The sequence below is a fragment of the Pseudomonas sp. Tav-5-1A genome, assembly GCF_055755055.1.
The window spans coordinates 4,280,487-4,335,219 of sequence record NZ_CM146901.1; the positions used below are offsets into that span (position 1 = coordinate 4,280,487).

Annotated in this window: 54 protein-coding genes (1 of these 54 running past the window's edge); 28 read left to right on the top strand and 26 right to left on the bottom strand. The window is 66.0% G+C overall.

Annotated elements, in window-relative coordinates; all coding sequences use genetic code 11:
• The 6 genes from AC0J42_RS19420 to AC0J42_RS19445 all read right to left on the bottom strand — a co-directional run.
• Positions 1-841: the beginning of a fimbria/pilus outer membrane usher protein gene (locus tag AC0J42_RS19420; protein WP_473003163.1), read on the bottom strand. It extends 1,391 nt beyond the left edge of the window; the window shows 841 of its 2,232 coding nt (coding positions 1-841); its start codon is at positions 839-841; the stop codon falls past the left edge of the window.
• A gap of 153 nt (positions 842-994) precedes the next feature.
• Positions 995-1,756 carry a fimbrial biogenesis chaperone gene (locus tag AC0J42_RS19425; RefSeq protein WP_473003165.1) on the bottom strand — a complete coding sequence of 254 codons (762 nt, stop codon included), beginning with the start codon at positions 1,754-1,756 and terminating at the stop codon, positions 995-997.
• A 38-nt stretch (positions 1,757-1,794) separates the two neighbouring features.
• Positions 1,795-2,286 carry a Csu type fimbrial protein gene (locus tag AC0J42_RS19430; RefSeq protein WP_416425286.1) on the bottom strand — a complete coding sequence of 164 codons (492 nt, stop codon included), beginning with the start codon at positions 2,284-2,286 and terminating at the stop codon, positions 1,795-1,797.
• A 2-nt stretch (positions 2,287-2,288) separates the two neighbouring features.
• The gene (locus AC0J42_RS19435) at positions 2,289-2,837 is read right to left on the bottom strand and encodes a Csu type fimbrial protein (protein ID WP_473003167.1); all 549 of its coding nucleotides are present in this window, start codon (positions 2,835-2,837) and stop codon (positions 2,289-2,291) included.
• 30 nt (positions 2,838-2,867) lie between these two features.
• Positions 2,868-3,371: a Csu type fimbrial protein gene (locus AC0J42_RS19440; protein ID WP_473006882.1), complete on the bottom strand. Its 504-nt coding sequence runs from the start codon at positions 3,369-3,371 to the stop codon at positions 2,868-2,870.
• Between the two features lie 17 nt (positions 3,372-3,388).
• Positions 3,389-3,874, bottom strand: coding sequence for a Csu type fimbrial protein (locus AC0J42_RS19445; RefSeq protein WP_473006883.1), 486 nt, complete (start codon positions 3,872-3,874; stop codon positions 3,389-3,391).
• A gap of 346 nt (positions 3,875-4,220) precedes the next feature.
• Here AC0J42_RS19445 and AC0J42_RS19450 point away from each other — a divergent pair, with 346 nt between their 5' ends.
• Positions 4,221-6,251 carry a methyl-accepting chemotaxis protein gene (locus AC0J42_RS19450; protein WP_473003169.1) on the top strand — a complete coding sequence of 677 codons (2,031 nt, stop codon included), beginning with the start codon at positions 4,221-4,223 and terminating at the stop codon, positions 6,249-6,251.
• On the opposite strand, the gene AC0J42_RS19455 is transcribed toward AC0J42_RS19450, so the two are convergent.
• On the bottom strand, positions 6,248-6,694 hold the full coding sequence (locus tag AC0J42_RS19455; RefSeq protein ID WP_473003171.1) for a winged helix-turn-helix transcriptional regulator: 447 nt from the start codon (positions 6,692-6,694) through the stop codon (positions 6,248-6,250). The genes AC0J42_RS19450 and AC0J42_RS19455 overlap by 4 nt on opposite strands.
• Before the next feature lie 109 nt (positions 6,695-6,803).
• Between AC0J42_RS19455 and AC0J42_RS19460 the strand changes: the two genes are divergently transcribed.
• The 5 genes from AC0J42_RS19460 to AC0J42_RS19480 all read left to right on the top strand — a co-directional run bounded on the left by AC0J42_RS19460 (position 6,804) and on the right by AC0J42_RS19480 (position 10,934).
• Positions 6,804-8,009, top strand: a complete 1,206-nt coding sequence (locus AC0J42_RS19460) for an MFS transporter (protein WP_473003172.1) — start codon at positions 6,804-6,806, stop codon at positions 8,007-8,009.
• A 51-nt stretch (positions 8,010-8,060) separates the two neighbouring features.
• A complete protein-coding gene (locus tag AC0J42_RS19465) occupies positions 8,061-8,495 on the top strand; it encodes a hypothetical protein (protein ID WP_473003174.1) in 435 nt (144 codons plus the stop codon).
• 20 nt (positions 8,496-8,515) lie between these two features.
• Positions 8,516-9,109, top strand: a complete 594-nt coding sequence (locus AC0J42_RS19470; protein ID WP_473003176.1) for a hypothetical protein — start codon at positions 8,516-8,518, stop codon at positions 9,107-9,109.
• Positions 9,110-9,266: 157 nt separating this feature from the next.
• Positions 9,267-10,367 (top strand): cell division protein ZapE, encoded by a 1,101-nt coding sequence (gene zapE, locus AC0J42_RS19475; protein WP_473003178.1) that lies wholly within the window; start codon positions 9,267-9,269, stop codon positions 10,365-10,367.
• A gap of 87 nt (positions 10,368-10,454) precedes the next feature.
• Positions 10,455-10,934, top strand: a complete 480-nt coding sequence (locus AC0J42_RS19480) for a P-loop nucleotide/nucleoside kinase family protein (protein ID WP_473003180.1) — start codon at positions 10,455-10,457, stop codon at positions 10,932-10,934.
• Here AC0J42_RS19480 and AC0J42_RS19485 read toward each other — a convergent pair.
• A complete protein-coding gene (locus tag AC0J42_RS19485) occupies positions 10,920-12,791 on the bottom strand; it encodes an AMP-binding protein (RefSeq protein WP_473003183.1) in 1,872 nt (623 codons plus the stop codon). The two genes, AC0J42_RS19480 and AC0J42_RS19485, sit on opposite strands and share 15 nt — an antisense overlap.
• 89 nt (positions 12,792-12,880) lie before the next feature.
• Between AC0J42_RS19485 and AC0J42_RS19490 the strand changes: the two genes are divergently transcribed.
• Entirely contained in the window at positions 12,881-14,173 is a 1,293-nt protein-coding gene (locus AC0J42_RS19490) for a leucine-rich repeat-containing protein kinase family protein (protein ID WP_473003185.1), read from the top strand.
• Between the two features lie 71 nt (positions 14,174-14,244).
• Here AC0J42_RS19490 and AC0J42_RS19495 read toward each other — a convergent pair whose 3' ends face one another.
• Positions 14,245-14,952: a YebC/PmpR family DNA-binding transcriptional regulator gene (locus AC0J42_RS19495; protein WP_027978204.1), complete on the bottom strand. Its 708-nt coding sequence runs from the start codon at positions 14,950-14,952 to the stop codon at positions 14,245-14,247.
• A gap of 140 nt (positions 14,953-15,092) precedes the next feature.
• Positions 15,093-16,406, bottom strand: coding sequence for an MFS transporter (locus AC0J42_RS19500; RefSeq protein WP_416425298.1), 1,314 nt, complete (start codon positions 16,404-16,406; stop codon positions 15,093-15,095).
• A 243-nt stretch (positions 16,407-16,649) separates the two neighbouring features.
• On the opposite strand from AC0J42_RS19500, the gene AC0J42_RS19505 reads away from it, so the two are divergent.
• Complete coding sequence (locus AC0J42_RS19505) at positions 16,650-17,519, top strand: LysR substrate-binding domain-containing protein (protein ID WP_416425299.1); 870 nt, start codon at positions 16,650-16,652, stop codon at positions 17,517-17,519.
• A 74-nt stretch (positions 17,520-17,593) separates the two neighbouring features.
• Here the strand turns inward: AC0J42_RS19505 and AC0J42_RS19510 are convergent, their stop codons facing one another.
• Complete coding sequence (locus AC0J42_RS19510) at positions 17,594-18,451, bottom strand: LysR substrate-binding domain-containing protein (RefSeq protein ID WP_473003188.1); 858 nt, start codon at positions 18,449-18,451, stop codon at positions 17,594-17,596.
• A gap of 107 nt (positions 18,452-18,558) precedes the next feature.
• Between AC0J42_RS19510 and AC0J42_RS19515 the strand changes: the two genes are divergently transcribed.
• Both AC0J42_RS19515 and phnX read left to right on the top strand, forming a co-directional pair.
• On the top strand, positions 18,559-19,668 hold the full coding sequence (locus AC0J42_RS19515) for a 2-aminoethylphosphonate--pyruvate transaminase (RefSeq protein ID WP_473003190.1): 1,110 nt from the start codon (positions 18,559-18,561) through the stop codon (positions 19,666-19,668).
• 40 nt (positions 19,669-19,708) lie between these two features.
• The gene (gene phnX / locus AC0J42_RS19520) at positions 19,709-20,536 is read left to right on the top strand and encodes a phosphonoacetaldehyde hydrolase (protein ID WP_473003192.1); all 828 of its coding nucleotides are present in this window, start codon (positions 19,709-19,711) and stop codon (positions 20,534-20,536) included.
• A gap of 109 nt (positions 20,537-20,645) precedes the next feature.
• On the opposite strand, the gene AC0J42_RS19525 is transcribed toward phnX, so the two are convergent.
• A complete protein-coding gene (locus tag AC0J42_RS19525) occupies positions 20,646-21,200 on the bottom strand; it encodes an NADPH-dependent FMN reductase (RefSeq protein WP_473003194.1) in 555 nt (184 codons plus the stop codon).
• Positions 21,201-21,375: 175 nt separating this feature from the next.
• Between AC0J42_RS19525 and AC0J42_RS19530 the strand changes: the two genes are divergently transcribed.
• Both AC0J42_RS19530 and AC0J42_RS19535 read left to right on the top strand, forming a co-directional pair.
• Positions 21,376-21,594, top strand: a complete 219-nt coding sequence (locus tag AC0J42_RS19530) for a hypothetical protein (protein WP_416425304.1) — start codon at positions 21,376-21,378, stop codon at positions 21,592-21,594.
• A 93-nt stretch (positions 21,595-21,687) separates the two neighbouring features.
• A complete protein-coding gene (locus AC0J42_RS19535; protein ID WP_473003196.1) occupies positions 21,688-22,581 on the top strand; it encodes a LysR family transcriptional regulator in 894 nt (297 codons plus the stop codon).
• Between the two features lie 67 nt (positions 22,582-22,648).
• On the opposite strand, the gene AC0J42_RS19540 is transcribed toward AC0J42_RS19535, so the two are convergent.
• From AC0J42_RS19540 to dnaQ, 3 genes are all read right to left on the bottom strand, one after another.
• Positions 22,649-23,197, bottom strand: coding sequence for a GNAT family N-acetyltransferase (locus AC0J42_RS19540; RefSeq protein ID WP_416425306.1), 549 nt, complete (start codon positions 23,195-23,197; stop codon positions 22,649-22,651).
• Positions 23,194-25,449 (bottom strand): Orn/Lys/Arg family decarboxylase, encoded by a 2,256-nt coding sequence (locus AC0J42_RS19545; protein WP_473003198.1) that lies wholly within the window; start codon positions 25,447-25,449, stop codon positions 23,194-23,196. The genes AC0J42_RS19540 and AC0J42_RS19545 overlap by 4 nt, the downstream gene beginning before the upstream one ends.
• A gap of 134 nt (positions 25,450-25,583) precedes the next feature.
• Complete coding sequence (dnaQ, locus tag AC0J42_RS19550; protein ID WP_416425308.1) at positions 25,584-26,342, bottom strand: DNA polymerase III subunit epsilon; 759 nt, start codon at positions 26,340-26,342, stop codon at positions 25,584-25,586.
• A 283-nt stretch (positions 26,343-26,625) separates the two neighbouring features.
• Between dnaQ and AC0J42_RS19555 the strand changes: the two genes are divergently transcribed.
• The 3 genes from AC0J42_RS19555 (at position 26,626) to AC0J42_RS19565 (ending at position 28,696) form a co-directional block, all read left to right on the top strand.
• Positions 26,626-26,799, top strand: coding sequence for a hypothetical protein (locus AC0J42_RS19555; protein ID WP_473003201.1), 174 nt, complete (start codon positions 26,626-26,628; stop codon positions 26,797-26,799).
• Positions 26,800-27,429, top strand: coding sequence for a hypothetical protein (locus tag AC0J42_RS19560; protein WP_473003203.1), 630 nt, complete (start codon positions 26,800-26,802; stop codon positions 27,427-27,429).
• Positions 27,430-27,523: 94 nt separating this feature from the next.
• The gene (locus AC0J42_RS19565) at positions 27,524-28,696 is read left to right on the top strand and encodes a MalY/PatB family protein (protein WP_416425311.1); all 1,173 of its coding nucleotides are present in this window, start codon (positions 27,524-27,526) and stop codon (positions 28,694-28,696) included.
• 96 nt (positions 28,697-28,792) lie between these two features.
• Here the strand turns inward: AC0J42_RS19565 and rnhA are convergent, their stop codons facing one another.
• Positions 28,793-29,242, bottom strand: coding sequence for a ribonuclease HI (gene rnhA, locus AC0J42_RS19570; RefSeq protein ID WP_416425312.1), 450 nt, complete (start codon positions 29,240-29,242; stop codon positions 28,793-28,795).
• A gap of 19 nt (positions 29,243-29,261) precedes the next feature.
• Positions 29,262-30,020 carry a class I SAM-dependent methyltransferase gene (locus tag AC0J42_RS19575; protein ID WP_416425313.1) on the bottom strand — a complete coding sequence of 253 codons (759 nt, stop codon included), beginning with the start codon at positions 30,018-30,020 and terminating at the stop codon, positions 29,262-29,264.
• An 83-nt stretch (positions 30,021-30,103) separates the two neighbouring features.
• Between AC0J42_RS19575 and gloB the strand changes: the two genes are divergently transcribed.
• The 8 genes from gloB (at position 30,104) to AC0J42_RS19615 (ending at position 40,226) form a co-directional block, all read left to right on the top strand.
• Complete coding sequence (gene gloB / locus AC0J42_RS19580) at positions 30,104-30,883, top strand: hydroxyacylglutathione hydrolase (protein ID WP_473003206.1); 780 nt, start codon at positions 30,104-30,106, stop codon at positions 30,881-30,883.
• A 99-nt stretch (positions 30,884-30,982) separates the two neighbouring features.
• Positions 30,983-32,449 (top strand): transglycosylase SLT domain-containing protein, encoded by a 1,467-nt coding sequence (locus tag AC0J42_RS19585; RefSeq protein ID WP_416425315.1) that lies wholly within the window; start codon positions 30,983-30,985, stop codon positions 32,447-32,449.
• Positions 32,450-32,570: 121 nt separating this feature from the next.
• A complete protein-coding gene (locus tag AC0J42_RS19590) occupies positions 32,571-32,801 on the top strand; it encodes a hypothetical protein (RefSeq protein WP_416425316.1) in 231 nt (76 codons plus the stop codon).
• Positions 32,802-32,871: 70 nt separating this feature from the next.
• Positions 32,872-34,698, top strand: coding sequence for an extracellular solute-binding protein (locus AC0J42_RS19595; protein ID WP_473006884.1), 1,827 nt, complete (start codon positions 32,872-32,874; stop codon positions 34,696-34,698).
• On the top strand, positions 34,695-36,533 hold the full coding sequence (locus AC0J42_RS19600) for an extracellular solute-binding protein (protein WP_473003208.1): 1,839 nt from the start codon (positions 34,695-34,697) through the stop codon (positions 36,531-36,533). Before AC0J42_RS19595 ends, AC0J42_RS19600 begins: the two co-directional genes overlap by 4 nt.
• A gap of 1 nt (position 36,534) precedes the next feature.
• Complete coding sequence (locus AC0J42_RS19605; protein WP_473003210.1) at positions 36,535-37,608, top strand: microcin C ABC transporter permease YejB; 1,074 nt, start codon at positions 36,535-36,537, stop codon at positions 37,606-37,608.
• A 1-nt stretch (position 37,609) separates the two neighbouring features.
• Positions 37,610-38,629 (top strand): ABC transporter permease, encoded by a 1,020-nt coding sequence (locus AC0J42_RS19610; protein ID WP_416425319.1) that lies wholly within the window; start codon positions 37,610-37,612, stop codon positions 38,627-38,629.
• 1 nt (position 38,630) lies between these two features.
• Positions 38,631-40,226, top strand: a complete 1,596-nt coding sequence (locus AC0J42_RS19615) for an ABC transporter ATP-binding protein (RefSeq protein WP_473003212.1) — start codon at positions 38,631-38,633, stop codon at positions 40,224-40,226.
• 542 nt (positions 40,227-40,768) lie between these two features.
• Here the strand turns inward: AC0J42_RS19615 and AC0J42_RS19620 are convergent.
• Positions 40,769-42,037: a sensor domain-containing phosphodiesterase gene (locus AC0J42_RS19620; RefSeq protein WP_473003215.1), complete on the bottom strand. Its 1,269-nt coding sequence runs from the start codon at positions 42,035-42,037 to the stop codon at positions 40,769-40,771.
• A gap of 193 nt (positions 42,038-42,230) precedes the next feature.
• On the opposite strand from AC0J42_RS19620, the gene msrB reads away from it, so the two are divergent.
• A complete protein-coding gene (msrB, locus tag AC0J42_RS19625; protein ID WP_473003217.1) occupies positions 42,231-42,743 on the top strand; it encodes a peptide-methionine (R)-S-oxide reductase MsrB in 513 nt (170 codons plus the stop codon).
• A 100-nt stretch (positions 42,744-42,843) separates the two neighbouring features.
• On the opposite strand, the gene AC0J42_RS19630 is transcribed toward msrB, so the two are convergent.
• A complete protein-coding gene (locus AC0J42_RS19630) occupies positions 42,844-43,731 on the bottom strand; it encodes a LysR substrate-binding domain-containing protein (protein ID WP_416425324.1) in 888 nt (295 codons plus the stop codon).
• Positions 43,732-43,858: 127 nt separating this feature from the next.
• On the opposite strand from AC0J42_RS19630, the gene AC0J42_RS19635 reads away from it, so the two are divergent.
• From AC0J42_RS19635 to AC0J42_RS19645, 3 genes are read left to right on the top strand one after another with little or no spacing between them, the layout of a single operon-like run.
• Complete coding sequence (locus tag AC0J42_RS19635) at positions 43,859-44,623, top strand: glucose 1-dehydrogenase (protein WP_473003219.1); 765 nt, start codon at positions 43,859-43,861, stop codon at positions 44,621-44,623.
• Positions 44,624-44,647: 24 nt separating this feature from the next.
• Positions 44,648-45,463, top strand: a complete 816-nt coding sequence (gene aroE / locus AC0J42_RS19640) for a shikimate dehydrogenase (protein WP_473003221.1) — start codon at positions 44,648-44,650, stop codon at positions 45,461-45,463.
• A 57-nt stretch (positions 45,464-45,520) separates the two neighbouring features.
• Positions 45,521-46,954: an MFS transporter gene (locus AC0J42_RS19645; protein WP_416425327.1), complete on the top strand. Its 1,434-nt coding sequence runs from the start codon at positions 45,521-45,523 to the stop codon at positions 46,952-46,954.
• Between the two features lie 319 nt (positions 46,955-47,273).
• Here AC0J42_RS19645 and AC0J42_RS19650 read toward each other — a convergent pair whose 3' ends face one another.
• The 5 genes from AC0J42_RS19650 to AC0J42_RS19670 all read right to left on the bottom strand — a co-directional run bounded on the left by AC0J42_RS19650 (position 47,274) and on the right by AC0J42_RS19670 (position 52,148).
• Complete coding sequence (locus tag AC0J42_RS19650; RefSeq protein ID WP_473002672.1) at positions 47,274-48,134, bottom strand: IS3 family transposase; 861 nt, start codon at positions 48,132-48,134, stop codon at positions 47,274-47,276.
• The gene (locus AC0J42_RS19655) at positions 48,131-48,424 is read right to left on the bottom strand and encodes a transposase (RefSeq protein ID WP_473002674.1); all 294 of its coding nucleotides are present in this window, start codon (positions 48,422-48,424) and stop codon (positions 48,131-48,133) included. The genes AC0J42_RS19650 and AC0J42_RS19655 overlap by 4 nt, the downstream gene beginning before the upstream one ends.
• A 1,111-nt stretch (positions 48,425-49,535) precedes the next feature.
• Positions 49,536-50,267 (bottom strand): alpha/beta hydrolase, encoded by a 732-nt coding sequence (locus tag AC0J42_RS19660; RefSeq protein ID WP_473003224.1) that lies wholly within the window; start codon positions 50,265-50,267, stop codon positions 49,536-49,538.
• Positions 50,264-51,040 carry a class I SAM-dependent methyltransferase gene (locus AC0J42_RS19665; protein WP_473003225.1) on the bottom strand — a complete coding sequence of 259 codons (777 nt, stop codon included), beginning with the start codon at positions 51,038-51,040 and terminating at the stop codon, positions 50,264-50,266. Before AC0J42_RS19665 ends, AC0J42_RS19660 begins: the two co-directional genes overlap by 4 nt.
• Positions 51,041-51,170: 130 nt before the next feature.
• Complete coding sequence (locus AC0J42_RS19670) at positions 51,171-52,148, bottom strand: GlxA family transcriptional regulator (RefSeq protein WP_416425330.1); 978 nt, start codon at positions 52,146-52,148, stop codon at positions 51,171-51,173.
• Positions 52,149-52,263: 115 nt separating this feature from the next.
• On the opposite strand from AC0J42_RS19670, the gene AC0J42_RS19675 reads away from it, so the two are divergent.
• Positions 52,264-52,905 carry an HD domain-containing protein gene (locus AC0J42_RS19675; protein WP_473003228.1) on the top strand — a complete coding sequence of 214 codons (642 nt, stop codon included), beginning with the start codon at positions 52,264-52,266 and terminating at the stop codon, positions 52,903-52,905.
• 108 nt (positions 52,906-53,013) lie between these two features.
• On the opposite strand, the gene AC0J42_RS19680 is transcribed toward AC0J42_RS19675, so the two are convergent.
• Positions 53,014-53,955, bottom strand: a complete 942-nt coding sequence (locus tag AC0J42_RS19680) for a GlxA family transcriptional regulator (RefSeq protein WP_473003230.1) — start codon at positions 53,953-53,955, stop codon at positions 53,014-53,016.
• A gap of 40 nt (positions 53,956-53,995) precedes the next feature.
• Positions 53,996-54,547 (bottom strand): cysteine hydrolase family protein, encoded by a 552-nt coding sequence (locus AC0J42_RS19685; protein ID WP_473003233.1) that lies wholly within the window; start codon positions 54,545-54,547, stop codon positions 53,996-53,998.
• Between the last annotated feature and the right edge of the window lie 186 nt (positions 54,548-54,733).

Here is a 54,733-nt window from a genome sequence, read left to right on the forward strand (position 1 = left end):
TGCTGGTGACGTAGAACGGCAAGGTGGTGGACACCTGCCGCCCCAAGGCGTCGGTGGTCACCACCACCGCCTCGCCGGCCCCGTTGATGTAGGGGATGTTGGTGAGGGTGTAGGGGCCAGGCTGCAATTGCGCGCTGGTGCTCTTGTAGCCGTTGATGAACAGGTCCACCGACGACGGCACCGCCGCCTCGCCGGCAAACGCCGGCAATGGGTAGGTGACCAGGTCCGGGCGCACGGAAAAGTCCCGTGACAGCTGCACGCCGCCCAGTCGCACCGAGTTGCTCCACGGCAAGGAACCGCTGACCAGGTCGCCGGCCTCTACGGTCAGCAGGCGCTCGTCATCACTGTAGCGCCAGGTGGTGTCGTAGCGGCGGAAACGGCTGGTGTCCGCGTAGGCATTGCCCGACAGGCTCTGGCGCAGCTGCCCGGTGCTGGATAAGGTGCCCCAGCTGTCGAAAATGCGCAGCTCGTTGTAGGCCGCCAGGTAGCGGCCCAGGTCGTCGGTGTCGTTCAGGTACAGGTCGTAGTTGAGCAGCGCGCCGAAGCTGCTCATGGCCTGGCTGCGCGGGTAGGCCTGGCTGCTGCCTATACGCTGGGCCGGCAGCCAGTCGGGCGGCACGTCCAGCAGCAGGCGCTGGGCCTGGCTGTCGTAGTCGGTGTGCAGGCCCTGCACGCTGTCCAGCGCCACCTCGGGGCCAGCGACACCCGACAGTTTCAGCCCGGCGGCCTGCAGGTCCGACAGCGGCAGGTAGAGTTGGCCGGCCCGTTGTTGCACCTGCACCACGCGGCCCGTGCTCATCTGGTTGACCACCAGTTCAAGGTACAGCGACGCATCGGGCACAACCTCCTGGCCCGTGGGTGGCGGCGGCAGCTCCCCGGCCAGCGTGGCACAGGGGTACAACAGCCACCCCAGGGTGAACCACGTCAGTGTCGAGGGGCATCCGTGCCGATCGATGGGGCATCTCCCTTATCAAGCCAACCACGAAAACGCCGCTCAGCGCGCAGGCGCCAGGGCTTGCGGCGCGTCACCGCCATTGACCCGGCCTTGCAACGCCGACACCTGCGCCGTTGCCGGCAGCGGCCAGCGCATGCTCGCCCCCGGCAGCACGTAGCCCAGCAGGCCCTCGCCCAACGCCCGGCGCTGCGCGCCCTGCTGCAGCGCCACGTCCGTGAGGCGCGCGTGCACCGGGCCCTGGTTGCGGATCTCGACGAAGTCCTTGCCGCCCTCGCTGACCGTGCGCCAGGTCAACGCTGGCACGCCGGCGCCCTTGGGGTCGCGCTCGCGGCTGGGGTCGGGCTTGCTCCACAGGCCGGCGCCGTAGGCGAACAGCGGCACCGAGTAGCGCATCTGGAAACGGATGGCCGCGGCAGTCTTGCCCTGGCCGTCCGCCCCCGGCGCCTGGGCAGCGGGAATCTCGTCGATGATGATGCGGTAGGCCTGCTCCTGGCCCGGCGGTATTTCCCGGGTGCGGGTCAGGCGTACCAGCTGCTTCTGGCCGGGCGCGATGTGCGCCACCGGCGGGCTGCCGATCACGTCGCGCTGGTTCTGGTACTGGTCATCGAAACCGCTCTGGCTCCAGCCGAACACGCGGATCTGCAAATCAGCCGGCTCGCTGCCACGGTTCTCCAGCCACAGCGCGCTGGCCTGCTGGTCGGCCTCCAGCACCGGGTCGATGGGCCAGATCAGCACCGAACTGGCCGCCTGCACCGTGAACGGCAACAGCACCCCACAACACACACTGCCCCAACGCCACATACATTCACTCCACAGGCAACATTCGAGGGCGCCCCGGCTTACCAGGACAATTCCACTTGCAAGACATCGCTGTAGCTGCCCGCCGGCACATTGCCCGGCAGGCTCAGCCGGCCATAGATCGGCAGGCTGATGTTGGTTGAATCGCTGTACGCCACGGTGACGCTCTGGCTGATGCCAAGCGCCTGGCTGTAGGCCGCGTCGCGAAACAGCTGGTAGGCCACCAGCGCGCTGCCGGCCTTGAGGTTGCGCGAGGTGCCGGCGTTCTGGCCGCCGTCCACTTTCATGTTCAGGGTCACCCCCGGGGTGCACTGCAGCTTCACCCCGGTGCCAGGCACCGCCGCCGTTGCCGTGCCGGTGGCCAGCGCCGACCAGCTGCCGAAGTTGAGGCTGCCGTAGTTGCTGCCGCCACCCACCACCAGGCAACCGCTGGTGATGGCCGCGTTGACCAGGAAGGTGCTGGTGGTGGCGGCGTCCAGCGGCCAGGGCGCCGCCAGGCTCGCCAGTAGCAGCGCGCCCTTGAGGCCGACCATGGCTAGAACGTCAGCTCGACCGCTACCGTGTCCGTGTAGGTGCCCGCCGGCAGTCCGGCGACGCCGATGGCGCGGCCGTAGAGGTTGACCGTCTGCGCCACGCCGGTGCTGGTCGCCAGGCTGATGGTGCCGTCGATGGCCAGCAGGTTGGAGAAGCCGGTGTCGGTGAAGAAGTCGTAGGGCACGAAATGCCCGGCGCCGTCGGCCAGCGCCCGGGCACCACCGGTGGCCTGGCCGTCATGGCTGCCGGCGCGCACCTTCACCACCGGCACGGTGCCGGCCGAGCAGAGTATCGACATGGCCCCGCCGCCACCGCCCAGCACCTGGCTGCTGGCCTGGGTGAACAGGCTGCTGGTGGTGCCGAAGTTCAAGCTACCGAAATTGATATTGGTGCTGCCGGCCACGCCGTTCACCAGGCAGCTGCTGGTCAGCACCAGGCTGGCGGTAACCTGGCCGGTGACCGTGGTGGCGGCCTGGGCGGCGGGCGTCATCGCGGCCAGCAAGGCCAGGGCCGGTAACAGGGCGGCAGAACGAAAAGCCTGTGCGTGCATGATTCACTCCTTGTGTTACCAGTGCTTGTGTTACCAGTTCAGGGTCACCCGCAGGGTGTCGCGGTAGATGCCCGCCGGCAGCGCGCGGGGGTTGGCCACCACGGCGCCGAAGATCGGGATAGGGATTTGCCCGCCACTGCTGACGGCGAAGGTCTTCTGCTCGCCGATGCTGTAGCGCTCGGTGCCGGCGGCGTTCTGATACAGCTGGTATGGGATGGTGCGGCTGCCGTTGCTCAGGCGCCGGGTGGTGCCGTCGCCGTTGGCGCCGCCATCGATGGTGACGCTGAAGCCGGTGACCGTCGGGTTGCAAGCCACCTGCAGGGCGCTGCCGCCGTTGGCGACGTTGGCGCCAATGGGCGCGTTCCAGGTGGGCCCCTGGTCGCCGAAATCCAGGGCGCCCAGCGAGCCGGTGGCCAGGGTGCTGCCGGCGCTTTGCACCTCGCAGCCGGCGGTAATCACCAGGCGCGCCTGGATCTGCCCGCTGACGCCATTGACCGCCGCCACGGCATGGCCGGCCCACGGCAGCGCGAGCATGGCGGTCAGCCAGTGGCCTACCATGTCACGGTCACCTTCAACAGGTCACTGTATTGCCCGGCACGCGGCACTTGGGCCAGCGGTTCGATGCGTGCGTACAGCGGCAGTTCGATGGTGCCAGTGGCCGGCACGCGGCCGCTCAGCGGCTGGTCGACAGCAAAGGGCACGCGGCGCGCCGGGTCGCTGTAGAGGCGGTAGGGAATGGCGTTGCCAGCGGCGCTGGCCAGGTAACGCACGTCGCCGACGCCCCCATGCTGGCCGCCGTCGACCTGCACCTGATAGGCGGTGTCGGGGTTGCATTCCAGGCGCGGCAGGCGGGTGCGGGGCAGTTGCGCCGACAGCGGGCCGGCGGGGTCATCCAGGCGCGCGGCGCTGCCGAAATCCAGCAGCCCCAGGTGTTGCGGGCCGGCGTCACGCACCTGGCCCAGCAGCACGCAGCCGCGCTGCACGTTCACGCGCACCTCGACCTGCAGCTCCGTGGCCAGTGCCGGGCCGCCGAGCATCAGGCTCGACAGCGCGGCGATCGCTATTCCCTTCACACCCTCACTCCTTGCGAGGCGCATCCGTGAACTGGAGGCTAGCATTCGAGGCAGAAGTTGCCACTTCGGTCAGCGTATTGATACACGCACAAGCCTTGCCTGGCGCGCGCCAGCAGCGGGTTTTCAGCCCTTTTTGTCAAAGTTGATGCGTGACGCGCCAGAGGCAATCGTCGTCTTGATGCACCGGGTAAAACGTTTCAGCTACCAGCTGTCATACCTTGGTACTGATCCGGTCAAGTCCTGGCGCAACAGGTCGATGCACTGATCAGGCACCCCATTAAAAATCTGCCGCCCAAAGGTCCCGAACCCGATGAACCCTTTCCGCTTTCTCCGCCAGGCCACATCGAACGCCCCCGGGACCGCCAGCGTGCTGTGCACCTTCAACGCGCTGGGCAGCACGCTGCAAGGCGTGAAGCTGACGCCCACGTTCATCGCCGGTTTCATCTCGCCGCACCTGGACCTCGACGCCGTGGCCCGGCAACTGCGCCAGCGCTTCCCCCAGGCCACCCTGAGCCTGTGCACCACCGCCGGCGAGCTGTGCAGCGCCAGTGACGCGCTGTACTGCAACGCCCAGGGCCAATGGGACCGCATCGTGCTGCAACTGTTCGACGCCAGCGTCATCGCCAGCGCCGAGCTGGTCAGCGTGCCGCTGCTGTCCGAAGACATCCGCGCCGGTGGCAAGCGCCTGCCCATGCGCGAACGCATCGCCAGCCTGGCGGCCACCCTCAAGCGCACGCGGGTCAGCCTGCCCATCGACAACCGCGACACCCTCGCCTACGTGCTGTTCGACGGCCTGTCCGCCTCGGAATCGTTCTTCATGGAGGCGCTGTACGAGTCCGGGCGCTTCCCCTGCCTGTTCGTCGGCGGCTCGGCGGGCGGCAAGGACGACTTCAAGGCCACCCTGTTGCACGACGGCCAGCGCAGCTACCAGAACCACGCGCAGATCGTCTTCCTCAAGTGCGCGCCACAGGTGCGCTTCGGCGTGTTCAAGAGCCAGAATTTCGAGCCCACGAAGCTGTCGTTCAGCGTGCTCACCGCGTCGCTGGAAGAGCGCTACATCCACCAGGTGTTCGACGCCGCCGGCAACATCAAGACCATGGTCGCAGCCCTGTGCGACGCGTTCAAATGCGCCCCCAACCAGCTGGACAAATACCTGGCCGAATACTCCTTCGCCATTCGCGTGGGCGATGAGCTGTTCGTGCGCTCCATCGCCCGCATCGACTACGCCCGCGAGACCGTGCACCTGTTCTGCGACGTGGCCCCCGGCGAAGAGCTGGTGATGGTCAAGCGCACCTCGCTGCGCGATTCTACCCAGCGCGACTTCCAGCGTTTCCTGCAGGGCAAGGGCGGCCAGCCGCTGGTGGGCCTGCTCAACGACTGCATCCTGCGCCGGGCCAACAACGCCGGCAAACTGGGCGAGATGACCGGGGTGTTCGGCGACGTGCCGGTGGCCGGCTTTTCCACCTTCGGCGAGATCCTGGGGCTGAACCTGAACCAGACGCTGACCGCGATCTTCTTTTTCAAGGTGGCCAACGGCGCTACGTTCAGCGACGACTACATCGACAACTTCGCCAGCCACTACGGCGAGTTCAAGGCCTTTTTCCTGCGCCGGCAGATCCAGAAGCTGGCGGGTTTGAACCGCGTGGTGGTCAAGCAGATCGACGCCTTCAAGCACCAGCAATTCACCAGCAGCCTCGACACCCACGGCCTGGACGCCAGCGTGCTGCCGGTGTTCGACGGCCTCGCCGACCTGGGCATGGTGCTGTCCCAGGCCACCCACCAGCAGGAAGAGATTGCCCGGCAGCTGCAGCACTACTCCGGCGAGCTGCACCTGTCCATGGACGAGCTGACCGGCACCATCAACCAGCAGAACAGCGTCACCGCCCAGGCCGGCAACACCGTGGCCGGGCTGTCCAGCCACGCCGACCAGGTAGTGGGCAGCGCCCGTGACCTGGCGCAGTCGAGCCTGCGCATCCAGTCCGTCGTCCAGGTCATCCAGCAGATCGCCGGGCAGACCAACCTGCTGGCGCTGAACGCCGCCATCGAGGCCGCGCGCGCCGGCGAGACCGGGCGTGGCTTCGCGGTGGTGGCGGATGAGGTGCGCAAGCTGGCGGAAATCACCCGCAAGAACGCCGGCGAGATCGGCGTGGACATCGACGCCCTGGCCGGGGAGATCCAGAACGTGGCGTTGCAGATCGAGGAACAGTCGACGGCCGTGGGCACCCTGCGCGAGCTGCTCGGCGACCTGGAGAATTCAAGCCGGATGACCGAGGGCACGTCCCAGCGGACCAAGAAAATCGCCGATACGCTGACCGGCCTTACGCATCTGGACGGGCGTTAAACCGCCGGCGTGCGCACGCAGTCTTGCGGCCCCACCACCCGCCCCTGCTGCGAACGCACCTGCAGGGGCGCCAGCGGCTGGCGGGTGTCGGCGTGCAGCAACAGGGAATGGGCTTCGCCCGCCTGATACAGGTGCTGCTCGCCCCACTGGCGCAGCGCCACCACCACGGGAAACAGCGCTCGCCCCTGGGCCGTCAGCACGTATTCCTTGTAGGCACTGCCGTCCGACGCCGGGCGCAGGTCGAACACCCCCACCTCCACCAAGGCCTTGAGCCGCGCGGCAAGGATGTTCTTCGCCAGGCCCAGGCTTTTCTGGAACTCACCGAAGCGTCGCAGGCCGTCGAAGGCATCGCGCACAATCAACAGCGACCAGCGCTCGCCGACTGTCTCCAGGCTGCGAAACACGGGGCATTGGGCTTGTTGCGGGGCGCTGGGTGAGGTCATGGCAGGGTACCGGCCGGGTGCATGTGGTTGCATATTAAAACCAGAGTTGCTACAAACGCAAAATCTGGTTTCTTTTTGAAACCTCACTGCCCGACAGGACAGCCCTGCCATGACTCACCTCACACCGCGCCTCACCTGGCTGCTGGCGCTGACCGCCGGCCTGGCGGTGGCCACCGTGTACTTCATCCAGCCGCTGCTACGCTCGATCGGCGCAAGCCTGGGCGTGGCGCCTGGGGACCTGGGGTTGCTGGTCACCCTCACCCAATGCGGCTACGGCGCCGGGCTGCTGTTGATCGTGCCGCTGGCCGAGCGCCTGGACCGCCGGCGCATGATCATCGGCCAACTGCTGCTTTCCTGCGCGGCGCTGGTGCTGGGTGCGCAGGCGGGCCAGTGGTGGTTGCTGCTGGCGGCCATGCTGGGGGTGGGCCTGATGGCCGTAGTGGTGCAAGTGGTGGTGGCCTACGCCGCCAGCCTGGCCAACCCTGCGCAACGGGGCCAGGTGATTGGCACGGTCACCAGCGGCATCGTCGTCGGCATCCTGCTGGCCCGCCTGCTGTCGGGCGCGGTCGCCGACATGGGTGGCTGGCGCCTGGCGTTCGCCGGCTTCGCCGGGCTGATGCTGGGCATGGCGCTGCTGCTGGGCAAGGTCATGCCCGAGCCGGCGGCCGTGGCCACACGGCAGACCTATGGGCAATTGCTGCGCACCATGGCCCGGCTGTTCCTGCACCACCGCCTGCTGCGCCAGCGCGGGGTGCTGGCGATGCTGGTGTTCGCCGACTTCAGCATCCTCTGGTCGAGCATGGTCCTGCCCCTCAGCGCCCCGCCGTGGTCACTCAACCACACCCAGGTCGGCCTGTTCGGCCTGGCCGGCATCGTCGGCGCCCTGGGTGCGGCCCGGGCCGGGCGCTGGGCCGACGCCGGCCTGGCCCGGCGCACCAGCGGCTGGGCCCTGGCGCTGCTGGCCGGCGCCTGGCTGCCGATCGCCTGGGCGCCGTCCAGCCTCTGGGCGTTGCTGCTGGGCGTGCTGATGCTGGACTTCGCCGTGCAGGCGGTGCACGTCACCAACCAGAGCCTGCTGCTGGCGGAGCCATCACAGGGGCAAAGCCAGCTGATCGGCGCGTACATGTGTTTCTATTCGGTGGGCAGCGCGCTGGGGGCGCTGGCGGCCACCCAGGTGTATGCGCAGTGGGGGTGGCAGGCAATGTGCGCGCTGGGCGCAGGAGTGGCCGTGCTGGCGCTGGCCTGGTGGCTGCTACAGGTGCCAGGCCTTGGAAAATATTCCTACACATATTTCAGACCACGTCGGGATAGGTAAACCCGTCCATCACCGATAACCTTCTTGCACACACCGAGACAGGATATCGACGTGAACACCTTCGAAACAATTGAACAATCATTCGACGATGTGGAATGGTGCAAGGAATGCAAAGGCTTTGAATTCAAGAGCCGTTACCCACAGTTTCCATGTATCTGCAACGTGCTGGTCGTGCTGCGTAAATCCGATGGCGTGGCCTGTGTCGTGTGCAGCGAGCGCAGTGATAATTACGGCAGGTCCATCTCCCAAGGGGTGATGGACATTCGTGAATTGCTTGTTTCAACACTGAACCTGCAAGCCCCACTACTGTGGCTTGAACACTACCCCCACGGCACCGTGAACTTCCTGGACAAGTACACGATCAGGCAAGTTTACTTCTATCCGGGCATGGCCGGTCGTAATCATCGTTTGTCATGGTGGGCCGCCGGGGAACTTTGCGGGCTAGCCCCTGAGCTGTTGGCCAGGGGTTACCATGATGAACTCTGACCCTATACACCTGCCCCCCTTTGACCGCCAAGCTGGAACTGAACTGGGAGACAGTGGCGACCCGACTGACGATCAAGATGATGGCTCTGTATTTCGATGCAGGGGCTGAAGTAGATCGTGCCATTGACGAATTCGTCATCCGCCAGGCACTGCGCGAGGTATTGGTCGACCTGTTATCAACCTCGTTCGTCTCCACTAAAGAAACCTTTTACCCCAACAGCAGGCAACGGATGGACCTCACCATCGGCCCAGCAAACTGCCCCGTGGATTTTGCCATTGAACTTAAAAGTACGAGTGCAAGCGTTAACCTGTTGGTGGAGGATTGGAAGAAAATGCTTCTGTTCAACAGTGGATTTTGTGTTTCGATACTGGCGGGCATAGTTTCAACGCAACGGTTCGATCGATTGAACGGCGTACTACAGCGGACCGATGGCAACCTCGGGGGCGGAAATCAAGCTCAGCAGATAGCCGGGGATTTTTTCCTGCTCTCAACTGACACCCTCAAGCGCCCCGCAGATGAGACAAAACAACAAGTTTCCTTCGTGTACATCTGGCACATCGGCAACTCGTCCAATCCATTGCCCAACATTGGCTATCACCTGCTCCCGTCCTGACTCGTATCGCAGGGCGTAGCTGGCCGACTTTGAAATCGACCACAGTCCGACAATCGCCCACCCCTTCACCCACCGCGCTGGCCGCCACCCCGCCGCTTTTGCTTAAATACCCGCCACGGCCCACCGTGGGCCTCCTGTCCAGTATGAGGAAAGCCCCTTGGCCGCGTTACCGCCAAAGAAATCCTGGTTCAAGTCCCGCCTGGGCAACGCCCTGGGCCGCCGCCACCTGGGGCGCGGGGCGCAGATTACCGAGTACTTCCAGCACAAGGCCCAGCAACAGGGTTATACCCTGAGCCACGGCCAGCAGCAGGTCATCGACAGCATGGCCGAGCGCGTGGAGCCGCTGTTGCAGGAAGACGTGGCGCAGCCGCGCAGCCTGTACCTGTACGGCGCCGTGGGGCGCGGCAAGAGCTGGCTGCTGGATGGTTTCTACCAGGCGTTGCCGATGGCCCATAAACGCCGCCTGCATTTCCATGATTTCTTCGCCCGGCTGCACGAAGGCATGTTCCGCAACCGCGAGCAGGCCAATGCCCTGGAAACCACCCTGGACGAGTTGCTCAGCGACTGCCGGGTGCTGTGTTTCGACGAGTTCCACGTGCACGACATCGGCGACGCCATGCTGCTGACCCGCCTGTTCAAGGCGCTGGATGCGCGCGGCATCTTCCTGATGGTGACGTCCAACTACCCGCCCGAGGGGCTGCTGCCCAACCCGCTGTACCACGAACGCTTCCTGCCGGTGATCCGCCTGATCAACGCGCAGATGCAGGTGATGGAAGTGGGCGGCGCCCAGGACTACCGCGCCCTGCCCAGCGCCGCCAGCGAGCAGCAATTCACCCTGGGGCACTACGTGTGGCCGGGCACTGCGGCCCAGCGCCAGGCGCTCAAGCTACCGGCCGCCGACCTGCCGCCCTTCCCCCTGGCCGTGGGCAAGCGCCAGCTGCGCGCACGCATGAGCCATGAGCGGACCATTCATTTCACCTTCGACGACATCTGCGAGCAACCCACCGCAGTGATGGACTACCTGGACCTGAGCGGGCGCTTCGACACCTGGATCATCGACCACCTGCCACTGCTGGACGAGTGCTCGATTGCCGTGCAACAGCGCTTCATCAACCTGATCGACGTGCTGTACGATCAGGACAAGCGCCTGATGCTGATCAGCGAGCGGCCGCTGGCCGAAAGCCTCGCCGGCCAGGCCATTGACCTGGCCCGCACGCGCAGCCGGCTCGGCCAGCTTCAGGAGCACGCAGCCCCGTGACATTATGGGAGCTGGCTTGCCAGCGAGCCGTTGGCGTCTGAAAAGCTCGCTGGCAAGCCAGCTCCCACTTCCAAGGACGAACACCCCATGGCCACCCTGCACCTGCTCTGCGGCAAGATCGCTTCCGGCAAATCCACCCTGGCCACGCGCCTCACCGAGGCGCCGAACACCGTGCGCCTGAGCGAAGACGTGTGGCTGGCCCGGCTGTACAAGGACCAGCTGCACGACGTCAGCGACTACGTGCGCTGCGCCGCCCTGCTGCGCGACGCCATCGGCCCCCACGTGGAGTCCCTGCTGCAATTGGGCGTCAACGTGGTGCTCGACTTCCCCGCCAATACCCCGGCCAACCGCCTGTGGATGCGCGGCCTGTTCGAGCGCAGCGGCGCCAAGCACCTGCTGCATGTGCTGCAAGTGCCCGACGAGGTGTGCAAGGCACGCCTGCGCGCACGCAACGCCAGCGGCGAACACGCGTTCGCCGCCAGCGACGCGCAATTCGAGCTGATCAGCCGTTACTTCAGCGCACCCGCGGCCGAGGAAGGCTTCAACGTGGCGTCAACCACGGCCTAGCACCGCCGCGATCTCCTCCAGGATCAGCGGATCGTCCAAGGTCGGCGGCGGCGCGAACACCTCGCCGTCGGCGATCTTGCGCAACACCGCGCGCAAAATCTTCCCCGAGCGGGTCTTGGGCAGCCGCTTGACCACCTGCACCCGCCGCAGGCAGGCCAGCGCGCCGATGTGCTCGCGCACCTGGGCCACCAGCGCCTCTTGCAGGCCGCTGGCGTCGACACCGTCCTTGAGCACCACCAGGGCCATGGGCACCTGGCCCTTGATGTCGTCGTGCACGCCGAACACCGCGCACTCGGCCACCGCCGGGTGCGCCGCCACCAGGTCTTCCATCTCGCCGGTCGACAGGCGGTGCCCGGCCACGTTGATGACGTCATCGGTGCGGCCCATGATGTAGACGAAACCGTCCTCGTCCAGGTAGCCGCCGTCACCGGTGTGATAGTGCCCGGGATAGGCGCGCAGGTACGCTTGCAGGTAGCGTTCGTGGTCGCGCCACAGGGTCTGGCAGCACCCGGGCGGCAACGGCAGGGCGATGACGATGTCGCCCTGCTGCCCCGGCCCGCACTCGCGGCCTGCTTCGTCCATCACCCGCACCGCATAACCGGGCACCGCGCGGTTGCTGGAACCGGCGCGGGCGCCGGAACCGTCCAGCCGTGCACAGGGCGCGGTCACCGGCCAGCCGGTCTCGGTCTGCCACCAGTGGTCGTGCACCGGCTTGCCGGTGATGGCTTCCAGCCAGGCGTGGGTGCTGGAGTCGAGTTTTTCCCCGGCCAGGTACAGGCAGCGCAACGTGCTCAGGTCGTGGCGCGCCAGCAGCAGGCCATCGGGGTCTTCCTTGCGGATCGCGCGCAGGGCCGTGGGCGCGCAGAACAACGCATTCACCCGGTATTGCTCAATGATGCGCCAGTAGCTGCCGGCATCCGGGGTGCGGATCGGCTTGCCCTCGTACATCACGCTGGTGCAGCCGGCCATCAGCGGCCCGTAGATGATCAGCGAATGGCCCACCACCCAGCCGACGTCGGAGATGCCCCACCACACATCTCCCGCCTGCAGGCCGTAGACCTGCTCCAGGGCGAAACGCATGGCCACCGCGTGGCCGCCGTTGTCGCGGACGATGCCCTTGGGCCGGCCTGTGGTGCCGGAGGTGTACATGATGTACAGCGGGTCGCCACTGGCCAGCTCCACCGGCCCCACCGGCTGGGCGTCCTGCACCTCGCGTTGCCAGTCCAGATCCCGCCCCGGCACCAGGCTGGCGGTGAGTTGCGGGCGCTGCCACAGCGCCACGCGCACGGGTTGGTGCCGGGCCAGTTCCAGGGCTCTGTCCAGCAGCGGCTTGTAGGGCACCACGCGGTCAAACTCCAGGCCGCAGCTGGCGGTGAGAATCAACACCGGCCGGGCGTCGTCGATGCGCACCGCCAGCTCGTTGGCAGCGAAACCGCCGAACACCACCGAGTGCACCGCGCCCAGGCGCGCGCATGCCAGCATGGCGATGGCGGCCTGGGGAATCATCGGCAGGTACAGGATCACCGTGTCGCCCTTGCCCACCCCCAGGCTGCGCATCCAGCCGGCCAGTTGCGCCACCTCGTCGCGCAGCTGGCGGAAGCTGAAGCGCTGCTGGCTGCCTGACACCGGCGAGTCATAGGCCAGCGCGGTCTGCTCGCCACGGCCCTGCTCCACCTGGTAGTCCAGGGCCAGGTAGCTGGTGTTGAGGCGGCCGTCGGCGAACCAGTCATGGGTGCCGTCGGGGCGTTCGTGGAGGGTGTGGGTGGGGGCGCGGAACCAGGCTACTCGCTGGGCCTGCGCGGCCCAGAAGGCGGCAGGGTCGGCGAGCGACTGTCGATAGGCGTGCTGATAGTTCATGAATCCTGTCCTGGATTGTTGTTATGGGACGGGCGAAAGCTGAGTATGGCCGCTATGATGGGCATCGCGAATTTTCCAAGACGAGCCCTATGGATACCCTTGCCCTTCTGAAGGCCGGCAAACTGGCCGGCAGCACCCGCCTGGACCTGGCCTGTGGCCTGACCGAGTTCCCCCGCGAGATCTTCGAGCTGGCCGACACCCTGGAGGTGCTCAACCTCACGGGCAACGCCCTGCGCAGCCTGCCCGACGACCTGCACCGGCTGGCCCGGCTGAAGATTCTGTTCTGCTCCAGCAACCAGTTCACCGAGCTGCCGGCCTGCATCGGCCAGTGCCCGCAGCTGAGCATGGTGGGCTTCAAGTCCAACCGTATCGCGCAGGTGCCGGCCGCCGCGCTGGGGCCCAAGCTGCGCTGGCTGATCCTGACCGACAACTGCATCGAGGCGTTGCCGGACGAGATCGGCGACTGCCACTTGATGCAGAAATTCATGCTGGCCGGCAACCGCCTGACGCAGTTGCCGGCGAGCATGGCCAAGCTGCACAAGCTGGAGCTGCTGCGCCTGTCCGCCAACCGCCTGGCCGCCCTGCCCGACTGGCTGCACAGCCTGCCGAGCCTGGCCTGGCTGGCCTGGGCCGGCAACCCGATGAGCGCCGCGTTCACCACGCCCCACGACGAGGACGGCATCACCGCCGACATCGCCTGGCAGCAGTTGCAGCTGGAGCAGAAACTGGGCGAAGGCGCCTCGGGCATCATCCATCAGGCGCAATGGGGCGACACGCCGGTAGCGGTCAAGCTGTACAAGGGCGACATCACCAGCGACGGCACGCCGCTGAACGAGATGAACGCCTGCATTGCCGCCGGCCTGCACCCCAACCTGATTCGTATCGAAGGCAAGCTCAAGGGCCACCCCGAAGGCGTGGCGGGCCTGGTGATGGACCTGATCGGCCCGGCGTTCATCAACCTGGCCGCACTGCCCAGCTTCGACACCTGCAGCCGCGACGTGTACCCCGAGGGCACGCGGTTCACCCCGCAGACCTTGCTAGCGATGGCCCGCGGCATGGCCTCGGTGGCGGCGCACCTGCACCGGCACGGCATCAACCACGGCGACCTGTACGGGCACAACACCCTGTACAACGCCCAGGGCGACTGTTTGCTGGGGGATTTTGGCGCCGCCTCGTTCTACCCGCAGGACGGCAGCCAGCTGGCCGCGACGCTGCAACGCATCGAGGTGCGGGCGTTCGGGATCTGGCTGGGGGAATTGATCGAGCGCTGCGAGGGAGTGGATCAGCGCTGGGTGGCGTTGCAGCAGGCGTGCGTGCAGCCCGACGTGCTGGCACGCCCGGACTTCAATGCCCTCACCACGGCATTGAAACAACACCCGTAGCAGCTGCCGCAGGCTGCGTCACGCCCCTGATGCGCGGGCCAGGACGCGGCCTGCGGCAGCTGCTACAGGGTTTAGCCGGCCAGGCCTACGTACACGTTCTGCACGTCGTCGTTCTCGTCGATGGCTTCCAGGAACGCCTCGACTTCGGCCATGTGCTCGTCGCTCAGGCCCGACACCGGGTTCTTCGGCATGTAGCCGATTTTCGCCGAGACCACGTTGAAGCCTTGCTCCGGCAGGGCCTTGCACACGGCGTCCAGGTCGGCGAAGTCGGTGACGAACAGGGTCGAACCCTCTTCCTCGCCCGCTTCGAAATCCTGCGCGCCGGCTTCGATGGCGGCCATTTCCGGGTCAGCGTCGGCGCTGGCCGGGGTGGCTTCGATCATGCCCACGTGGTTGAAGTCCCACGACACCGAACCTTCGGCGCCCAGGGTGCCCTTGCGGAACAGCACGCGGATCTGCGAGACGGTGCGGTTGACGTTGTCGGTCAGGCACTCGACGATCACCGGCACCTGGTGCGGGGCGAAGCCTTCGTATTTGACCAGGGTGTAGTTGACCGCTTCGCCACCGATGCCCGCGCCTTTCTTGATGGCACGTTCCAGGGTCTCGCGGGTCATGGAGGCTTTCTTCGCCTGCTCGATGACCAGGCGCAGGCGCGCGTTGGTGTCGGGGTCGGTACCGGCCCGCGCGGCAATCGAAATTTCCTTGGACAGCTTGCCGAAGATACGCCCCTTGGCGTTGGCTGCTGCTTCTCTGTGTTTAGCTTTCCACTGTGCGCCCATTTCAACTCTCTTTCTCTGGCGCCGATACCGGTATCGATCAGCGCATGGCGCCAGTTTATACGCCCTTAAACCGGCAATCGACAAAAAATCCCGGTCAGTCTGCCGAGACCTGACCGGGCAACGTCACCGCGCTTGAAGCTTCAGGTGCGCAGGGCCTTGGCCGCCAGCGGCGTCGGCGCGCTGGCCAGGGGCTCCTGGCTGAGCGCCGCCGGGCGGCTGTTCCAGTGCGGCACCAGCACCGCGGCGGCGAACAGCGCGCAGCCGGCAAAGACGATGAACACCGTCACCGTGTCGAAATAGCCGGGCAACAACCCGCCCAGCACCGCGCCCACCGAGCCGCAGCCGTTGACGAAACCGGCAGCGGTGGCGCCGGCCTTGGCGGTGCCGAAGTCGATGGCGGCGGCGCCGCTGATCATCGAGTCGGGGCCGTACAGGGTCAGGCCCATCACGAACAGCAGGCTCACCACCAGCAGCACGCTGCCGGTGTGCATGGCGCCCATGAACAGCGCCAGGGTCACGGTCAGCGCCAGCAGGCTGAGCACGCAGGCCGGCATGCGCCGCGCGCCGAACAGCTTGTCCGAGGCCAGGCCGATCATGATCGGCCCCAGCAGCCCGGCCAGCTCGAAGGCGGTGGGCACGATGGCGGCGCCGACCTTGCCCACCGACGGCATCTGCTCGAAGACGATCACCGGGCCCCACAGCAGAATCGCGTAGCGCGCCGGCTTGAGCATGAAATACGCAAGGCCCAGGACCAGCACGGTGCGGTTGCGCAGCACCTCGCGCAACGGCGCCCAGACGCTGCTGACGTGGGCAGCGGCCTGGCGCTCGGGCTCCGGTTCCACCGCCGGCAGGCCGACGTCCTCGGGCTTGTTGCGCTGGAAGATGAAGAACAGCAGCGCGACGCCGGCGACCACCACGGCGCAGCTGATGAACGCCGCCTCCCAGTTGCCGAACACGTCGTAGGCCCACCAGCCGGCGAACGGCGAAGCCACCAGGCCGCCGAAGGCGTAGCACGAGCTCCACCAGCCCAGCACCTGGCCGCGCTCGCGGGCCGGGAAGAAGCTGCCGATGTTCTTGCACAGCCCCGACCAGCCGGTGGACTGCGCCAGGCCCTGCACCAGCATGCAGCTGGCGAACACCGGGAAGGTCGCCCAGGTGCCCATCACCAGGGCCGCGGCGGCAGAAATCAACAGGCCGCCGAGCACCACCACCCGCGGCCCGAAGCGGTCGGCGAGCATACCCCAGGTGAACTGGCCTACGGCGTAGGCCGCCAGGTAGATACCGTCGAGGTTGGCCATGGCCATCTTGTCGAGGTGAAAGGTAGGGTCGTCGGCGATGCCGAGCTTGGCCACCGAGAAGGCCTTGCGGGTGAAGTAGAAAGCGGCGTAGGCCAACCAGGTGATGGCGAAGATCTGCATACGCCAACGCTTGATGGTTGCGATGTGCTGAGTCATGTGAGTCTGACCTCGGGGATGAGTGTGCCGGCAGAATTGAAGAAAAATTGCCTTCGTTCTTATTGTGTTGCGCACTTCAGGGGCGGGCCCGCACCTGGTCAGAGGAGGCGCGTGGGCGCCCCCGGCCCGTTGCGATTTCTGCGTCGGACAATCGGGCTGGACATGATGGAAACAATTCCTTAACCATAAGGGAAATCGATTTATCGTATTTCACACATAAGCCCAGCTTCTAAGGTGCACACCATGGCCGTCTCCAACGCACAACTCAAGGCGTTCCATGCCGTGGCGGTCCACGGCAGCTTCACCCGGGCCGCCGAACGGCTGTTCCTGACCCAGCCGGCCATCTCCGACCAGGTGCGCAAGCTGGAGGAGCGCTTTGGCGTGCTGCTGTTTCACCGCAACAAGCGCTCGGTGCGCCTCACCGACCTGGGCGAGCGCCTGCTGGGCGTTACCCAGCGCCTGTTCGCCTGCGAGAACGAGGCCCAGGAGCTGCTGCAGGCCTCCCAGGCGCTGCAGACCGGCAGCCTGGTGCTGGCGGTGGACGCGCCGGTGCACGTGCTGCCGCAGATCGCACGGTTCTGCCAGCGCTACCCCGGCATCAACGTCAAGGTGGAGACCGGCAACACCGACGACGCCCTCACCCGCCTGTTCAGCTACCAGGCCGACCTGGCACTGCTGGGCCGCGACGTGGACGACGAGCGCCTGTTGGTCATACCCCTGCGCGATGCGCCCATGGTGGCGTTCGTGGCCCACAGCCATCCCTGGGCCGGGCGCCAGGCCATTCACCTCGCCGACCTCGACGACACGCCGATGGTGCTGCGCGAAACCCGCTCGGTCACCCGCCAGACCCTGGAGGCGGAGATGCACGGCCGCGGCCTGCGGGTGCGCGCGGCCATCCAGGTGGAAGGCCGGGAGGCGGCGCGCGAAGCGGTGGTGGCGGGGATTGGCGTGGGTGTGGTGTCGGCCGCCGAGTTTGGCGCCGACTCGCGGGTGTGCGTGCTGCCGATCCTGGACTGCACACGGCGCCTGACCGAAAACCTGGTGTGCCTGAAGGAGCAAAGCAACCGCCGAGTGGTGGCGACCTTCCTGGACATCATGCGCGAGAGCCTGTAACCCCCTGTGGGAGCTGGCTTGCCAGCGAGCTGTTGAGGCCCTGAAGCTCGCTGGCAAGCCAGCTCCCACACCTGCTACGGGGGTGGGGCCAGGTCGAGGAAGGCGCGAATCAGCCGCAGCTCGCGCCGGCGTTCCAGGCAGCCGATCATGTGCCGGTTGACCAGCCCCTCGCCGCGCACCGGCACCGCCACCACCCGCGGGTCGTGGCTGACCTCCACCGACGAGACAATGCCAACCCCCAGCTGCGCCGCCACCGCCTCGGTCACTGCCTCGCGGCTGTCCAGCTCCAGCAGCACCCGCGGCGCCACCCCAACCCCGGCGCACGCCTGGTCAAAGGTGCGGCGGGTGATGGAATGGGGCTCGCGCAGCACCATGATCTGCTCGTGCAGCTGCGCCAGGTCGATGGCCTGCCCGGCCCACTCATGCCCCGCCGGCACCAGCGCGCAGATCTGCGACGGGCTCAACGCCTGCAGGTGCAGGCCCTTGCGCGGCTCCACCTCGGTCATCACCGCCACGTCGGCGTGCTCGGCGGTCAGCGCCGCCAGGGTTTCCTGGGCGTTGCCCAGGCGCAGGTTGACGGTGATGCCGGGGTACCGCTCGCGCAGGCTGGCCAGCATCGGCATCACCCGGTGCGGGCCATCGGCAGCCACTTCCAGGCGCCCGGTGAGCAACTGGCGGTTGGCCTCCAACATCGCCTGGGCCTCCTCGGCGAGGCTGAACATGGCGCGGGTGATGGCTGCCAGCTTGGTGCCCTCCTCGGTCAGTTCCACTCGTCGGGCGGTGCGCCGCAACAGCGTCAGCTGGTAGTGCTCCTCCAGCGCCTTGATGTGCCCGGTGACCGCCGGCTGGCTGATGAACAGGCGCTCGGCGGCGCGGGTGAAGCTGCCCTCGCGGGCCACGGCGTCGAAGGCGCGCAGCTGGAAAAGGTTCATGAATCGGCCTGACTTATAGTTGGGATAACAACAAACAATTTGATTGATGCTTCATGGAATTGCAACTTAGGCGCCGTAAGTTCAGCCCACCGCTTGCGAGGAACACCATGAGCACCACTGCCCCGATCCTGCTTACCCCTGGTCCACTGACCACTTCGGCCCGCACCCGTCAGGCAATGATGATGGATTGGGGCTCCTGGGATGCCAGCTTCAACCAGCTCACCGCCAGTGTCTGCGAACAACTGCTGAGCATCATCAACGGCGCCGCCAGCCACCACTGCGTGCCCCTGCAAGGCAGCGGCACCTTCGCCGTGGAAGCCGCCATCGGCACCCTGGTACCGCGCGACGGCAAGGTACTGGTGCTGATCAACGGCGCCTACGGCCAACGCCTGGCCAGGATCTGCAAGGTGCTGGGCCGCGCCTTCAGCACCTTCGAGACCGCCGAGGACGAGCCCACCACCGCCGCCGACGTCGACCGCCTGCTGGGCGAAGACCCCAGCATCAGCCACGTGGCGCTGATCCACTGCGAGACCAGCACCGGCATCCTCAACCCGCTGCCAGAGATTGCCCAAGTCGTGGCCGGCCACGGCAAACGCCTGATCATCGACGCCATGAGCAGCTTCGGCGCACTGCCGATCGACGCCGCCCAGGTGCCGTTCGACGCCCTGATCGCCGCCTCCGGCAAGTGCCTGGAAGGCGTGCCGGGCATGGGCTTCGTGTTCGCCAACAAGGCCGCGCTGGCCCAGGCCGAGGGCAACTGCCACTCGCTGGCCATGGACCTGCACGACCAGTATCAGTACATGGCCAAGACCGGCCAATGGCGCTTCACCCCGCCCACCCACGTGGTCGCGGCGTTGCACGAAGCCCTGCTGCAATACAACGAAGAAGGCGGCCTGGCCGCGCGCCACGCCCGCTACGCCGACAACTGCCAGGCGCTGCTGGACGGCATGGCCGCCATTGGCCTGCGCAGCTTCCTGCCGGCGGCCATCCAGGCGCCGATCATCGTCACCTTCCACGCCCCGCAAGACTCGCGTTACCAGTTCAAGGAGTTCTACGAGCGCGTCAAGGCCAAGGGTTTCATCCTCTACCCGGGCAAGCTGACCCAGGTCGAAACCTTCCGCGTCGGCTGCATCGGCTGCGTGGACCGCAGCGGCATGCAGGCCGCCGTGGACGCCGTGGCCCAGGTGCTGCGCGAAATGGAAGTGCTGGATATCTGACCTCTCTCCCTCTATTTGAAGTATTGATCAGGACGTACCCATGAACTACAGCAACCCCAGCAAAACCCAGGCCGTGATACTCGACTGGGCCGGCACCGTGGTCGACTTCGGCTCGTTCGCCCCTACCCAGATCTTCGTCGAGGCCTTCGGCGAGTTCGACGTGCAAGTGTCCATCGAGGAAGCCCGCGGCCCCATGGGCATGGGCAAGTGGGACCACATCCGCACCCTGTGCAACGTACCGGCCATCAGCGAGCGCTACGCCAAGGTGTTCGGCCGCGCCCCGACCGACGACGACGTGACCGCCATCTACAACCGCTTCATGCCGCTGCAGATCGAAAAGATCGCCACTCACTCGGCGCTGATCCCCGGCGCGCTGGACACCATCACCGCGCTGCGCAACGACGGCCTGAAGATCGGCTCGTGCTCCGGCTACCCGGCCGTGGTGATGGCGAAGGTGGTCGAACTGGCCAAGCAGAACGGCTACGTCGCCGACCACGTGGTGGCCACCGACGAAGTCCCCAATGGCCGCCCATGGCCGTCCCAGGCCCTGGCCAACGTCATTGCCCTGGGCATCGACGACGTCGCCGCCTGCGTCAAGGTCGACGACACCGTGCCGGGCATCCTCGAAGGCCGTCGCGCCGGCATGTGGACCGTGGCGCTGGTGTGCTCGGGCAACGCCCTGGGCCTGACCTACGAAGGCTACAAGGCGCTGGCTCCTGAGAAGCTGGACAGCGAGCGCAAGCGCATCCACGCGCTGTTCGAAGGCTCGCGCCCGCACTACCTGATCGACACCATCAACGAGTTGCCGCAAGTGATCGCCGACATCAACCGCCGCCTCGCCGCCGGCGAGATGCCGCAAAGCGCGTAATCCTGCACGCCTTGTAGCCGCTGCCGCCAGGCTGCGCTGGCCCTGACGTACGCTGGAGCGTCTTCAGTGTGGTCCAGGGCCGGCGCAGCCTGGCGGCAGCGGCTACAGGTCAGGCGTGATACCGCTCCACCCACTTCGCATACGCATCGATGAAGCCCTGCAGGAACGGCTTGCTCTTCTCCGCCAGCGCCCCGCTGTCATCGAACAACGCCCCCGCATTGCCCACGTACGCCTCGGGTTGCTGCATGCACGGCACATCCAGGAATACCAGGGACTGGCGCAGGTGATGGTTGGCGCCAAAGCCGCCAATCGCCCCCGGCGACACGCTGATCACCGCACCCGGCTTGCCTGCCCAGGAACTCTTGCCATACGGCCTTGAACCTACGTCAATGGCATTTTTCAACGGCGCCGGCACCGAACGGTTGTATTCGGGGGTGACGAACAACACGGCATCCGACGAACCGAGGGCATTGCGAAAGGCCGTATAGGCCGCCGGTGGTGTACCATCGATGTCTTCGTTATAAAGCGGCAAGTCGCCAATTTCGATGATCTTCAATGACAGGCTCGGTGGTGCCAGGGCGATCAAGGCCTGGGCGACCTTGCGGTTGAGGGATGCTTTTCTCAAGCTGCCGACCAGGACGGCGACGGAGTACACCTTGCTCATGACTGCTCCAACATTTCCGGCAAAAGGAGGTGTAGGTATAGATGAGCCTGGCGTGGTTTGCCTCGCGACGTTCCGGAAGCCGGTTTTTTTTCATCAACGGTAAAACTTCCCAGGTAAAACAGTGGTCTACAGGGCGCAAGTTTCACACGTGGATATATTCAGAGGTTGTAATTCAATGGCTGCAGTACTCGTTGGACAGTTTCATGCGCGGGATGCCGAAGGTCGGATCTACCCGGTGCATGAATTCCAGGAAGCCACCTTGGAGGCGGACGGCAGCAGCGGCTCGGCCCCTAGAACCACTTATCGTCTGGCCATTGGCGACCGCGTCAACCACCTGGGTGATGACCGTTTCGAACTGGTCCAGAGCGGCGTCGAGATCATCCGTATCCCGTGAGCCCTTCCCGCGTCGCTGGCAGTGGTCGCGCAACGCCCGGCATAATGCCCCATCGAGCCGGCCGGCTCCCCTCACCGGGCACGGATTGCACTCATGCGACTACGCCACATTGAAGTGATTCAGGCGCTCATGCACGGCGGCAGCCTCAGCGCTGCCGCCGAGTTGCTGCAACTTCCCCAGGACACCCTCAACGCCACGCTGCAGGACGCCGAGACCCAGAGCGGCCTGTTGCTGTTCGCGCGCGTGCGCGGGCGTTTCCAGCCCACTGCTGAGGCCCTGGCGCTGGCCGCCACCCTCGACCTGCTGGACGCGCCGCTGGAACAGCTGCGCCGTCAGGCCGCCGACCTGCGCCTGCACCAGGAAACACCCCTGCGGGTAATCTGCACCGAAGCCCTGGCCCACCGCCTGCTGCCGCAGAGCCTGGCCGCCCTGCGCCGGCGCTTCCAGGACACGCCCTGCCAACTGCTCAGCCAGCCCACCGCCAGCATCGTCCGCAGCCTGCTGCTGCGCGAAGGCGAACTGGGCCTGAGCCTGCACCCGCCGCACCATCCCGACATCGACTGCACGGCGCTGCTGGAGGGCAAGCTGCAACTGCTGGCGCCTCACGGCTGGCTGTCGCCCAAGCACAAGTACATCGGCATCCAGGAGCTGGCCGGCCAGGCCATGATCGGCCTCGAAGGCCAGGACCCGCTCAGCCTCAGGCTCGACGCCAAACTGGAAGCGTTGCGCCCGGCGCCCAAGGTGCAGACCCGGGTGCAGAACTACTCGATGATGCGCAGCATGGTCGAGGCCGGCGAAGGCCTGGCGGTGGTGGACCCGTTCACTGCGGCAGGTGCGCGCGAGGCCGGGCTGGACGTGTGCCCGATCTCGCCGGCGGTGCCGGTGACCTTGTACGCGCTGACGCTCAAGGGCAGCGAGCCGAGTGCGGCGTTGAAGGCGCTGTTGGAAATCGTCGAGCAAAAGGCCCAGGGGATGTTGAACCCATGACGCGGCCTGCGGCCGCTGCTACGGGACGGCAGTCCTCGTAGCAGCGGCCGCAGGCCGCGTCCAAGGGCTAAAACATCAAATACCAGAACATCGCCACCTCGCTGGTCTGCGGGTCGATGCCGCGGTAGCGCAGGTGGTCGATGCCGCCCAGTTCGAAGCCGAAGCCTTCATACAAGCGGCACGCCGCCAGGTTGTTGTTCTGGGTTTCCAGCATGATTCCCGGCAGGCGCTTCTTGCGCGCCCACCACTGCGTCACCCCCAGCAAGGCGCGGGCCACGCCGTGGCGGCGGGCCGGGGCGTGCACCGCCAGTTCGTCGACGTGGGCCAGGCCGTTCCAATTGGTGCTCACCACCACGTGGCCCACCGGGCGGCCGTCCAGCCAGGCGACGAAAATCGCGCTGTCGTCCTTGTCGCGGTAGCTGCGGAATTCGTCCGGGTCGATGCCGTAGCACTTCTGGTACGGCGCCACCGCCTGCACTGGCCACTGGGCCACGGGCTTGCCGATCTGCGGGCACGCATAGCCGCGTACCTCAAAGGCGTATTCGCTGTCCAGCACATAAGGCGCGAAGGCGTCATCCGCCAGGCGCACGGCAATGGCCGGGTTGACCGTACTCATGACTTCTCGGTCTCCTTGATGCAGTCGACCGTGTAAGGGCCGTATTCGTGTTGCAAGCCGTGCACGTCGGCGACAAAGCCGGGGAAGCCCTGGTCGAACGCGCGGGCGAAGGCCAGGTAGTCGATCACCGAGCGCGTGGAATCGCTGAAGCGCTCCCCCGGCATGATCAACGGAATGCCCGGCGGGTAAGGCACCAGCATGACCGCTGCGATGCGCCCCGGCAACTCGTCTATGGGTACCGCTTCCACTTCACCGCGCACCAGCGCGTCGTAGGCGTCGGCCGGGCTCATGGCCACTTCGGGCAAGGCGGTGTACATGCGCTTGAGGTGCTTGGCGGTGGCGTTGCTGCGGTAACAGCCGTGCAGCTGGTCGCACAGGTCGCGCAGGCCCATGCCCTGGTAGCGCACCGGGTCCAGGCGCGCCACGCAGGGCAGGCACTGCATCAGCTCAATGTTGGCGTCGTAGCTGCGCTTGAACTCCAGGAGCTCGGTGAGCAGCGTGCTCCATTTGCCCTTGGTGATGCCCATGGAAAAGAGCACCAGGAACGAATACAGCCCGGTCTTCTCCACCACCAGGCCGCGCTCCCAGAGGAACTTGCTGACCACCGCCGCCGGTATGCCGTGCTCGCTCAAGGCACCCGAGGCGGTCAGCCCCGGCATCACCAGGGTCACCTTGATGGGGTCGAGCAGCACGTAGTCCTCGGCCACCTCGCCGAAGCCGTGCCAGTCGGCCTCGGGCGCCAGCAGCCAGTCGCCGGTGCTGACCTGCTCCGCGCCCTCCACTCCCGGCGGCTGCCAGATGCTGAACCACCAGTCATCGGCGCCGAACGACTGCCGCAGGTTGGCCAGGGCACGCCTGAAGCTCAAGGCCTCGTCGAACATTTCCTGCAGCAGCGAGCGCCCGGCCGGGCCTTCCATCATCGCCGAGGCCACGTCCAGCGAGGCGATGATGCTGTACTGCGGCGAGGTGGAGATGTGCATCATGAAGGCTTCGTTGAAGCGGTCGCGATCCAGTTGGCGCAGGCCGCCGTCCTGCACGTGGATCATCGATGCCTGGCTGAACGCGGCCATCAGCTTGTGGGTGGAGTGGGTGCTGAACACCAGCGGGCTGTCGTCGTTGCGGGTGGTGCCCATGCCGTAGCGGCCGGCGAAGAACTCATGGAAGGCGGCATAGGCGTACCAGGCCTCGTCGAAATGCAGCACCTCGACGCTGCTGCCCAGGGTGCGCTTGATCAGCTCGGCGTTGTAGCACAGGCCGTCGTAGGTGGAGTTGGTGACCACCGCCAGCTTGACCTTGGGCGGCCGCCCGCGCGTGAGCGGGTTGGCCTGGATCTTGGCTTGGATCGACGCCGGGCTGAACTCGCCCAGGGGGATGGGGCCGATGATGCCCAGCTCGTTGCGCTCCGGCGTCAGGTACAACGGGATGGCGCCGGTCATGATGATGGCGTGCAGCACCGACTTGTGGCAGTTGCGGTCCACCAGCACCAGGTCGCCGCGGGCGACGGTGGCGTGCCAGACGATCTTGTTGGCGGTGGAGGTGCCATTGATGACGAAAAAGGTGTGGTCGGCGCCGAAGTTACGCGCGGCCCGCGCCTCGGCCTCGGCCAGCGGCCCGGTGTGGTCGAGCAGCGAGCCCAGCTCGGGCACCGACACCGACAGGTCCGAGCGCAGGGTGTTCTCCCCGAAGAACTGGTGGAACGCCTGGCCCACCGGGCTCTTGCGGTAGGCCACGCCACCGCCGTGGCCGGGGGTATGCCAGGAATAGTTGGATTGCGCGGTGTGCTGCACCAGCGCCTTGAAGAACGGTGGCAGCAGGCCGTCCAGGTAATTGCGCGCAGCGCGGGCCACCTGACGGGCCAGGAACGGCACCGTGTCTTCGAACAGGTAAAGGATGCCGCGCAGCTGGTTGAGTTCGCTCAAGGCATCGGCCGAGGCATTCTCCAGCGTCACCTGCTCGCCCAGGGCGAAGATCGGCAGGTTTGGCGCGCGCACCCGCGCCAGACGAATCAACGTCACCATGTTCTTCAGCAGGTGGGTGTGCTCGCCCGCGCCCTCGGCGGCAATCAGCATGCAGGCCAGACCATGGTGGGTGGCGGCCACCAGCCGCGCTTCGGCGTCGTCGGTGGCCAGCAGGATGCTGAAGCCTTCCTGCTCCAGCTCCTGGGCAATGCCCCGCACCCGCGCGCCGGCCACGGTGTCGGCCTTGACGTCGCGGTGCACGATCAGCACGGGAAACTTCAGGTCTTTGTACATCGCAGGCAGCCCCGAGACGGCCGCAAAAGGGCGGCCCATGGTCTCAGGGTAGAAGGTTGGCGGCCTGCGTGTCAGGCAAGACGGTGCGGGTGTAATAAAAGGTCGCCCCTGGATAATTCAGGGGCAAAGCGCTATCAGGCGGGTGCGCCCTGTTCCGCTTCCAGCAGCTGGCTCCACAGCGCCGGGGCGCCGGCCGACTTGGCGATGATCGCCAGGCGCGCCTCGTGCTCGGCCAGTTCGGCCTCGCTGGCGCGAATCACCGGGGCGTGGCGGCGGTCGGCGGGCAGGCGGCGAATTTCGCTGCCCTGGTTGCCCGAGCCATCGCCGGCGCCGTCGCTGGAGTTGCCGGCCAGCGACAGGCTGGTCTGGCCACCGGTCATGGCCAGGTAGACGTCCGCCAGAATCTCGGAGTCGAGCAACGCGCCGTGCAGCTCACGGCCGGAGTTGTCCACGCCATAGCGCTTGCACAGGGCGTCGAGGCTGTTGCGCTGGCCGGGGTGGCGCTCACGGGCCATGGCCAGGGTGTCGAGCACCGTGCAATAAGTGGTGACGTCGGCCCGGTCCTGCTGGCCCATCAAGGCGAATTCGTTGTTGATGAAACCAACGTCGAACGCCGCGTTGTGGATGATCAGCTCGGCGCCCTTGATGAACTCGAAGAACTCCTCGGCCACCTCGGCAAAGCGTGGCTTGCCGATCAGGAACTGGTCGGTGATGCCGTGCACGCCGATCGCGCCTTCGTCGCTTGAGCGGTCCGGCTGCAAATAGACGTGGAAATTGCGCCCGGTCAGGCGCCGGCCGATGACTTCGACACAACCGATTTCGATGATCCGGTGACCATCGGTGACCGGCATGCCGGTGGTTTCGGTATCGAGGACTACGTATCTCGTCGCCATGGGTGCAACACTCTCGTCATTTCAACAGCGGGGACAGCCGCGCACTTTAGCATAAGTGGGGGCTGTTAGAGGTGTCGCGGTGCGTCCATTGCCTTGTGCAGGATCCGCACAATGGCGATGCCATAAACCTGTACTGTCAGGTCCATCTGTGTAAGCGTTGGCCCGTGTCGAGCAAAGCACCCACAGACACTCTCCTGGCTGATCACTCGCGGTTACAGTTTGCCCAGGCAGGCACCCTGGCAAGCGCATAGAATGGCCCGACTTCGCCCCTAGGACACTTTCAATGCCTGAAACCGCCACCAAAGCCGGCCAACCGGCACTCTCCCACTTTGAAGCGGGAGAGCGAATGCGAGCTTTCGCCCTGCGCCTGCGCACCGACCGCATCGAAGCCAAGGCCTTCCGCGAAAAAACCGGGGTTTTCGACAAGACCGGCGAACTGACGCCCGAATATCGCTAGATGTATCAGTTACTGCCTTCCTTCGTACTCGGTTTCCACGGCTGCGACCGGGCGGTCGGCGAAGCGGTGCTGGCAGGCGATCATCTTCGCTCCAGCGAAAATGATTGGGACTGGCTCGGTGCCGGTGTCTACTTTTGGGAAAACAGCCCGCACCGTGCGTTGAGCTACGCGCAAATGCTGAGGCAGTTGACCAAACAAACCAAGGGCACCATCAATGACCCCTTCGTGATTGGCGCAATCATCGACCCAGGCCTGTGCCTTAACCTCAGTGACGAAGGCGCATTGTTTGAACTTCGGGGCGCCTACGAGATATTGGCGGCCTCGGTCGAAGACCCAATGATGCTGCCCCGCAACGTGGCAGGCTATTCAAGTGATATCGACGCGATCAAGCGCCACCTGGATTGCGCGGTATTCGAGACGCTTCACGCATGGCGTGAAAACGAGGCACTTTCCAGCTACCACACCGTGAGATCCCCTTTCCAGGAGGGCAGTTCGCTGTACCCCGGCAGTGGGTTTAACGAAAAATCCCATGTGCAGATCTGCGTACGGGACCCGTCGCATATCAAAGGTTACTTTCGCCCGCTGGACGCCAACGGTAAAACCTTCCAACACCATAACCCCTCCCGGTAGCAGGCCGCCAGGCGGCGTCCGAGGCCGGTGGCCGTCTCCACAAGTGCAGCACCGCCAAAAATACCGCATATTATCGCCCTCGCCCGCCCAACCCATGGAGACCCGCGTGGCCAACACATTCAACCTGGACACCGTCCACGACCGCCACAACACCGGCAGCACCAAGTGGAGCCGCTTCCCCGCCGACGTGCTGCCCATGTGGGTGGCCGACATGGACTTCGCCGTGGCGCCGGGCATTGTCCAGGCCCTGCAGGAGCGCCTGATGCACCCGATGCTGGGCTACAGCGTGGCCCAGGAGAGCCTGCGCGGCACCCTGGTCAAGGCTCTGCGCGAGCTGTTCGACTGGCAGGTGGCGCCCGAGGAGCTGGTGTTCCTGCCCGGCGTGGAAGGCGGCGTGAACATGGCGCTCAATGGCCTGCTGGCGCCCGGCGCCGGGGTGGTGGTGCAGACGCCCAACTACCGGCCGCTGCTGAACGCCGCCGGGCACTGGAACCAGCCGCGCATCGACCTGCCGTTCCACGTGGACGCCAACGGCCTGTACCCCACTGACCTGAAGGCGCTGGACCAGGCCCTGGGCCAGGCCGGGGCGATGATCCTCAGCAACCCGCACAACCCGCTGGGCAAGGTGTTCGAACGCGCTGAACTGCAGGCCATCGCCGACGCCTGCGTGGCCCACGACACCCTGCTGATCAGCGACGAGATCCACGCGCAGATCCTGTTCGACGGGCGCAAGCACATCCCCATCGCCAGCCTGAACGATGACATCGCCCAGCGCACCATCACCCTGATGTCGGCCACCAAGGCGTTCAACATCGCCGGCATGAAGAACGCCTTTGCAGTGATCAAGAACCCGTCACTGCGCCACCGCTTCAACAACGCACGCCTGGGCATGGTCGACAGCGTCAGCACCCTGGGCCTGGTGGCCACCGAGGCGGCCTTCACCCATGGCGGCGCATGGCTGGCCGAGGTGACCGCCTACCTGCAGGCCAACCGGGATTACCTGGCCAACGCCGTGGCCACCCGGCTGCCGGGCGTGACCATGACGCTGCCCCAGGGCACCTACCTGGCGTGGCTGGACTGCACGGCGCTGGGGCTGAACGACCCGCATGCCTTCTTCCTCAAGGAAGCCAAGGTGGGGCTGAGCCCAGGCACCGATTTCGATGACGCGGTGGGTGGGCAGTTCGTGCGCTTGAACTTCGGTTGCCCGCGGGCGCTGCTGGAGGAAGGGATTGCACGGATGGAGCGGGCGCTGAAGGCCCGCAATTGATGTAGCCGCGGCCACATTCTGTGGGAGCTGGCTTGCCAGCGAGCTTTTGACGCCCTGAAAACTCGCTGGCAAGCCAGCTCCCACAACTGCTACACGTCAGCGCTTGAGCGCGCGAACCTCATCCACCCCACGGTTCGCCAGCTGGTCGGCACGCTCGTTGCCATGGTGGCCCGTATGGCCGCGTACCCATTTCCAGGTCACGGTGTGGCGCCCCACCTGCTCATCCAGCATCTGCCACAGGTCGGCGTTCTTCACCGGCTGCTTGGCGGCGGTCTTCCAGCCGCGCTTCTTCCAGTTGACCATCCACTCGTTGATGCCCTTCATCACATACTCGGAGTCGGTCACCAGCAGCACCTCGCAGGGGCGCTTGAGTTCTTCCAGGCCGCGGATGGCCGCCATCAGCTCCATGCGGTTGTTGGTGGTGGCCGCCTCGCCGCCCCACAGTTCCTTTTCCACGCCCTTGCATACCAGCAGGGCGCCCCAGCCACCGACGCCCGGGTTGCCCTTGCAGGCGCCGTCGGTGAAGATTTCAACGCTATCGCTCATTACTACCTATCCGTCGATGTCAGGGTTCGCTGTTGCGTCGATTGACCTTGGCCATCGGCAACGGAATCAACTTGCCCATGGGTTCGCGACGCACCTGGCGCAGCGGGCGCAGGCCCACCACCAGTTTGCGCGCGACCAATATATAGAAGCCGCCACCGGCACTTTGCCAGTGGCCGGCGCGGCGCTCCCAGCCGGCCAGGCGTGCCTGCCAGGCGGGGGACGCAAGCGGCGGACGATAGCACCCGAACCGGCGTTTCTCCAGCGCAAAGCCCAGCAGGTTGAGCCAGTCGCCCACCCGCGAGGCGGAAAAGCAGCGCGCCTTGCGCAGGGCATCATGGGCGAAGGCACGGCGCAGGCCCCAGGCGCTCCAGGGGTTGATGCCGACGATGATCAGGTGCCCGCCGGGGCGCACGGCGCTGGCCGCCTCGCGCAGCAGGCCGTGTGGCGACAGGCTGAAATCCAGGCCGTGCTGCAGCACCACCACGTCGGCGGCGTGCTCGCTCAACGGCCAGGCCTGCTCCTCGCAGACAATCTCCACCCCCGGCAGCGGCGCCCCCAGGCGTACGTTGCGCTGCACCTGCGGGGCCTGGGGTGGCAGCTGGGCGCTGGGGCCGTAATGCACCAGGTAGCCGCCGAAGAAACGGCCCAGCTCTTCTTCCAGCAACGCCTGCTCTTCAGTAAGCAGGAACTGGCCCAACGGGCCCTCGAACCAGTCCCTGGCCTGGCCGATCAACTCCAGCCACTCCGGGTCGGCCTGCGCAAACGCTTTATCGGTCATTGCCTTCTCCCATCGAAGAGGTTCACCAATAGCCCCAACAGGTTCTAAGATGCACCATTATTCAACGCTTAGCGAATCGCGCCATGATACAGATCGACGCACTGCCAGCCTTCACCGATAACTACCTGTGGTTGTTACAAGACACTGCAAGCAAGCGCTGCGCCGTGGTCGACCCGGGCGACGCCGCGCCGGTGCTGGCCTGGCTGGCCGCCCACCCGGGCTGGCAGTTGAGCGACATCCTGGTCACCCACCACCACCACGACCACGTGGGCGGCGTGGCCGAGCTCAAGCAGGCCACCGGCGCCACGGTGTACGGCCCCGCGAATGAAACCATTCCGGCCCGCGACGTGGCCCTGGACGACGGCGCCCGCATCGATGTGCTGGGCCTGGGCTTCGACGTGATGGCCGTACCTGGCCACACCCTGGGCCACATCGCCTATTACCACGCCCAGGCAGAGACGCCGCTGCTGTTCTGCGGCGACACCCTGTTCGCCGGCGGTTGCGGCCGCCTGTTCGAGGGCACGCCTGCACAGATGCATGATTCGCTCCAGCGCCTGGCCGCCCTGCCCGCCGCCACCGCGGTGTACTGCACCCACGAATACACCTTGAGCAACCTGCGCTTCGCCTGCGCGGTGGAACCGCAAAACCCGCAGCTTGCCCAACGTTTCGCTGACGTTACCGCCCTGCGCGAGCAAAATCGCATCACCTTGCCATCAAGCATGGCCCTGGAATTGCAGACCAACCCGTTTTTGCGTGTCAATGAAGCAGGTGTCAGAAAAAAAGCAGACGAACGGACAGGCGTCGTAAACCCTTCTCCCGTGGCCGTTTTTGCTGCGCTTAGGGCATGGAAAGATAAGTTCTAAAGCCCTCGCGCTTGCGTCCAAAAATTCTGAAAGGTTGACCCGGGGGTGGGCAGTTTCTAGAATCGCCCGACATTTTTGCCCGGATCACCTTCCCAGCCAATGTCGTCCAACACTCGAAAGCCCTTCAATTCAGACGCATTGACGCGGTTGGCACAGGCCATCGCGCTGACCCTGCCGGTGATTCTGGCGGGCTGCCAAAGCACGGGCCAGGTTCCGGATGCCGAGAGCGTCAGGCTGCACAGCCTGAACGCACGCATCAAGCAGAAACCCATCTTCCCGGATGCCCAACAGGCCCACCAGCAAGCGCCCCAGGACGTCTGGGAACGCATGCGCCAGGGCTTCCAGCTGCAGGATGGCGTGGCGGTGAACCCGCGGGTCGAGCAACAACGCCTGTGGTTCGTCAGCAACCCGTCCTTCCTGGAAAACGCCAGCGGCCGCGGCAGCCTGTACATGCACTACATCGTCGAGCGCCTGGAAGAACGCAACATGCCGCTGGAGCTGGCCCTGCTGCCAGTGATCGAAAGCGCCTACAACCCCATGGCCTATTCGCGCAGCGATGCCAGCGGGTTGTGGCAGTTCATCCCTTCCACCGGCCGTTACTTCAACCTGCGCCAGACCCGTTTCTACGACGGCCGCCGCGACGTGACCGCGTCCACCGCCGCCGCGCTGGACTACCTCAGCCGCCTGCACGACATGTTCAACGGCGACTGGCTGCTGGCCCTGGCGGCCTACAACGCCGGCGAAGGCACGGTCAGCCGTGCCATCGAGCGCAACGAGAAGCTGGGCCTGCCCACCGACTACTGGAACCTGCCGCTGCCCCAGGAAACCCGCGACTACGTGCCCAAGCTGTTGGCACTGTCGGAGCTGGTGATGTCCCCCGAGGCCTACGGCGTGAACCTCAACCCCATCGCCAACCAGCCGTATTTCGAGGTGGTGGAGGTCAACCAGCAGATGGATCTGGGCCGCGTCGCGGCGCTGGCCAACATCGATGAGGACGAGCTGTTCCAGCTCAACCCGGCCCTCAAGCAGCGCGTCACCGTGGACGGCCCCCAGCACCTGCTGGTGCCGACCGCCAAGGCCCACCTGCTGACCGAGAGCCTGGCCAAGATGGGCCCCGAGGAACTGCTGACCCTGGCGCCCAAGCGCAAGCTCGTCGAAGACGTTGCTCGCGTGGACATGCCAGCGCGCCGCCGCACCTACAAGGTCAAGCGCGGTGACAACCTGGGCCTGATCGCCCGCGCCAACAAGGTTGACGTGAAAGACCTGCAGCACTGGAACAAGCTGTCGGGCATGCACCTGAAGGTCGGCCAGACCCTGGTGATGCAGGACAACAGCCGCCCTGCCACCAAGGCCCGTGGCAAGACCACCGCCGTGGCCAGCGCACGCACCAGCAAGGGTGGCAAGAGCGGCCAGGTCGCCACCCGCTACAAGATTCGCAAGGGCGACTCGCTGTACGTGGTGGCCCAGCGCTTCAACGTCGAGGTCAACCACCTCAAGCGCTGGAACCCCAACACCGCACGTGCGCTGAAACCAGGCCAGACCCTGGTCGTCTACCGCGACCGCTGATATCCCCACACCCCCGTAGGAGCCGCGCTTGCGCGCGATGAGGCCGTGCCTGACACACCGCGGCGCTACCATCGCGACCAAGGTCGGCTCCTACGCGAAACTTTTTACGCAAGGCATCATCATGACCACCGAAACCCCTGAAGCGCTCAAAGCCCGCAAACTCGCCCACCTCGACGCCGTCCTCGAAGCCCTGGCCGCCGAGACTCGCGACGTGTCCCGCGCCTTCTACCACGGCTGGGTGCTGTCCGCCGCCATGGAGCTGTGGGACCGCGGCGTGCTCAGCCAGCAAGAGCGGCTGGACATCGAAGCCAAGGTCAAGGCCATTACCCAACCTCCGGCCGCCACCGAGTAAGCCCGGCGGACTCTTCTTCAACCAGAGACAAACTGTTACTGTACCGGTAATAAATCGGATCTCTGACTTGATGCGTTCGCTCCTGCTCTCACTAGGCCTGGTCCTGAGCTGTCACGCTGGCGCGACGGTGTTCCAGAGCCATGGCTACGCCCAGTTCGGCACCCTCAAGTACCCGGCCAGCTTCACCCATTTCGACTGGGCCAACCCCCAGGCGCCCAAGGGCGGCACCCTGCGGGTGATGGCGTTCGGCACCTTCGACACGCTCAACCCCTACACCTTCAAGGGCAGCAGCCCGGTAAGCACGCCGAACTTCATCCAGTACGGCGTCAGCGAGCAGAACGAAACCCTGATGGTCGGCACCGGCCAGTACGACCCGTCCGGCGACGAGCCCACGTCCAGCTACGGCCTGATCGCCAAGAGCGTGGAATACAGCGAAGATCGCAGCTGGGTGGTGTTCAACCTACGCCCCGAGGCGCGCTTCAACGACGGCGTGCCGATCACCGCGCGCGACGTAGCCTTCTCCTACCGCACCCTGCTCAAGGAAGGCCACCCGCAGTACCGCACCAGCCTGCAGGAAGTGCAGCGCGTGGACATTCTCGGCCCCCAGCGCATCCGCTTCGTGTTCAAGCGCAGCGCCAACCCGCTGCTGATTTTGCGCATGGGCGAGCTGCCGGTGCTGCCCGAGCACTATTGGCAAGGCCGCGACTTCCAGGCCACCACCTTCGAGCCACCGGTTACCAGCGGCCCCTACCGCATCACCCAGGTGGTGCCGGGCCGGCGCCTGGTGTTCGAGCACGTCAAGGACTGGTGGGGCCAGGACCTGCCGGTGAACCGCGGCAAGTACAACTTCGACCGCGTGGAGGTGGAGTTCTACCGCGACAACGACGTCGCCTTCGAAGCCTTCAAGGCCGGCGAGTTCGACATCTACCTGGAACACCAGGCGAAGAACTGGGCCAACGGCTACAACTACCCCGCCGTGCTGCGCGGTGACGTGATCAAGGCGCAGATCCAGCACCAGATCCCCACCCAGACCCAGGGCCTGTTCTTCAACACCCGCCGCCCGGCCCTGGCCGATGTGCGCGTGCGCGAGGCCCTGGGCCTGCTGCTGGACTTCGAATGGACCAACAGCGCCCTGTTCAACGGCGCCTACCGTCGCGCCACCAGCTACTACCCCAACAGCGAATTCAGCGCCAGCGGCCTGCCCGCCGGCAAGGAGTTCCTGCTGCTGGCACCCTACCGCCAGCAACTGCCCGCCACGCTGTTCACCCAGCCGTACAGCGTGCCCGTCACCCAGGGCCGCGGCATCGAGCGCGAGACCCTGCGCCGCGCCCTTGGGCTGTTGGCCGACGCCGGCTGGAAGCTCGACAGCCAGCGCCTGCTGAACGCCCAGGGGCAGCCGTTGCGCCTGGAACTGCTGCTGGTGAACCCGGGGCTGGAAAGGATCCTGCAACCTTATGTCGAAAACCTTCGCGGCATCGGCGTCGATGCGCGCTTGCGCACCGTCGACCGCGCCCAGTATAAGCAGCGGCTGGACCAATTCGACTTCGACATGATTCTGATGACCCTCAACCAGACCCTCAGCCCCGGCCTCGAGCAGTGGCAGTACTTCCACTCCAGCCAGGCGACGGTCAAGGGCAGCAAGAACTACGCCGGCATCGCCAACCCGGTGGTCGACCACCTGCTCGACGACCTGCTGGCCGCCCATAGCCGCGATGACCAGGTGGCCGCCGCGCGCGCCCTGGACCGCGTGCTGCTGGCGCAGCACTACATGATTCCCAATTGGTACCTGGACGCCCATCGTCTGGCCTACCGCAACCGTTTCGCTTTCGTCACCACGCCGCCCTACACCCTGGGCCTCAATACGTGGTGGCTCAAGCCTGTGGAGACTCACCCATGACGCGCCTACGCACCCTGTTGCCGGCCGCCTGCGGGTTGCTGCTGAGCGGGCTGGCCTGCGCCGCCCCGCAGCACGCCGTGACCCTGTACAACGAGGCCCCCAAGTACCCGGCCGACTTCCAGCACTTCGACTACGTGAACCCCGACGCGCCCAAGGGCGGCACCTTCCGCAACGCCGCCTCGGGCGGTTTCGACAGCTTCAACCCGTTCATCAGCAAGGGCGTGCCCGCCGACGACATCGGCCTGATCTACGACACCCTGGCGCGCCAGAGCCTGGACGAGCCGCTGACTGAATACGGCCTGGTGGCCAAGACCATCGAGAAGGCCCCCGACAACAGCTGGGTGCGCTTCACCCTGCGCCCCGAGGCGCGCTTCCACGACGGCCAGCCCATGCGCGCCGACGACGTGGTATTCACCTTCAACCTATTGATGAAGGACGGCTCGCCGCTGTACAGGAATTACTACGCCGACGTCGCCAAGGTGGAAGCCGAAGACCCGCTGCACGTGCGCTTCGACTTCAAGACCCGCGACAACCGCGAGCTGCCGGTGATCCTCGGCCAGCTGCCGGTGCTGCCCAAGCACTACTGGGCCACCCGCGACTTCAGCCGCGCCAACCTCGAATTCCCCCTGGGCAGCGGCCCCTACAAGGTGGCGGCGGTAAACGCCGGGCGCTCGGTGCGCTACGAGCGGGTCAAGGACTACTGGGCCAAGGACCTGCCCATCAACCGCGGCTCGTACAACTTCGACGTGCTGACCACCGACTACTACCGCGACAACAACGTGGCCCTGGAAGCGCTGAAGGCCGGCGCCTTCGACTACTGGCTGGAGATGACCGCGAAGAACTGGGCCACCGCCTATGACGTACCGGCGGTGCGCGAGAAACGCCTGATCCGCGAAGAGCTGCCCAACGGCAACCCGGTAGGCATGCAGGGCTTTGTCTTCAACCTGCGCCGGCCGCTGTTCCAGGACGTGCGCGTGCGCCAGGCGCTGGGCCTGCTGTTCGACTTCGAATGGAGCAACCGCCAGCTGTTCAACGGCGCCTACACGCGCACCGGCAGCTACTTCGAAAACTCCGACCTGGCCTCCTCCGGCCTGCCGGACGCCGAAGAGCTGAAAATCCTCGAACCGTTGCGCGGCAAGGTCCCCGACGCGGTGTTCACCACCCCGTTCAAGAACCCGGTCACCGACGGCAGCGGCATGATCCGCGACCAGCAGCGCCAAGCCTACAAGCTGCTGCTGGAGGCTGGCTGGCACGTGGTCAACGACCGCATGGTGGACGCCAGCGGCAAGCCGGTGAGCATCGAGTTCCTGCTGGCCCAGCCCGAGTTCGAGCGGGTACTGCTGCCCTACAAGCGCAACCTCGCCGACCTCGGCATCGAACTGGTGCTGCGCCGCGTCGACGCCTCGCAGTACGTCACCCGCCGGCGCAACCGCGACTTCGACATGATGGTCTCAAGCTTCCCGCAGTCCGACTCGCCGGGCAACGAACAGCGCGAGTACTGGGAGTCGAGCAGCGCCGACCGCAGCGGCAGCTACAACATCATGGGCATCAAGGACCCGGCCGTGGACCAGCTCACCGAAAGCCTGATCAACGCCGACACCCGCAAGAGCCTGGTCGCTCACTCACACGCCCTCGACCGAGTGCTGCTGAACAACTACTACCTGGTGCCCAACTGGCACATCAAGACCTGGCGCGTGGCCTACTGGAACCACCTGGGCCACCCGGCCGTGTCGCCCCGCTATGACGTCGGCACCATGACCTGGTGGGCCAAGCCGGACGTCAAGCCGGCCATCCCCATCACCACCGACACCGACTCGCCGGGCAAGGAGCGCTGAGATGCTGGTCTATATCTGCAAGCGCCTGCTGCTGATCATCCCGACGCTGTTCGGCATCCTCATCATCAACTTCCTGATCATCCAGGCCGCCCCCGGCGGCCCGGTGGAGCAGGCCATCGCCAAGCTTGAAGGCTTCGAAGGCGCCACCAGCCGCTTCAGCGGTGGCGGCTCGGAGGTGTCCATGGGCGGCTCCAGCTACCGTGGCGCCCAGGGCCTGGATCCGGCGCTGATCAAGGAGATCGAAAAACAGTACGGCTTCGACAAGCCCGCGGGCGAGCGCCTGTGGATCATGATCAAGAACTACGCCCACTTCGACTTCGGTTCCAGCTTCTTCCGCGACGCCAAGGTCACCGACCTGATCCTGGAGAAGATGCCGGTCTCCATCTCATTGGGGCTGTGGAGCACGCTGATCATGTACCTGGTGTCCATCCCCCTGGGCATCGCCAAGGCCACCCGCCACGGCAGCCACTTCGACGTGTGGACCAGCTCGGCGATCATCGTCGGCTACGCCATCCCGGCGTTCCTGTTCGCCATCCTGCTGATCGTGGTGTTCGCCGGCGGCAGCTACCTGGACTGGTTCCCGCTGCGCGGCCTGACCTCCAACAACTTCGACCAGCTGAGCCTGGGCGGCAAGGTGCTGGACTACTTCTGGCACCTGGCGTTGCCGGTGACGGCCCTGGTGATCGGCAACTTCGCCACCATGACCTTCCTGACCAAGAACAGCTTCCTCGACGAGATCGGCAAGCAGTACGTGGTCACCGCCAAGGCCAAGGGCCTGAGCAACAACCGCGTGCTTTACGGCCACGTGTTCCGCAACGCCATGCTGCTGGTGATCGCCGGCTTCCCCTCGGCGTTCATCGGCATCTTCTTCACCGGTTCGTTGCTGGTTGAGGTGATCTTCTCCCTCGACGGCCTCGGCCTGATGAGTTTCGAGGCCGCGGTGAACCGCGACTACCCGGTGGTCTTCGGCACCCTGTTCATCTTCACCCTGCTGGGGTTGCTGGTGAAACTGATCGGCGACCTGACCTACAGCCTGGTCGACCCACGCATCGACTTCGAACGCCGGGAGCACTGAGATGAGCCTTTCCCCCCTCAACGCCCGTCGCCTGCAGCGGTTCAAGGCCAACAAGCGCGGCTGGTGGTCGCTGTGGCTGTTCATGATTCTGTTCGTGGCCAGCCTGGGCGCCGAACTGATCGCCAACGACAAGCCCCTGGCCGTGCACTACGACGGCAGCTGGTACTTCCCGGCGTTCCAGCGCTACCCGGAGACCACCTTCGGCGGCGAATTCCCGCTGGAGGCCAACTACAAGAGCCCGTACATCCAGCAGCTGCTCAAGGCCAAGGACAGCTGGACGCTGTGGGCGCCCATTCCGTTCAGCTACCAGAGCATCAACTACGACCTCAAGGTACCGGCGCCAGCGCCACCTTCCGCGCAGAACTGGCTGGGCACCGACGACCAGGGCCGCGACGTGCTCGCGCGGGTGATCTACGGCTTCCGCATCTCGGTGCTGTTCGCCCTGACCCTGACCATCCTCAGCTCCATCGTCGGCGTCATCGCCGGCGCCCTGCAGGGCTTCTACGGCGGCTGGGTGGACCTGGCCGGGCAGCGTTTCCTGGAGGTGTGGTCGGGGCTACCGGTGCTGTACCTGCTGATCATCCTGGCCAGCTTCGTGCAACCCAACTTCTGGTGGCTGCTGGGCATCATGCTGCTGTTCTCGTGGATGAGCCTGGTGGACGTGGTGCGCGCCGAGTTCCTGCGCGGCCGCAACCTGGAGTACGTGCGCGCCGCCCGCGCCCTGGGCATGCGCGACGCCAGCATCATGTTCCAGCACATCCTGCCCAACGCCATGGTCTCGACCATGACCTTCATGCCGTTCATTCTCACCGGCGCCATCGGCACCCTTACCGCCCTCGACTTCCTGGGCTTCGGCCTGCCCGCCGGCTCGCCGTCGCTGGGCGAACTGGTGTCCCAGGGCAAGTCCAACCTGCAGGCGCCGTGGCTGGGCATCAGCGCCTTTGCCGTGCTGGCGCTGATGCTGAGCCTGCTGGTGTTCATCGGCGAAGCCGCCCGCGACGCGTTCGATCCAAGGAAATGACATGCACCCTGACAACCTGATCGAAATCCGCGACCTGGCGGTGCAATTCGACAACAACGAACGCTCGGCCCGGGTGGTGGAAGGCGTGAGCTTCGACATCCGCCGCGGCGAGACCCTGGCGCTGGTGGGCGAAAGCGGCTCGGGCAAGTCCGTCACCGCGCACTCCATCCTGCGCCTGCTGCCCTACCCCATCGCCAGCCACCCCAGCGGCACGGTGATGTACGAGGGCCAGGACCTGCTGCACATGGACGAAAAGCGCCTGCGGCAGATTCGCGGCAACCGCATCGCCATGATCTTCCAGGAGCCCATGACCTCGCTGAACCCGCTGCACAGCATCGAGAAGCAGATCAACGAAGTGCTCGGCCTGCACAAGGGCCTCACCGGCAAGGCCGCCACCGCGCGTACCCTGGAGCTGCTGGAGATGGTCGGCATCCCCGAGCCGCGCCAGCGCCTCAAGGCCCTGCCCCATGAGCTGTCCGGCGGCCAGCGCCAGCGCGTGATGATCGCCATGGCCCTGGCCAACGAGCCGCAACTGCTGATCGCCGACGAGCCCACCACCGCCCTCGACGTCACCGTGCAGCTGAAAATCCTCGAACTGCTCAAGTCCCTGCAACAGCGCCTGGGCATGGCCCTGCTGCTGATCACCCACGACCTCAACCTGGTGAAGCGCGTGGCCCAGCGGGTGTGCGTGATGCAACAGGGCTGCATCGTCGAACAGGGCGACTGCGAGCAGCTGTTCAACCACCCCCGGCACCCCTACACCCGCGAATTGCTGGGGGCCGAACCGCGTGGCGAACCGGCCGCCACCGTGGCGGGTGAGCCGATGCTGGAAGTCGACGACCTGAAGGTGTGGTTCCCGATCAAGAAGGGCCTGTTCAAGCGCACCACCGACTACGTCAAGGCCGTGGACGGCATCCAGTTCAGCCTGCCGCGCGGGCAGACGTTGGGCATCGTCGGCGAGAGCGGCTCGGGCAAATCCACCCTGGGCCTGGCCATCCTGCGGCTGATCGCCAGCCAGGGCGCCATCCGCTTCCACGGCCAGCCCCTGGAGCGCCTCAACCGCGAACAGGTACGCCCGCTGCGCCGGCAGATGCAGGTGGTGTTCCAGGACCCGTTCGGTAGCCTCAGCCCGCGCATGAGCGTGGCGCAGATCGTTGGCGAAGGCTTGCGCATCCACCGTATCGGCACCCCGCAAGAGCAAGAGCAGGCCATCATCGAGGCGCTACAGGAAGTGGGCCTGGACCCTGCCACCCGCCACCGCTACCCCCACGAATTCTCCGGCGGCCAACGCCAGCGCATCGCCATCGCCCGGGCGCTGGTGCTCAAGCCGGCGCTGATATTGCTGGACGAACCGACCTCGGCGCTGGACCGTACGGTGCAGCGGCAGGTGGTGGAGCTGCTGCGCTCGCTGCAGCTGAAATACAACCTCACCTACCTGTTCATCAGCCATGACCTGGCGGTGGTGAAGGCCTTGAGTCATCAGTTGGTGGTGATCAAGTCAGGCCAGGTGCTGGAGCAAGGCCCCGCAGCGCAAGTGTTCTCAGCCCCGCAGCACCCCTACACCCGCCAGCTCCTCGAAGCCGCCTTCATGGCATAACCCCGCCGCTGCTACATCCTGTGGGAGCTGGCTTGCCAGCGAGCTGTTAGGGCCATAAAAGCTCGCTGGCAAGCCAGCTCCCACAAGACAGTTGCTGCTACGGGGTGTGTGCCGCGCCTTTCAACACGGCGTCCAACAGCGCCTGCGCGCTTTCCACTGACTGCACTCACAAAGCCGGCCAGTTCACCACACCCTGCGTAGCCGCTGCCGCAGGCTGCGCTGGCCCTGCGCTTCACGGAAAATCTCCAGGGTTCACACCGGCCAGCGCAGCCTGGCGGCAGCTGCTACAGAGGCGCGCCATGGTTTCGTAGCAGCGGCCACAGGCCGCGTCCCGGGACGCCGCAATGCACCAGGTACTGCGCGACTCCCTCGGACGCGGCCTGCGGCCGCTGCTACGGGCGGGGTGCCGCGCCTTTCAACACGGTGTTTGTCGTTGCGAAGGAGCTCCGCCATTTCACCACACCTTGCGCAGCCTGGCGGCAGCGGCTACAGACGATTCCGTAGCAGCGGCCACAGGCCGCGTCCCGGGGCGCCGCGGTGGCTCAGGCCGACGATGCCATGGAATCATCCAAACTGTTCACCGCCACCCGCTCCACCAACGCCAGCGCGTCCTGCAAGGTCAGCGGCCGCCCCAGCAGATACCCCTGCACCTTGTTCGCCCCCAGCAAGCGCAACGCGTCCAGCTCCGACTGGGTCTCCACCCCTTCGGCGACGATGGTGCTGCCGGTCTCGCGGGCAAAGGCGATGAGCGCCGAGGCCATGGCGCGTTTCTGTGGGTCGTGGTCGATGCCCTGGGTCAGGCTCATGTCCAGTTTGATCATGTCCGGGCGCAGTTGCAGGATGTGGCGCATGCTGGCGTAGCCGGCGCCGGCGTCGTCGATGGCCACGCGCACGCCGTTCTGGCGCAGGGGCTTGAGGGCCTTGAGTAGCCCCGTGTAGTCATTGACGATGGCGTGCTCGGTGATTTCCAACACCAGGCGGCTGGCCGGGCACGGGCTGAGCAGGTCGGTCAGGCGGCCGCTGAGCATCAGCTGCGGCGAGCAGTTGATGGTCAGGTAGGTGCCCGAGGGCAGCGCGTCCATACCCTTGAGGGCGGCGGCGATGGCGTGGCACTCCAGCTCCACGCCCAGGCCGGCCTCGGCGGCCTCCTTGAACCATTGGTCGGGGCTGCGCACCGGCTCCAGGTTAAAGCGCGACAGGCACTCCCAGCCGCAGATGCTCATGCCCTGGAAGTCGAAGATTGGCTGGTAGACGATGCTCGGCTGCTGGCTGGCCAGCACCGCGGAGATGCGTCGGTGCTTGGCCACGCGGTCGCGCACCAGGGTCAGGTCGCCCTCGATGCGGTCGGCGATCAGCTCGGCGAACACCTTCATCACCAGCAGGTCGCGCTGGCCCAGGCTGCTGTCGGCGCTGTAGCCAAAGCAGCAGAAGGTGCCGTACAGCCGGCCGTCGCTCAGGTAAATAGGCACGCTCATGTGCGAACCGATGGGCAGCGCCAGGGTTTCCGGGATGGCCAGGGCCTCGGGCACCTCGCCGGTGTTGGCGATCAGCTCGGGCAAATCGCCCTCCACCACCTTCAGGCAGTAGCCCACGTCCAGCGGCAGCGCATCGCCCGGCCGGATCGGGCCATCGCCGTCGGTGTCGACGTGGATGAACACCCGGTCACTGGTGCGAAATTGCGAGACGAACGCCACGTCCATGCCCAGATGGGTGCGCAACGCCCGCAACACCTTGTCGATACAACCCGTGCCCGTCGGTGCCTCGGATTTCAGGCTCACCACGCTGGCAAGCTGTGTGGCTGACATGTCCATGACGGCCTCCTTGATCCCTGGATCCCAAGATTCTAGGACTGTGACCTCGGAATTTCGCCGACCGCTCGGCGCTTCCTGACGAAATGCAAGGGAAATGCGAAAGGTGTCACAAAACGTTTAACCCTGTGTGAGGACTTGGCGAACGGCCGCGGCCGACACTGGCCCCATGATTCGGCCCACCAGGAGCGCCACCATGCAATCCAGACGATGGTTTTTGATCCAGGCCGCGGCAGTGACCTCGCTGGCCGCCTACGCGCTGATGAGCGGCCGCATGCGCCTGGCCATGGCGGCGGACAGCACGCCGGGCGAGACCTTCGCCGTGCAGCACAGCGATGAACAGTGGCACCAACTGCTCAGCGACGAAGCGTTCGACGTGCTGCGCCGCGCGGGCACCGAGCGGCCCTACAGTAGCCCGCTGAACAACGAGCACCGCAGCGGCCGCTTTGCCTGCGCCGGGTGCCAGCTGCCGCTGTTTTCCTCCAGCGCCAAGTTTGACAGCGGCACCGGCTGGCCGAGCTTTACCGCGCCGTTGCCGGGCGCGGTCAACGTCAGCCGCGACACCACGCTGGGCATGGAGCGCAACGAGGTGCATTGCCACCGCTGCGGCGGGCATCTGGGCCATGTGTTCGACGACGGCCCGGCGCCGACCGGGCTGCGCTACTGCATGAATGGCGTCGCCATGGCCTTCACCCCCGGCACCGCATAGACCCGTAGCAGCAACTGTCTTGTGGGAGCTGGCTTGCCAGCGAGCTTTTATGGCCTCAACAGCTCGCTGGCAAGCCAGCTCCCACAGGATGCGGCCGCTGCTACGGGTCAAGGGGATAGAGCTCATCCAGCACCTGCATCAGCGCCCGTTTGCGCGGGCTTTCCAGGCCGGTCCAGGCCACGCCGATACCGGCGCCGCTCATGGCCAGCGCCAGCGGCCGGGTGACCACCCCGGCGGGCAGCGCCGACGCCGCGCCCGCCGGCACGATGCCCACGCCCAGCCCCGCCGCCACCAGCGCCAGCAAGGTAGTGAACTCGCCCATTTCCCGGGCAATGGTCAACGTCACCTTGCGCCGATGAAAGCCCACCAGCATCTGGTCATGCAGCCCCGGCGCGTACTTGCGCGCCAGCACCAGCGCCGGGCGCCCGGCCAGGTCCTGGGGCTGGAGGCGGCGCTGGGCGCACAGCGGATCGCCCGCCGGCAGTGCCACCACCAGCGACTCCTCGAAGAGCATGCGCGTGTGCACCCCGGGCACGCTCAGCGGCAGGCGCACCAGGCCGAAATCCAGGGCGTTGTCCTGCAGCGCCCGGGCCTGCAGCAGCGAGGGCATGTCCTTGAGTTCCAGCTCGATGCGCGGGTAGCGCTGTTCCATCTGCCGCACCAGGTCGGGCAACAGTTGCGACAGCACCGACGACACGAACGCCAGGCGCACCACGCCCACCTCGCCGGCCGCCGCCTGTTGCAGCACCTCGCGCGCACGCCCGGCCTGGCGCAGGGTAGCCAGGGCCTCGGGCAGGAACAACGCGCCCTCCTCGGTCAGCTCCACGCCATGGCGGTCACGCTCGAACAGCTGCGCGCCGACGTCCTCTTCCAGCGCGCGAATCTGCGCGCTCAACGCCGGCTGCACGATGTGCAGGCGCTCGGCCGCGCGGCCGAAATGCAGTTCCTCGGCCAGGGCCGCAAAGGCCCGCAAGTGTTTGAGTTCCACACAGCCTCCATTGCTGGTGATCACGAACGGTGATCACGGCATCACCATAAACGATTGGCAGGCCCCGGCGATAGCGGTTGAAAGTAGCGCCATCCCTATTCCATAAATCCAATACCGGGAGACTCACATGACAGCAAGCTTTCGCCTGGACGGCCGGCGCGCGCTGATTACCGGCTCGGTCCGCGGCATCGGCCTGGCCCTGGCCCGCGGGTTGGCCCAGGCCGGCGCCCAGGTGGTGCTCAACGGCCGCGACGCCGAGCGCGCCCAGGCCGCCTGCGCCTTGCTGCGCGACGAAGGCCTGGCCGCCGAATACGCGGTGTTCGACGTCGCCGACCACGACGCCAGCGCCCAGGCCATCGACGCCCTGGAACAGCGCCTGGGCGCCATCGATATTCTCGTCAACAACGCCGGCATCCAGCACCGCCAGGCCCTGCAGGACTTCAGCAGCCAGGACTGGCACCGGCTGATGAGCACCAACCTCGACGGCGTGTTCAACGTATCGAAGGCCGTGGCCCGGCACATGATCGCGCGCCAGAGCGGCAAGATCATCAACATCGCCTCGGTGCAGAGCGAACTGGCCCGCCCGTCCATCGCCCCCTACGCCGCCAGCAAGGGCGCGGTGCGCATGCTCACCCGCGGCATGTGCGCCGACTGGGCTGGCCATGGCCTGCAGATCAACGCCTTGGCCCCCGGCTATTTCCGTACCGAACTGAACCAGGCTTTGGCCGACGACCCGGCGTTCGACGACTGGCTGGTGAAACGCACACCTGCCGGGCGCTGGGGCAAGGTCGAGGAGCTGTGCGGCGCCGCCGTGTTCCTGGCCTCGCCCGCCGCCGACTTCATCAACGGCCAGACCCTGTTCGTCGACGGCGGCCTGACCAGCGTCGTCTGACCCACTTTTTCCAAGGATGCCACCATGCCTCAATCACTCCCTACCCTGTGCGGCTCGATCATGGGTTCGCCGTTCTCGCTCTCGGCGAAGATCCACAACGCCGCCTACGCCGCCCTGGGCCTGGACTACACCTTCGTGTGCTTCGGCGTCGAAGACCCGGTGGCCGCCGTCGGCGCCATCCGCACTCTGGGCGTGCGCGGCATGAACGTGTCCATGCCCTACAAGCAGGCGGTCATGCCGCACCTGGACGCCATCGATGAGTCGGCCCAGGTGATTGGCGCGGTCAACACCATCAACAACGTCGACGGCGTGCTCACCGGCTACAACACCGACTACCTGGGCGCCGTGCGCGCGCTGCAGGAAGTCACCCGCCTGAACGACAAGCGCATTGCCGTGATCGGTGCCGGTGGCGCCGCCCGCGCGGTGGTCTACGGCTGCGTCAAGGCCGGCGCCCAGGTCACCGTGTTCAACCGCAGCGCCGAGCGCGGCAGCGAGCTGGCCCAGTCGCTGAAAGCGCGCTGGGGCGGTGCGGTGGAGCGTTTCGACGCCAAGGCCTTCGACATCGTCATCAACGCCACTTCGGTGGGCTTCAAGCAACCCGACAGCAACCCGCTGGACGGCCGCCTGCAAAGCCACCTGATCGTCATGGACGTGGCCTTCATGCCGGTGCAGACCGCGCTGCTGCGCCAGGCCCGCGCCCTGGGTTGCGGCACCGTGGCGGGCACGCGCATGCTGGTGCACCAGGCGTGCCGGCAGATCGAGCTGTACACGGGCCACGACGCGCCCATCGATGTGATGGAGCAGGCCATGCTCCAGGAAATCCAGCGGTTGAACCTGTAACCCATCCCGGTTGCCTATCAATAACAAGACGCCATGAAGGCGCCTGGAGGAACGAACATGACCCACGCCCGCTCCCCGTCCGACACCGCTGAACCGGTTGACCCGCAGGTGAAGAAAGACCTGCACCGCGCCGCCTGGGCCTGTTCCCTGGGCAGCGCCCTGGAGTACTACGACTTCGCCCTGTACACCCTGGCGTCGGCGCTGATCTTCGGGCCGCTGTTCTTCCCCGAACAGACCCGCGCCATGAGCCTGATCGCCAGCTTCGGCACCTACTTCCTCGGTTTTGCCATCCGCCCCCTGGGCGGCGTGCTGTTCGGCATGATCGGCGACCGCGTGGGGCGCAAGTTCGTGCTCTCGGCTACGGTGCTGCTGATGGGCGTGTCCAGCACCCTGATCGGCGCCCTGCCCACCTTTCACCAGGTGGGCTACCTGGCGCCGGTGCTGCTGGTGGTGCTGCGCCTGCTGCAAGGCCTGGGCGCCGGCGCCGAGCAGGCCGGCGCGGCGGTGATGATGACCGAGTACGCGCCCAAGGGCCGTCGCGGCTTCTACGCCGCGCTGCCGTTCCTGGGCATCCAGCTGGGCACCATCATGGCCGCCCTGGTGTACTTCCTGGTGGTCAGCGGCAACGACAACATCACCCAGACCAACCTGTGGCGCGTGCCGTTCTTCATCAGCGTGATCATCGTCGCGCTGGGCCTGTACATGCGCCTCAAGCTCAAGGAGTCGCCGACCTTCGTGCGCCTCAAGGCGCTGAAGCGTGAATGCGCCAACCCGCTGAAAAGCGCCATGACCCACTCCAAGCCGACCCTGCTGCTGGGCATCGGCCTGCGCCTGGCGGAAAACGGCGGTTCGTCCATCTACCAGGCCCTGGCGGTGAGCTACATCGTCGGCGTGGTCGGCCTCAAGGGCCCGGTGGGCGTGCTGACGCTGATCTGCGCCGCCAGCCTGGGCGCGCTGACCGTGCCCATTGCCGGCAAGCTCAGCGACCGCTTCGGCCGCGTGGTGGTGTACCGCGCCTTCGCCCTGCTGCAACTGGCGCTGGCGTTCCCGGTGTGGTGGGTGCTGAGCCTGGGCAACATCGTCGCCAGCATCGTTGCCATCTCCATCGCCCTGGGCATTGGGACCTGGGGCATGTTCGGCACCCAGGCAGCGCTGATGCCCGAGCTGTTTGGCTCACGCCACCGCTACATGGGCGTGTCGATTGCGCGGGAAGTGTCGGCGGTGATCGCCGGCGGCATCGCGCCGATGATTGGCGCGGGCATCATCGCCGTGGTCATGGCCACCCATGAAGGCGACAGCAACGCCGGCATCGGCGCCTGGGTGCCGATTGCCTGCTACCTGGCGCTGCTGACCGCGACTACGCTGTACACCACCTTCAAGACCCCGGAAACCCTGAACCGCGACCTGGATGAACCGCGTGACGCGTGGGAGGTGGCGAAGGCCGATGAGGCGGTGAAGGCGCACCATCACGCGATTCCGGTGCGCCACTGACGCGGCCTGGCTGTCGCTACGGCGCTCCCTGCGGGAGCGGGGTCTGACCGCGAAGGTCGCACTGCAGAGGACCCCGCGCCCTTGATCTTGATCCCGTGCGGCTCTTGATCTTGATTGTGTGCCCCATAAAGCGCCAGGGCCGACTGGAGGCGTTGGCCGAGCGGTCCCTGGCGTAGCCCGCTTCGGCGATTTCGGACATATCCATTTTCGCGGGGATACCACCGACCGTTTCGGCCTTACGCCGACTCACTTTTTTTCAGACGCCAAAAAAAGTAAGCATGGGCCTGTCCCCCGTTAACGGACGCCAAGAAGCTGTTCATCACGCCGTCCGTCTCAACCCTTTCGCGTAGTCGTTCGGTGAACGATACCCCAGTGCCGAGTGCAGTCGGACGGCATTGTAAAACCCATGGATGTAGCTGGCGATCGATACATACGCCTGCTGTTTGCTGGGATAGGTCCCGCAAGCCTCCTCTCGTTTGAGTGTAGCGAAGAAGCTTTCGGCCACCGCGTTGTCCCAGCAGTTTCCCTTGCGACTCATGCTCTGCGTCACGCCTTTCGCAGCCAAGGTCTGGCGGAACCTTCCGCTGGCGTATTGACGTCCCTGATCAGAATGAAAAATCACTCCGCAAGCCCCCAGGCAGGCGTTCCAGGCGTTGATAAAAGCCCGTTCAACGAGTTCGTCTGGCATCCGGTCAGCGAAGCTGTAACCCAGTACCTGACGGGTTTGGATGCTCAACACCACTGCCAAATACATCCAGCCCTCTTTAGTTGGGATGTAGGTAATATCACTGACCCAGGCGGGCACGGCGCCATGCACCGAAAACTGACGATCAAGCAGATTGTTTGCCACAGGCTGAAAGTGATGACTATCGGTGGTGCACGGCACGTACCTGGCTCTGCCTTTGCTCTGGATGCCCTCTTCATGCATGAGGCGGCTAACCCGTTTAGGGCCCACGGCGTAAGCCTTCTGGCGTAGCGCTTGAACCAGTCGGGGCCGTCCGTAGGTTCCACGGCTGGCAGTGAAGACCTTATGCAGTTCAAGACGTAACTCTGCATCAGGGTCAGGACGGTTGCGCCGATGCCGGTAGTCGTAAAACCCTGAAACGGAGACACCCATGACCCGACACAGTGTGCGGACAGGGAATTGAGCCCGTTCTGCAGCGACGAAGGCGTATCTCACCTGGACTCTTTGGCGAAGAATACTGCCGCCTTTTTTAGGATTTCGCGCTCCAATTTGAGCTCGGCATTTTCGGCCCGGAGCCGTGCCAGTTCGCTGCTTTCCTTGGAGATGGGGCGACGATTGGGGGAGCTTGGCGCAAGCCCCTTTCGTGCTGCATCAACCCAGTTGTCCAACGTCTTGACGGAGATGTCGAGCTGACGGGCAGCTTCGGTTCGGCCCACCGATTCCGCGAGGGCTACAGCCTGCATTTTGAATTCATCGGTATAGTTACGACGAGTACTTGGGTACATGGCAACCTCCAGGATGGCAATGTAAGTATCGCTTCTTGGCGTCCGTTGTCATGGGACAGGCCCAGCAAAAAACGCTTGCCCCTGCTTGGGCCCTACGCTGCGCTACAGGTCCCCTCCTTCCGGCGTCGCCCAGGCGGCAAACGGCCCCCGCTATAGAAGCCTGCGGGTTGCCGTTTCCTTCGGCTGCGCCGAAGGGCCCTGCGGGCTGCCGCCTGGGCAACGCCTCCAGTCGGCCCGGGCGCTTTACGGGGCATACAATCAAGATCAAGAGCCAGATCAACAGCAAATCAAAAGCCAGAGCCAGAGCCAGAGCCAGAGCCAGAGCCAGAGCCAGAGCTGGCGATGGCGGAGGGAGGGAGTATGGGCTTTTGATCTTGATCCCGTGCGGCCTTTGATCTTGATTGTGTGCCCCATAAAGCGCCAGGGCCGACTGGAGGCGTTGACCGAGCGGTCCACGGCGTAGCCGGGGAAGACGGAACCGGAGGCGCTTCTATTCCGGGCCGTCGGCCGCTTGGGCGACGCCGGAGGGAGGGGACCCGCAGCGAAGCGTAGGGACCAAGCAGGGGCAAGCCTTTTTTGGTTACTTTTTGAGGCGTTTGTCAAAAAGTGACCCGCCGTAAGGGCGGAAAGGTGATTTTGCATCACCCTTGGTATTGGATATGTGCATGGCTTTCGAATCTCGCTTCTGAGGGATCTGAATATATCCATTTTCGCGGTGCGACCACCGACCGTTTCGGCCTTACGCCGACTCACTTTTTTTCAGACGCCAAAAAAAGTAAGCAAAAAACGCTTGCCCCTGCTTGGGCCCTACGCTTCGCTACGGGTCCCCTCCTTCCGGCGTCGCCCAGGCGGCAAACGGCCCCCGCTATAGAAGCCTGCGGGTTGCCGTTTCCTTCGGCTGCGCCGAAGGGCCCTGCGGGCTGCCGCCTGGGCAACGCCTCCAGTCGGCCCGGGCGCTTTACGGGGCATACAATCAAGATCAAAAACCAGATCAAGATCAAGATCAAGATCAAGATCAAGATCAAGATCAAGATCACGAACAAATCACAACCTGATGCCGTGAGGTGCCCGTTTCGTGGGCAGAACCCAGTCCCACGGAAGACAGGCGCCGCTACAGAGTTTGGGGGGCCAGCACGTCGCCTAGCCAGGCGTTGAGGTCCTCGATTTCGGTCTTGCTGATGGAGTGTTTCAAGTCGGCATAAGCGTGGAAGTCCGGCTCCAGGCCCAGCTCATGCAAAATGCGCTGGGCCTCGCTGGCATCGGTGAACGGCACCTGCGGGTCGTCCACGCCATGGCCGATGAAAATCGCCAGCGACTTCAGCGCCGGGTCCGGCTTCAGCTCGCTGCGCAGCACCGGCAGGATCTTGCCACTCAACACCGCAATGCCCCGTACCGCCTGCGGTTCGCGCAGGCCCAGCTCGTAATTCATGATGGCGCCCTGGCTGAAACCGATCAGCACCACCTTCGACTTGTCGGTGTGGTACTTGGCCACGGCCTGGGTGATGAAGTCCTTCAAAGTCTGGCGGCTGCTGGCCAGGTCCGCGGTCACGCCGTCGTAGGGGCCATCGCCCTGGCGGTGGAACCACTGGTAGCTGCCCTCTTCCAGGGTCTGCGGCGCGCGCACCGACAGGTAGGTGTAGCCGTCGGGCAGCGAGTCTTTCAGCTCGAACAGGTCGGCCTCGTTGCTGCCATAGCCATGCAGGAAAATCACCAGCGGCTTGTCGCGCGTGACCGTCGGCGCCTGCTCCAGGTATTTCAGCGGCAGGTCGGTGTGCAGCACGGGGTCGGCGGCGTGGGCCAGGCCCGACACCAGCAACAGCGCAAGGGCCATTCGTTTGATCATGGAGTCTCCGATTTAACTGCGCAGAAGGCAGCGGTCGTATAAGGGACAGTGACTTCGGCCTTGCCGGCCAGCAGAGGTTCACTGGCGATCAACGCGCGTACCTGGGCGTCCACCGCTTCGCGCTGGGCAGCGGGCAGCCCGGCGATGAAACTGGTGGAGCGCACGCGGTCGATGATCACCGTGTCGGGGCTGCCGGTGTGGCCGTTGCCAAAATGGGCTTCCTGCAACGCGCTGAAGCCGGGCGCGGGGAACACCTGGCGCCAGGCGCCGCTGTAGTAGCGCGGCGTGTCGCCTTCGTAGTGGTTGACCAGCGTATCGAGGCGCGCCACCCACGGCACGCTGTTGTCACGCAGGTTCCACACCAGGCCCAGGCGGCCGCCGGGCTTGAGCACGCGGCGGATCTCGGCCAGGGCTTCGGGGGTGGCGAACCAGTGGAACGACTGCGCGCACACCACCGCGTCTAGCGACGCATCGGGCAGCGGGATGGCGTCGGCGCGGCCGTCCAGCGCATGCACGTGGCCGTAGCTGGCGTGCAGTTTCTCGCGCATGGCCGCCACCGGCTCCACCGCCACCACGCGGGCGCCGGTGGCCAGCAGCCGCGGGGTGAACTTGCCGGTGCCGGCGCCCAGGTCCAGCACCGTGCTGCCGGTGTGCAGGCCCAGGGTGTCGCGCAGCCAGGCATCCAGCGCCGGCGGGTAGTCCGGGCGGCCGCGGGCGTAGGTGTCGGCGGTGGCCCGGGTGTCGTAGCCTTCGGCGGCGTGGTGAATGCTCATGGTGCGCCCCTGCTCGGTGAGAAGTGCATCATCATAGGCTGCGGCTGCGCATCACACCAAATGTGGGAGCTGGCTTGCCAGCGAGTTGTTGAGGCCCGAAAGCTCGCTGGCAAGCCAGCTCCCACAATAATCAAACGTTTCCACCACGGCCGGCGAAGCGCTTGCGGTACTCGGCGGGGCTTACGCCCACGGCCTTGCTGAACGCGCGGCGCAGGGTGTCGGCGTTGGCGAAGCCGCAGTGGGCGGCCACCTGCTTGGGGGTTTCATGGCCCTGTTCCAGGCGCTCGCGGGCCGCCTGGATGCGTGCCTGCTCGACCCAGCTGGCCGGGGTTTCGCCCACCTCCTGATGGAACAGCCGGGCGAAGTGCCGCGGGCTGAGGCCGGCGCGCTCGGCCAGCGCCTTGATGCTGTGGTCTTCGGCCGGGTGCGCGGCCACGTAGCGCTGCACCTCTTGCAGCGCCGAGCGCCCGGCTGGCAGCGACTCGCCCTTGCGGCTGAACTGCAACTGCCCGCCGGGGCGCTTGAAAAACATCACCAGCTGGCTGGCCACGCGCCGGGCGATGTCCTCGCCCAGGTCTTCTTCCACCAGCGCCAGCGCCAGGTCCAGGCCGGCAGTCACCCCGGCCGCGGTGCGCAGCCTGCCGTCGCGCACATGGATGGCGTCGGCGTCTACCTGCACCTGCGGGTAACGGCTGGCCAGCGCCGCGGCGGCCACCCAGTGGGTGGTCACCCGGCGGCCGTCCAGCAGCCCCGCCGCTGCCAGCGCAAAGGCCCCGGTGCACACCGAGCCGAAGCGCCGTGCCTGGGGCGCGTGCAGGCGCAGCCAGTCCAGCAGCGCCTGGCTGAAGCGCGCGTGCGGGGCATTGGGCGCGCCGGCCACCAGCAGGGTGTCGATACCGGCAAGGGCGTGGTCGGTGTTGGTCTCGGGCAACAGACGGGTGCCCGATGAGCTTGTCACCGGGCCGCTGCCGCAGCCCACCAGCAACAGCCGGTAGCGCTCGCGGCCGGCCTCGCGGTTGGCCTCGGCGAACACGTCCAGCGGGCCGCTGACGTCGAGCAGTTGCACGTTGGGCAAGGCCACCACGGCGATGGTGCGTACGGGAGTCATGACGGCGTCCGCTTGGGAAGGGAAATGGCAGTATATGACGTATTACGCCAATTGAGGCCATACCCCGACCAGCTGATACTGGCTTCACCCCCACCCCTGCTTGCGGAGACACCCCATGACCTTCAGCCTCGACGACATCAAGATCCCCGACACCGCCATGGCGCGGGAAATCACCGAACTGGTGCGCGACACCGAGTCGGACCTGCTGTTTCACCACTCCAGCCGCGTGTACTACTTCGGCGCCCTGGCCGGCCGCAAGCGCGGGCTGAAGTTCGACGCCGAACTGCTGTACGCCGGCTGCATGTTCCACGACATGGGCCTGGTGCACCAATGCAGCAGCGCCTGCGAGCGCTTCGAGGTGGACGGCGCCAACGCCGCCCGCGACTTCCTCAAGGGCCACCACATCAACCAGCACGACATCGACACCGTGTGGACCGCCATCGCCCTGCACACCACCCCCGGCATCCCCCAGCACATGCACCCGGTGGTGGCGCTGGTGACCGCGGGCGTGGAAATGGACGTGCTGGGCCTGACCTACCCGCAGTACAGCGACGCCGAACGCGACGCCATCGTCAGCGCCCACCCGCGCAGCGCGCAGTTCAAGGAAGACATCATCCAGGCGTTCTACGACGGCATCAAACACAAGCCCGAGACCACCTTCGGCAACGTCAAGGCCGACGTGCTGGCCAGCAAGGACCCGCTGTTCCAGCGCGGCAACTTCTGCGAGGTGATACGCGGGTCGGCGTGGAAGGCGTGATAACGCCGCCAACACGCTCGCGTAGCCGCTGCCGACAGGCTGCGCTGGCCCCCGCGTACGCTGAAGATCTCCAGCGAGGCTCAAGGCCAGCGCAGCCTGCGGCAGCGGCTACGGGCTCGGTGTCGTGGCCAGGGAAGGTTCACGGCGTGCGGAAAGCAAGCGATACGCCCCCGGCGCCACGCCGGTGAGGCGCCGGAAGATAATTCGGAATGTCGCCGGGTCCTGGTAGCCCACGCTCCAGGCCACCTGGTCGACGCTGTCGCGGGTCCACTGCAGCAACTCCCGCGCAGTATTCACCCGCAACTGCTGGCAGTACTGCGTGGGGGACAACCCGGTGGCCGCGCGAAAGCGTCGCAGCAAGGTGCGCGCCTCAAGCCCCGCCTGGGCCGCCATGGCCGCCGCGCTCACGCCCAGGGCGCCGTTGGCCTGCAGCCAATGCTGCAGCTTCAGCACCTGTGCATCGCCGTGGTCCAGTACCGGCGCGAAATACCCCTCGCCCTGCAACGGCGCCGCCACCGCCAGGAACTGCGCGGTCTGCCGCGCAATGTCAGCCCCCAACAACCGCGCCACCAGGCGCAGGCCCAGGTCGGTCCAGGCCATCAGGCCGGCGCTGGTCAGCAGCTCGCCATCGTCGATGATTGGCACTTCGCTGTGCACCCGCACCGCTGGGAAACGGGCGGTGAACTCCGCCACCTGGCTGGCATGGGTGGTGGCGCGGCGGCCGTCCAGCAGGCCTGTGTCGGCCAACAGGAACGCGCCGATGCACACCGCGCCCAGCACCGCGCCGCGAGCGTGTTGCTGCAGTAGCCACGGGCGGCAGGCGGCGACGGTGTCGGCGCTGGGCAAGCTGCCCAGCGACGGCGGTATCACCACCACGGCCGGGCTGCTGGCTGCATCATCGCCAGGCCGCCACTGGCTGACCTGCAACGCCGCGCGGCCGCAGGCCTGGCCCAACCGGCTGGCCACGGCGAACAGGTCGACCAGCCCGTGCACAGCCGCCGCTTGGGCGCCGGGGTACACCAGCAGGGTGATTTCATGCGTGTCGGCCATGGCCGCCGGGCTCCAGGGTTGCATCGCAACCTTCACGATATCAGCCCTGGGCCAGGAACGCCTCGGTCGCCAGCAACTGCGCGTAGCCGAACGCCAGCGCCGCCATGGCCCCGGCGTGCACCTGGGCGGCCGGTACGGTGTGGCCATCGAAGACCAGTTCGCGGGTGGCGCAGGCGTCGTGCAGCACGGTAACCCCATAACCCAGGTCCGCCGCCGCGCGGCCGGCGGCTTCGATGCACATGTGGCTCATGGCGCCCACCAGCACCAGTGACTCGATGCCGTGCTGGGCGAGTACAGCGTGCAGCTCGGTCTCACGAAAGCTGTTGGGGTAGTGTTTGACGATCACCGGCTCGTTGGCCGCGGGGGCCACCGCGCCGTGGATCTGCGCGCCCGGCGTGCCGGGGCGGAAGAACGGCGCATCGGCGGCCAGGGACTCGTGGCGCACGTGGATGATCGGCTTGCCGGCCTGGCGGAACGCTGCCAGGACACGGGCGGCATTGGCGGCGGCCGGCTCGATGTTGTGCAGCGGCCACAGGCCGTTGGCGAAGTAATCGTGCTGCAGGTCGATGAGGATCAGGGCTTGCTTGCTCATGGGGACGGCTCCTTGGAAGAGCGCCCAGTTTGCGCGCTGGCGACGGGCAACGGGATAGGCGCTGCGGACAACCACCGAGGGTTTTCGGACATGCCCTTTTTCGCATAACTGCTGTGCCGCCCGGGCGGTTAATCTCGCGGCACGCCGTTCGTATAGTGGCCTCACTTCCTCACAACAAGAGCCATG

What these genes read in the sequence shown, in the direction of transcription:
- AC0J42_RS19425 (WP_473003165.1), bottom strand. Translation starts at nt 1,756, where the DNA reads ATGTGGCGTTGGGGCAGTGTGTGTTGTGGGGTGCTGTTGCCGTTCACG.
- AC0J42_RS19430 (WP_416425286.1), bottom strand. Translation starts at nt 2,286, where the DNA reads ATGGTCGGCCTCAAGGGCGCGCTGCTACTGGCGAGCCTGGCGGCGCCC.
- AC0J42_RS19435 (WP_473003167.1), bottom strand. Translation starts at nt 2,837, where the DNA reads ATGCACGCACAGGCTTTTCGTTCTGCCGCCCTGTTACCGGCCCTGGCC.
- AC0J42_RS19440 (WP_473006882.1), bottom strand. Translation starts at nt 3,371, where the DNA reads ATGCTCGCGCTGCCGTGGGCCGGCCATGCCGTGGCGGCGGTCAATGGC.
- AC0J42_RS19445 (WP_473006883.1), bottom strand. Translation starts at nt 3,874, where the DNA reads ATGCTCGGCGGCCCGGCACTGGCCACGGAGCTGCAGGTCGAGGTGCGC.
- AC0J42_RS19450 (WP_473003169.1), top strand. Translation starts at nt 4,221, where the DNA reads ATGAACCCTTTCCGCTTTCTCCGCCAGGCCACATCGAACGCCCCCGGG.
- AC0J42_RS19455 (WP_473003171.1), bottom strand. Translation starts at nt 6,694, where the DNA reads ATGACCTCACCCAGCGCCCCGCAACAAGCCCAATGCCCCGTGTTTCGC.
- AC0J42_RS19460 (WP_473003172.1), top strand. Translation starts at nt 6,804, where the DNA reads ATGACTCACCTCACACCGCGCCTCACCTGGCTGCTGGCGCTGACCGCC.
- AC0J42_RS19480 (WP_473003180.1), top strand. Translation starts at nt 10,455, where the DNA reads ATGGCCACCCTGCACCTGCTCTGCGGCAAGATCGCTTCCGGCAAATCC.
- AC0J42_RS19485 (WP_473003183.1), bottom strand. Translation starts at nt 12,791, where the DNA reads ATGAACTATCAGCACGCCTATCGACAGTCGCTCGCCGACCCTGCCGCC.
- AC0J42_RS19490 (WP_473003185.1), top strand. Translation starts at nt 12,881, where the DNA reads ATGGATACCCTTGCCCTTCTGAAGGCCGGCAAACTGGCCGGCAGCACC.
- AC0J42_RS19495 (WP_027978204.1), bottom strand. Translation starts at nt 14,952, where the DNA reads ATGGGCGCACAGTGGAAAGCTAAACACAGAGAAGCAGCAGCCAACGCC.
- AC0J42_RS19500 (WP_416425298.1), bottom strand. Translation starts at nt 16,406, where the DNA reads ATGACTCAGCACATCGCAACCATCAAGCGTTGGCGTATGCAGATCTTC.
- AC0J42_RS19505 (WP_416425299.1), top strand. Translation starts at nt 16,650, where the DNA reads ATGGCCGTCTCCAACGCACAACTCAAGGCGTTCCATGCCGTGGCGGTC.
- AC0J42_RS19510 (WP_473003188.1), bottom strand. Translation starts at nt 18,451, where the DNA reads ATGAACCTTTTCCAGCTGCGCGCCTTCGACGCCGTGGCCCGCGAGGGC.
- AC0J42_RS19515 (WP_473003190.1), top strand. Translation starts at nt 18,559, where the DNA reads ATGAGCACCACTGCCCCGATCCTGCTTACCCCTGGTCCACTGACCACT.
- phnX (WP_473003192.1), top strand. Translation starts at nt 19,709, where the DNA reads ATGAACTACAGCAACCCCAGCAAAACCCAGGCCGTGATACTCGACTGG.
- AC0J42_RS19525 (WP_473003194.1), bottom strand. Translation starts at nt 21,200, where the DNA reads ATGAGCAAGGTGTACTCCGTCGCCGTCCTGGTCGGCAGCTTGAGAAAA.
- AC0J42_RS19530 (WP_416425304.1), top strand. Translation starts at nt 21,376, where the DNA reads ATGGCTGCAGTACTCGTTGGACAGTTTCATGCGCGGGATGCCGAAGGT.
- AC0J42_RS19535 (WP_473003196.1), top strand. Translation starts at nt 21,688, where the DNA reads ATGCGACTACGCCACATTGAAGTGATTCAGGCGCTCATGCACGGCGGC.
- AC0J42_RS19540 (WP_416425306.1), bottom strand. Translation starts at nt 23,197, where the DNA reads ATGAGTACGGTCAACCCGGCCATTGCCGTGCGCCTGGCGGATGACGCC.
- AC0J42_RS19545 (WP_473003198.1), bottom strand. Translation starts at nt 25,449, where the DNA reads ATGTACAAAGACCTGAAGTTTCCCGTGCTGATCGTGCACCGCGACGTC.
- dnaQ (WP_416425308.1), bottom strand. Translation starts at nt 26,342, where the DNA reads ATGGCGACGAGATACGTAGTCCTCGATACCGAAACCACCGGCATGCCG.
- AC0J42_RS19555 (WP_473003201.1), top strand. Translation starts at nt 26,626, where the DNA reads ATGCCTGAAACCGCCACCAAAGCCGGCCAACCGGCACTCTCCCACTTT.
- AC0J42_RS19560 (WP_473003203.1), top strand. Translation starts at nt 26,800, where the DNA reads ATGTATCAGTTACTGCCTTCCTTCGTACTCGGTTTCCACGGCTGCGAC.
- AC0J42_RS19565 (WP_416425311.1), top strand. Translation starts at nt 27,524, where the DNA reads ATGGAGACCCGCGTGGCCAACACATTCAACCTGGACACCGTCCACGAC.
- rnhA (WP_416425312.1), bottom strand. Translation starts at nt 29,242, where the DNA reads ATGAGCGATAGCGTTGAAATCTTCACCGACGGCGCCTGCAAGGGCAAC.
- AC0J42_RS19575 (WP_416425313.1), bottom strand. Translation starts at nt 30,020, where the DNA reads ATGACCGATAAAGCGTTTGCGCAGGCCGACCCGGAGTGGCTGGAGTTG.
- gloB (WP_473003206.1), top strand. Translation starts at nt 30,104, where the DNA reads ATGATACAGATCGACGCACTGCCAGCCTTCACCGATAACTACCTGTGG.
- AC0J42_RS19585 (WP_416425315.1), top strand. Translation starts at nt 30,983, where the DNA reads ATGTCGTCCAACACTCGAAAGCCCTTCAATTCAGACGCATTGACGCGG.
- AC0J42_RS19590 (WP_416425316.1), top strand. Translation starts at nt 32,571, where the DNA reads ATGACCACCGAAACCCCTGAAGCGCTCAAAGCCCGCAAACTCGCCCAC.
- AC0J42_RS19595 (WP_473006884.1), top strand. Translation starts at nt 32,872, where the DNA reads ATGCGTTCGCTCCTGCTCTCACTAGGCCTGGTCCTGAGCTGTCACGCT.
- AC0J42_RS19600 (WP_473003208.1), top strand. Translation starts at nt 34,695, where the DNA reads ATGACGCGCCTACGCACCCTGTTGCCGGCCGCCTGCGGGTTGCTGCTG.
- AC0J42_RS19605 (WP_473003210.1), top strand. Translation starts at nt 36,535, where the DNA reads ATGCTGGTCTATATCTGCAAGCGCCTGCTGCTGATCATCCCGACGCTG.
- AC0J42_RS19610 (WP_416425319.1), top strand. Translation starts at nt 37,610, where the DNA reads ATGAGCCTTTCCCCCCTCAACGCCCGTCGCCTGCAGCGGTTCAAGGCC.
- AC0J42_RS19615 (WP_473003212.1), top strand. Translation starts at nt 38,631, where the DNA reads ATGCACCCTGACAACCTGATCGAAATCCGCGACCTGGCGGTGCAATTC.
- AC0J42_RS19620 (WP_473003215.1), bottom strand. Translation starts at nt 42,037, where the DNA reads ATGGACATGTCAGCCACACAGCTTGCCAGCGTGGTGAGCCTGAAATCC.
- msrB (WP_473003217.1), top strand. Translation starts at nt 42,231, where the DNA reads ATGCAATCCAGACGATGGTTTTTGATCCAGGCCGCGGCAGTGACCTCG.
- AC0J42_RS19635 (WP_473003219.1), top strand. Translation starts at nt 43,859, where the DNA reads ATGACAGCAAGCTTTCGCCTGGACGGCCGGCGCGCGCTGATTACCGGC.
- aroE (WP_473003221.1), top strand. Translation starts at nt 44,648, where the DNA reads ATGCCTCAATCACTCCCTACCCTGTGCGGCTCGATCATGGGTTCGCCG.
- AC0J42_RS19645 (WP_416425327.1), top strand. Translation starts at nt 45,521, where the DNA reads ATGACCCACGCCCGCTCCCCGTCCGACACCGCTGAACCGGTTGACCCG.
- AC0J42_RS19655 (WP_473002674.1), bottom strand. Translation starts at nt 48,424, where the DNA reads ATGTACCCAAGTACTCGTCGTAACTATACCGATGAATTCAAAATGCAG.
- AC0J42_RS19660 (WP_473003224.1), bottom strand. Translation starts at nt 50,267, where the DNA reads ATGATCAAACGAATGGCCCTTGCGCTGTTGCTGGTGTCGGGCCTGGCC.
- AC0J42_RS19665 (WP_473003225.1), bottom strand. Translation starts at nt 51,040, where the DNA reads ATGAGCATTCACCACGCCGCCGAAGGCTACGACACCCGGGCCACCGCC.
- AC0J42_RS19670 (WP_416425330.1), bottom strand. Translation starts at nt 52,148, where the DNA reads ATGACTCCCGTACGCACCATCGCCGTGGTGGCCTTGCCCAACGTGCAA.
- AC0J42_RS19675 (WP_473003228.1), top strand. Translation starts at nt 52,264, where the DNA reads ATGACCTTCAGCCTCGACGACATCAAGATCCCCGACACCGCCATGGCG.
- AC0J42_RS19680 (WP_473003230.1), bottom strand. Translation starts at nt 53,955, where the DNA reads ATGGCCGACACGCATGAAATCACCCTGCTGGTGTACCCCGGCGCCCAA.
- AC0J42_RS19685 (WP_473003233.1), bottom strand. Translation starts at nt 54,547, where the DNA reads ATGAGCAAGCAAGCCCTGATCCTCATCGACCTGCAGCACGATTACTTC.